At 45.6% G+C, this 57,671-nt stretch carries 46 protein-coding genes and 1 pseudogene (2 of these 47 running past the window's edge); 24 read left to right on the plus strand and 23 right to left on the minus strand.

Annotated features, from left to right (window positions below):
• Nucleotides 1-1,024, minus strand: the 5' portion of a protein-coding gene (murA, locus tag D0A34_22175; GenBank protein ID UNU21184.1) for a UDP-N-acetylglucosamine 1-carboxyvinyltransferase. The gene continues 398 nt to the left of window position 1, outside the view; the window shows 1,024 of its 1,422 coding nt (coding positions 1-1,024); the start codon lies at nt 1,022-1,024; its stop codon lies off the left edge, out of view.
• A gap of 365 nt (nt 1,025-1,389) precedes the next feature.
• On the opposite strand from murA, the gene smc reads away from it, so the two are divergent.
• The 5 genes from smc (at nt 1,390) to D0A34_22200 (ending at nt 11,858) form a co-directional block, all read left to right on the plus strand.
• Entirely contained in the window at nt 1,390-5,190 is a 3,801-nt protein-coding gene (smc, locus tag D0A34_22180; protein ID UNU21185.1) for a chromosome segregation protein SMC, read from the plus strand.
• Nucleotides 5,191-5,258: 68 nt separating this feature from the next.
• The gene (locus tag D0A34_22185) at nt 5,259-6,284 is read left to right on the plus strand and encodes a PRC-barrel domain containing protein (protein ID UNU21186.1); all 1,026 of its coding nucleotides are present in this window, start codon (nt 5,259-5,261) and stop codon (nt 6,282-6,284) included.
• A 441-nt stretch (nt 6,285-6,725) separates the two neighbouring features.
• Entirely contained in the window at nt 6,726-7,751 is a 1,026-nt protein-coding gene (locus D0A34_22190) for an SGNH/GDSL hydrolase family protein (protein ID UNU22414.1), read from the plus strand.
• A gap of 81 nt (nt 7,752-7,832) precedes the next feature.
• Entirely contained in the window at nt 7,833-10,013 is a 2,181-nt protein-coding gene (locus tag D0A34_22195) for a hypothetical protein (protein ID UNU21187.1), read from the plus strand.
• Nucleotides 10,014-10,025: 12 nt separating this feature from the next.
• Entirely contained in the window at nt 10,026-11,858 is a 1,833-nt protein-coding gene (locus tag D0A34_22200) for a hypothetical protein (protein UNU21188.1), read from the plus strand.
• A 126-nt stretch (nt 11,859-11,984) separates the two neighbouring features.
• Here the strand turns inward: D0A34_22200 and D0A34_22205 are convergent, their stop codons facing one another.
• The 4 genes from D0A34_22205 to rfbC all read right to left on the minus strand — a co-directional run bounded on the left by D0A34_22205 (nt 11,985) and on the right by rfbC (nt 16,406).
• Nucleotides 11,985-12,959 (minus strand): glycosyltransferase, encoded by a 975-nt coding sequence (locus tag D0A34_22205; GenBank protein UNU21189.1) that lies wholly within the window; start codon nt 12,957-12,959, stop codon nt 11,985-11,987.
• A gap of 99 nt (nt 12,960-13,058) precedes the next feature.
• A complete protein-coding gene (locus tag D0A34_22210; GenBank protein ID UNU21190.1) occupies nt 13,059-14,867 on the minus strand; it encodes a hypothetical protein in 1,809 nt (602 codons plus the stop codon).
• Between the two features lie 118 nt (nt 14,868-14,985).
• Nucleotides 14,986-15,858, minus strand: a complete 873-nt coding sequence (rfbD, locus tag D0A34_22215) for a dTDP-4-dehydrorhamnose reductase (GenBank protein UNU21191.1) — start codon at nt 15,856-15,858, stop codon at nt 14,986-14,988.
• Nucleotides 15,859-15,860: 2 nt separating this feature from the next.
• The gene (gene rfbC / locus D0A34_22220; protein UNU21192.1) at nt 15,861-16,406 is read right to left on the minus strand and encodes a dTDP-4-dehydrorhamnose 3,5-epimerase; all 546 of its coding nucleotides are present in this window, start codon (nt 16,404-16,406) and stop codon (nt 15,861-15,863) included.
• Nucleotides 16,407-16,456: 50 nt separating this feature from the next.
• Here rfbC and D0A34_22225 point away from each other — a divergent pair, with 50 nt between their 5' ends.
• On the plus strand, nt 16,457-17,146 hold the full coding sequence (locus D0A34_22225) for a class I SAM-dependent methyltransferase (protein ID UNU21193.1): 690 nt from the start codon (nt 16,457-16,459) through the stop codon (nt 17,144-17,146).
• Nucleotides 17,147-17,230: 84 nt separating this feature from the next.
• Here the strand turns inward: D0A34_22225 and D0A34_22230 are convergent, their stop codons facing one another.
• The 7 genes from D0A34_22230 to D0A34_22260 all read right to left on the minus strand — a co-directional run bounded on the left by D0A34_22230 (nt 17,231) and on the right by D0A34_22260 (nt 31,059).
• Nucleotides 17,231-18,295 (minus strand): NAD-dependent epimerase/dehydratase family protein, encoded by a 1,065-nt coding sequence (locus D0A34_22230; protein ID UNU21194.1) that lies wholly within the window; start codon nt 18,293-18,295, stop codon nt 17,231-17,233.
• Nucleotides 18,288-19,049, minus strand: coding sequence for a glycosyltransferase family 2 protein (locus tag D0A34_22235; GenBank protein ID UNU21195.1), 762 nt, complete (start codon nt 19,047-19,049; stop codon nt 18,288-18,290). Before D0A34_22235 ends, D0A34_22230 begins: the two co-directional genes overlap by 8 nt.
• A 3-nt stretch (nt 19,050-19,052) precedes the next feature.
• The gene (locus D0A34_22240) at nt 19,053-20,870 is read right to left on the minus strand and encodes a hypothetical protein (protein ID UNU21196.1); all 1,818 of its coding nucleotides are present in this window, start codon (nt 20,868-20,870) and stop codon (nt 19,053-19,055) included.
• A gap of 231 nt (nt 20,871-21,101) precedes the next feature.
• Complete coding sequence (locus D0A34_22245) at nt 21,102-23,102, minus strand: chromosome partitioning protein ParA (GenBank protein ID UNU22415.1); 2,001 nt, start codon at nt 23,100-23,102, stop codon at nt 21,102-21,104.
• A gap of 58 nt (nt 23,103-23,160) precedes the next feature.
• Nucleotides 23,161-26,166, minus strand: a complete 3,006-nt coding sequence (locus D0A34_22250) for an ATP-binding cassette domain-containing protein (GenBank protein ID UNU21197.1) — start codon at nt 26,164-26,166, stop codon at nt 23,161-23,163.
• Nucleotides 26,163-26,912 (minus strand): peptidylprolyl isomerase, encoded by a 750-nt coding sequence (locus D0A34_22255; protein ID UNU21198.1) that lies wholly within the window; start codon nt 26,910-26,912, stop codon nt 26,163-26,165. The genes D0A34_22250 and D0A34_22255 overlap by 4 nt, the downstream gene beginning before the upstream one ends.
• Before the next feature lie 295 nt (nt 26,913-27,207).
• On the minus strand, nt 27,208-31,059 hold the full coding sequence (locus D0A34_22260; protein ID UNU21199.1) for a glycosyltransferase: 3,852 nt from the start codon (nt 31,057-31,059) through the stop codon (nt 27,208-27,210).
• A 357-nt stretch (nt 31,060-31,416) separates the two neighbouring features.
• Here D0A34_22260 and D0A34_22265 point away from each other — a divergent pair, with 357 nt between their 5' ends.
• Together D0A34_22265 and D0A34_22270 are read left to right on the plus strand one after the other, a co-directional pair.
• Nucleotides 31,417-33,090, plus strand: coding sequence for a methyltransferase domain-containing protein (locus D0A34_22265; protein UNU21200.1), 1,674 nt, complete (start codon nt 31,417-31,419; stop codon nt 33,088-33,090).
• Between the two features lie 75 nt (nt 33,091-33,165).
• Entirely contained in the window at nt 33,166-34,032 is an 867-nt protein-coding gene (locus D0A34_22270) for a calcium-binding protein (protein ID UNU21201.1), read from the plus strand.
• Nucleotides 34,033-34,148: 116 nt separating this feature from the next.
• On the opposite strand, the gene D0A34_22275 is transcribed toward D0A34_22270, so the two are convergent.
• From D0A34_22275 to D0A34_22285, 3 genes are all read right to left on the minus strand, one after another.
• The gene (locus tag D0A34_22275) at nt 34,149-34,952 is read right to left on the minus strand and encodes an MOSC domain-containing protein (protein UNU21202.1); all 804 of its coding nucleotides are present in this window, start codon (nt 34,950-34,952) and stop codon (nt 34,149-34,151) included.
• Nucleotides 34,953-35,068: 116 nt separating this feature from the next.
• On the minus strand, nt 35,069-35,368 hold the full coding sequence (locus D0A34_22280; protein UNU21203.1) for an antibiotic biosynthesis monooxygenase: 300 nt from the start codon (nt 35,366-35,368) through the stop codon (nt 35,069-35,071).
• A gap of 237 nt (nt 35,369-35,605) precedes the next feature.
• Nucleotides 35,606-36,283 carry a hypothetical protein gene (locus tag D0A34_22285; GenBank protein UNU21204.1) on the minus strand — a complete coding sequence of 226 codons (678 nt, stop codon included), beginning with the start codon at nt 36,281-36,283 and terminating at the stop codon, nt 35,606-35,608.
• 142 nt (nt 36,284-36,425) lie between these two features.
• Here D0A34_22285 and D0A34_22290 point away from each other — a divergent pair, with 142 nt between their 5' ends.
• Nucleotides 36,426-36,905, plus strand: a complete 480-nt coding sequence (locus tag D0A34_22290; GenBank protein ID UNU21205.1) for a hypothetical protein — start codon at nt 36,426-36,428, stop codon at nt 36,903-36,905.
• 132 nt (nt 36,906-37,037) lie between these two features.
• Here the strand turns inward: D0A34_22290 and D0A34_22295 are convergent, their stop codons facing one another.
• Nucleotides 37,038-37,541, minus strand: coding sequence for a hypothetical protein (locus tag D0A34_22295; protein ID UNU21206.1), 504 nt, complete (start codon nt 37,539-37,541; stop codon nt 37,038-37,040).
• Between the two features lie 445 nt (nt 37,542-37,986).
• On the opposite strand from D0A34_22295, the gene aroA reads away from it, so the two are divergent.
• Entirely contained in the window at nt 37,987-39,342 is a 1,356-nt protein-coding gene (aroA, locus tag D0A34_22300) for a 3-phosphoshikimate 1-carboxyvinyltransferase (protein UNU21207.1), read from the plus strand.
• 141 nt (nt 39,343-39,483) lie between these two features.
• Here the strand turns inward: aroA and D0A34_22305 are convergent, their stop codons facing one another.
• Nucleotides 39,484-39,921, minus strand: a complete 438-nt coding sequence (locus D0A34_22305; GenBank protein ID UNU21208.1) for a hypothetical protein — start codon at nt 39,919-39,921, stop codon at nt 39,484-39,486.
• Nucleotides 39,922-40,117: 196 nt separating this feature from the next.
• On the minus strand, nt 40,118-41,125 hold the full coding sequence (locus D0A34_22310) for a 2-hydroxyacid dehydrogenase (GenBank protein ID UNU21209.1): 1,008 nt from the start codon (nt 41,123-41,125) through the stop codon (nt 40,118-40,120).
• 244 nt (nt 41,126-41,369) lie between these two features.
• Between D0A34_22310 and D0A34_22315 the strand changes: the two genes are divergently transcribed.
• A complete protein-coding gene (locus D0A34_22315) occupies nt 41,370-42,374 on the plus strand; it encodes an ion transporter (GenBank protein UNU21210.1) in 1,005 nt (334 codons plus the stop codon).
• A 190-nt stretch (nt 42,375-42,564) separates the two neighbouring features.
• Here D0A34_22315 and D0A34_22320 read toward each other — a convergent pair whose 3' ends face one another.
• The 3 genes from D0A34_22320 to D0A34_22330 all read right to left on the minus strand — a co-directional run bounded on the left by D0A34_22320 (nt 42,565) and on the right by D0A34_22330 (nt 45,053).
• Nucleotides 42,565-43,299, minus strand: coding sequence for an ABC transporter ATP-binding protein (locus D0A34_22320; protein UNU21211.1), 735 nt, complete (start codon nt 43,297-43,299; stop codon nt 42,565-42,567).
• Nucleotides 43,300-43,474: 175 nt separating this feature from the next.
• Nucleotides 43,475-44,131 (minus strand): energy-coupling factor transporter transmembrane protein EcfT, encoded by a 657-nt coding sequence (locus D0A34_22325; GenBank protein ID UNU21212.1) that lies wholly within the window; start codon nt 44,129-44,131, stop codon nt 43,475-43,477.
• The gene (locus D0A34_22330) at nt 44,124-45,053 is read right to left on the minus strand and encodes a cobalt transporter (protein UNU21213.1); all 930 of its coding nucleotides are present in this window, start codon (nt 45,051-45,053) and stop codon (nt 44,124-44,126) included. The genes D0A34_22325 and D0A34_22330 overlap by 8 nt, the downstream gene beginning before the upstream one ends.
• A gap of 628 nt (nt 45,054-45,681) precedes the next feature.
• Between D0A34_22330 and D0A34_22335 the strand changes: the two are divergent.
• From D0A34_22335 to D0A34_22375, 9 genes and pseudogenes are all read left to right on the plus strand, one after another.
• A pseudogene (locus tag D0A34_22335) lies at nt 45,682-46,249 on the plus strand (hypothetical protein).
• Nucleotides 46,210-46,533: a hypothetical protein gene (locus tag D0A34_22340; protein ID UNU21214.1), complete on the plus strand. Its 324-nt coding sequence runs from the start codon at nt 46,210-46,212 to the stop codon at nt 46,531-46,533. Before D0A34_22335 ends, D0A34_22340 begins: the two are co-directional and overlap by 40 nt.
• A 116-nt stretch (nt 46,534-46,649) precedes the next feature.
• Complete coding sequence (locus D0A34_22345; GenBank protein UNU21215.1) at nt 46,650-47,084, plus strand: bacterioferritin; 435 nt, start codon at nt 46,650-46,652, stop codon at nt 47,082-47,084.
• A gap of 111 nt (nt 47,085-47,195) precedes the next feature.
• On the plus strand, nt 47,196-48,158 hold the full coding sequence (locus tag D0A34_22350; protein UNU21216.1) for an FTR1 family iron permease: 963 nt from the start codon (nt 47,196-47,198) through the stop codon (nt 48,156-48,158).
• A 596-nt stretch (nt 48,159-48,754) separates the two neighbouring features.
• Nucleotides 48,755-49,492 carry a DNA-binding response regulator gene (locus tag D0A34_22355; GenBank protein ID UNU22416.1) on the plus strand — a complete coding sequence of 246 codons (738 nt, stop codon included), beginning with the start codon at nt 48,755-48,757 and terminating at the stop codon, nt 49,490-49,492.
• Between the two features lie 549 nt (nt 49,493-50,041).
• On the plus strand, nt 50,042-50,539 hold the full coding sequence (locus tag D0A34_22360; GenBank protein ID UNU22417.1) for a photosystem antenna family protein: 498 nt from the start codon (nt 50,042-50,044) through the stop codon (nt 50,537-50,539).
• Nucleotides 50,431-50,850, plus strand: coding sequence for a hypothetical protein (locus D0A34_22365; protein UNU21217.1), 420 nt, complete (start codon nt 50,431-50,433; stop codon nt 50,848-50,850). Before D0A34_22360 ends, D0A34_22365 begins: the two co-directional genes overlap by 109 nt.
• A 245-nt stretch (nt 50,851-51,095) precedes the next feature.
• A complete protein-coding gene (locus tag D0A34_22370) occupies nt 51,096-51,302 on the plus strand; it encodes a hypothetical protein (protein UNU21218.1) in 207 nt (68 codons plus the stop codon).
• A gap of 220 nt (nt 51,303-51,522) precedes the next feature.
• Nucleotides 51,523-52,038 carry a transcriptional repressor gene (locus tag D0A34_22375; protein UNU21219.1) on the plus strand — a complete coding sequence of 172 codons (516 nt, stop codon included), beginning with the start codon at nt 51,523-51,525 and terminating at the stop codon, nt 52,036-52,038.
• Nucleotides 52,039-52,268: 230 nt separating this feature from the next.
• On the opposite strand, the gene D0A34_22380 is transcribed toward D0A34_22375, so the two are convergent.
• Together D0A34_22380 and D0A34_22385 are read right to left on the minus strand one after the other, a co-directional pair.
• Entirely contained in the window at nt 52,269-53,120 is an 852-nt protein-coding gene (locus D0A34_22380; protein UNU21220.1) for a metal-dependent phosphohydrolase, read from the minus strand.
• 207 nt (nt 53,121-53,327) lie between these two features.
• Nucleotides 53,328-53,531, minus strand: a complete 204-nt coding sequence (locus D0A34_22385) for a hypothetical protein (protein UNU21221.1) — start codon at nt 53,529-53,531, stop codon at nt 53,328-53,330.
• A 453-nt stretch (nt 53,532-53,984) separates the two neighbouring features.
• Between D0A34_22385 and D0A34_22390 the strand changes: the two genes are divergently transcribed.
• The 4 genes from D0A34_22390 to tuf form a co-directional block, all read left to right on the plus strand.
• Entirely contained in the window at nt 53,985-54,365 is a 381-nt protein-coding gene (locus tag D0A34_22390; GenBank protein UNU21222.1) for a 30S ribosomal protein S12, read from the plus strand.
• Nucleotides 54,366-54,510: 145 nt separating this feature from the next.
• Nucleotides 54,511-54,981 carry a 30S ribosomal protein S7 gene (locus D0A34_22395; protein UNU21223.1) on the plus strand — a complete coding sequence of 157 codons (471 nt, stop codon included), beginning with the start codon at nt 54,511-54,513 and terminating at the stop codon, nt 54,979-54,981.
• Nucleotides 54,982-55,326: 345 nt separating this feature from the next.
• Nucleotides 55,327-57,399 (plus strand): elongation factor G, encoded by a 2,073-nt coding sequence (fusA, locus tag D0A34_22400; GenBank protein ID UNU21224.1) that lies wholly within the window; start codon nt 55,327-55,329, stop codon nt 57,397-57,399.
• A gap of 102 nt (nt 57,400-57,501) precedes the next feature.
• Nucleotides 57,502-57,671 carry the 5' portion of an elongation factor Tu gene (gene tuf, locus D0A34_22405; GenBank protein UNU21225.1) on the plus strand. It continues 1,060 nt past the right edge of the window, so only the first 170 of its 1,230 coding nucleotides appear in the window; it begins with the start codon at nt 57,502-57,504; the stop codon falls past the right edge of the window.

Genomic DNA, 57,671 nt, shown 5'->3' on the forward strand with positions numbered 1-57,671 from the left:
GCATATCTGTGGGGAAACCGGGATAAGGCAGAGTTTCGATGTCTGTGGCCGAGTGAGTTTGGCCGGGAACTATCCGCAAAATGTCGGGGGATTCTGCAATAATTTTCGCACCAATTGTCTTCAATTTAGCAATGACTGCGGTCAGGTGGTCGGGAATTACCGGCGACAAACTGATTTCGGAGTGAGTGATGGCTCCGGCTACTAAAAATGTTCCGGCTTCAATGCGATCGGGAATAATTGAATAGTCTACCGCGTGCAGCTTGGGAACTCCCGAAATGACGATCGTATTCGTGCCAGCGCCTTGAATTTTTGCTCCCATGGCGCGGCAGAAATTCGCCAAATCAGCGACTTCCGGCTCTTGAGCCGCATTTTCAATTATGGTTTCTCCTTCCGCCAGAGTCGCCGCCATCATCAAAGTTTCAGTTGCGCCGACGCTGGGGTAGTCCAAATAAATTTTGGCTCCTTTCAGGCGGCGGTTCGGCCCTTTGACGTAAGCGTGAACGGTGCCGTGGTCAATGTGGACTTCGGCACCGAGGGCTTGCAGACCGCGAACGTGGAGTTCAACGGGTCGCGCGCCGATGGCGCACCCACCCGGCAAGGGCACTTTGGCAAATCCCAAACGCGCTACCAGCGGCCCGATGATGAAGAAGCTCGCCCGCAGTTGGCTGACTAATTCGTAGGGGGCTTGAGCGTCTATGAGGTTGCTGGCGTTGATGTCTAAAACGTCCCCGTTCTGCTGTAAGTTGACTCCTACAGCCGAGAGAATTTGCCCCATGCGGGCGACATCGACTAGACCGGGAACGTTGCGGAGACGGCAATCCTCTGGGCAGAGCAAGGCTCCTGCCATGACGACTAAGGCCGAATTTTTGGCGCCACTGATTTTGACGTGTCCTTTAAGGGGTTCGCGACCCCAAATTTGTAATACTTGTTGTTCGTCGCTTTCAGGTGAAGCTGGCAGGTTAGATGAGTTCTGAGCTGGTGTAATGGGTTTGCCCTCCATAATGCGCTTCATTACTTTATACATTATTAATTTTGGTTCGATTTTACCGGAAAGTTTTTATATGTCTAGGGGTAACATTTGGAATTCCGGGAATTATATTTGCTGGCACTGTCTCTGGACAAGGCTTTCAGGTTTTAGCCCACAAATAATATCGATCGAGTCTCATGAAGTTATCTGTATCAAAATTTACGTTCATTTGTAGCGCTCGCTCGGATCTCAGATGTTGTACCTTTGTCAACGATCTTTTTAAGTAAAAGCGGACTCGGTTGTTAACAAAGGTGTAAGATATCGGTTCGATCGACCATGCCAGAAAGTTTACACATTGTCGATCGCCCCATTGCCTGTGCTACCCTGTGACAACAACCTAGAGCCAAAGCTACTCCTAGCATATGGTTCACATTAAACGGATCGAACTGACTAACTTTAAATCTTTTGGCGGCACGACGGCCATTCCCGTGCTGCCCGGTTTTACTGTGGTTTCCGGGCCCAACGGTTCTGGGAAGTCCAACATCCTCGACGCTTTGCTGTTTTGTCTCGGACTTTCGAGTTCCAAGGGAATGCGGGCTGAACGTTTGCCGGATTTGGTGAACAGCGCCCAAAACAAACGCGGTACGATCGAAGCTAGCGTGACTGCGACTTTTGCGCTGGAAGATGTGGGGGAGGAATGGTTCGCCCGGGATGAAGATGAGGAGGAAAATGCAGCAGATGAGTTATCTGTTGAAGCAGAGGAAGTCGAAGAGATAGATATTGCCGAAACTCAAGACAACAACGGCCAATCATCTGCCAATCGAAAATCCAAAATCGAAAATCGAAAATCGGAAGAGTTATCTGTTGAAGACGTAGAAGAGATTGAAATCGCAGCAACTCAAGACAACAACGGACAACTACTCGCTACCAATCGAAAATCCAAAATCGAAAATCCAAAATCGGATGAGTGGAGTGTGACGCGGAAACTTCGGGTAACTCGCCAAGGTACTTACACTTCAACTTATTACATTAACGGCCAACCTTGCACGCTGACTCAACTTCACGAACAGCTCAACCGCTTGCGAATTTATCCCGAAGGCTATAACGTCGTGCTGCAAGGAGACGTTACGAGCATTATTTCGATGAATTCTAAGGAACGCAGAGAAATCATTGACGAATTAGCTGGTGTGGCTCAGTTCGATCGCAAAATCTCTTTAGCTAGGCAGAAGTTGGATGAAGTTAAGGAGGTGGAAGAACGCAGCCGCATTGTAGAAAAAGAGCTGATTTCTCAGCGCGATAGACTGGCTTCGGATCGCACAAAAGCGGAAAAATATCAAAAATTGCGGGCAGAATTTCAAGAAAAATCGCAATGGGAAATTGTGCTTAAATTCCGTCAATTGCAGCAGCAACAATGGAAGCTGCGAGAACAAATCGAAACGGGCGATCGCACTTCGGCATCTCTCACAGAACAACTGCAAGCAATTAGTACCCAAATTCAAGAAGCAACCGCCGAACTTGACGCACTGAATGCCCGCGTTAAAGCTTTGGGAGAGTCGGAATTGTTGGCTTTGCAAGCGACGATTGCAACTCAGGAAGCGGAACGGCGGCAACTGCAAAACCGCAAACAGGATTTGGAAAAAACTGCTGGGCAAATGGCGGCTAATATAGCACAAACCGAGCAGGAAGTTCGCCAATTCCGGCAAAGTTTGGAGCAAATTGAGATTGAAATATCTTATGTTAAGTCTCAGCAGGGGAGTTTTCAGGAACAGCGGGACGCAGCCCAGCAAAGTTTAGATGAAAGTCGGGAAGTTGCAAATGCGATCGCCTCGACGGCCGAAGTTTGGGTACAGCAGCAAACGGAACTGCACCGCCAAATCGAAACAATTCAACAAACTTTGGAACCGCAGCGTACAGAACAAGCTACTATCGGAGAAAGAGCCGATCGCCTGCAAAGTCAAATTCAAGAACAAAACCAATCGCTGCAAGTATTGGAACAGGAAATTGCAGCGAAAAAAGAGCAGCAATCTCGCCTTGGGGAAACCAAAGGCGTTGCATCTTTGCAAGTAGAATCGCTGACTCAGATTTTAGTCGAAGCCGAACAAGAATTGCAACTGCAACAGGAAACTCAAACTCGTTTGTTGGAAGAACAGCGGGAAAGACAGCGCAAATTAGACAAACTAGAAGTGCAGTTTCAAGCACTGCAAGAAGCGACGGGAACGTTTACTGCAAAAATTGTCGCGCAAAGCGGAATTGGCGGAGTTTGTGGCTTGGTGGCTCAACTCGGCAGGGTGGAACCGCGCTATCAGTTGGCGCTGGAAATTGCTGCAGGCGGGCGCATGGGAAATATGGTGGTGGAAGATGACAGCGTGGCTGCTGCTGCGATCGAATTGCTGAAACAAAAACGGGCGGGAAGGATGACGTTTTTGCCTTTGAATAAGATTAGAGGCGGCAGGTATTCGGTGAATGAAAATTTGCGGCGCGCGGCTGGGTTTGTCGATGCGGCTGTTAATTTGATTGATTGCGATTCCCGGTATCAGGAAATTTTTGCTTACGTTTTTGGCAGTACGGTTGTGTTTAGCAACCTCAGCGATGCCCGCCGCTATTTGGGACAGTACCGGATTGTCACTTTGGACGGGGAAATTTTGGAAACTAGCGGGGCGATGACTGGGGGAAGTTCTACTAATAGATCTACCTTGCATTTTGGCACGGTTGAGGCTAGTGAGGCTGCTAGTGAAGCCCGGACGATCGCATCTCTGCAAGAAAGGTTGGAGGAAATTGAGCGGATTTTGGAACGGTGCAAAATTGCGATCGATCGCGCTTCTGTTGCAGTCAAAACTCGCAGCCAAGAATTGATGGAAGCGAAACAAAATTTGCGCGAACATCAGTTGCGCTTGGAACAGTTGGATTCAGAAATTAAGAATTTGCAAGCGCAACAGGAACAAGTGCGATCGCAAATTGCGAAAAATACACAGGAATTAACTAATTCGCGATCGAGATTGCAGTTGCTGGAGGGAGAATTGCCCGCACAGGAAACTCAATTGCAGCAATACCGGCAAACTTTGGCGCAGTTGGAAGAGTCCAACAGTCACAGCGAATGGCAGCAAATGCAATCGAGTTTGCGCGCTCTAGAAGCGCTGCTCCAAGAGCGAGAATTGGCTCTGAGAAACGTCCAGCAGCGCCTTGTAGACTTGGAAAATCAATTCGGGCGTTTGGAAGACAAAATTAAGGAAGGTAGCGAGAAATTGCAGGAATGGCAAGTGCAGCAAAACGCGGGGGCGGATGCACTCGATCGCATTGTTTCGCAGCAGTTAGAACTCGATCGGCAAATTGCGGAAGCTAAGGCGGCTTTGGGGGAAATTGAGGAAAAATTGGGCGTGCAGAAGGGAGATCGCGATCGGGCGGAATCTCAACTGCGAGAACAGCATTTAGCCAAACAGCAGTTACAATGGCAGTTGCAAAAACTCCACGAAACCCAGCAAGAACGCCGGGAACAATTGAGCGCAATCCGCACTCTATTGGAAGCGCAGCGGGCGGAAATGCCCGACCCCGTGCCCTCGATTCCTGAAAATGTAGAGAAAGCCAATTTGACGGAATTGCAGCAGGAAGTAAAGGCGATCGCCAAACGCATTCAAGCTTTAGAACCGGTCAATATGCTAGCCTTGGAAGAGTACAACCGCACTCAAGAACGCCTTCAAGAATTGAGTCAAAAATTGACGACATTGGAAGGAGAACGCACTGAACTGCTGTTGAGAATCGAAAACTTTACCACGCTCAGGCGGCGCGCTTTTAAGGAAGCTTTCGACGCGGTTAACGAGAACTTCCAGACTATCTTTGCGGAACTTTCCGAAGGCGATGGCTATCTCCAGCTAGATGACCAGGAAGACCCCTTCAGCAGCGGCTTGAATTTGGTTGCTCACCCGAAGGGGAAACCCGTACAGCGACTGGCTTCCATGTCTGGGGGCGAAAAATCATTGACGGCGCTGAGTTTTATTTTTGCGCTGCAACGCTACCGCCCGTCTACGTTCTACGCTTTTGATGAAGTGGATATGTTTCTGGATGGGGCAAATGTGGAGCGATTGGCTAGAATGATAAAACGACAGTCTGAACAAGCCCAGTTTATTGTTGTGAGTTTGCGGCGACCTATGATTCAATCGGCTGAGCGTACAATTGGTGTTACTCAAGCCCGGGGAGCTTATACTCAAGTCATAGGACTGAAGTTGTAGTCCCGGAGTCTCTGTTAACGATCGGGTTGAGTGATATATGTACTTAATAAATCAGGATTAAACTTACAATGACATCCGAACAAATTTGCCAACGCTCCGACATTCTCGGCACTCAGGTCATCACCCGCGACAGAGGTAAACGCTTGGGGGTGGTTAGTCAATTGTGGGTGGACATTGATCGGCGGGAAGTTGTGGCGATCGGTCTGCGAGATAATATATTTGCGGTCGCTGGAATGCCGAGGTTTATGTTCCTCAGCAATGTCAGTGAAATCGGCGACGTGCTGTTGGTGGAAGATGAGAGCGCGATCGAAGATGATGTTGATGTTGAAGCCTACAGCATTTTGATTAACAGCGAAGTTATTACCGAAACCGGCGAACTTTTAGGTAGGGTGCGGGGCTTTAGGTTCGACCCCGAAGACGGTAAGTTAGTTTCTATAATTATCGCTTCCCTGGGAATCCCCCAAATCCCCGACCAAGTTCTCAGCACTTACGAGTTGGGGATTGAAGAAATTGTCAGCAGCGGTCCGAATCGCTTGATTGTGTTTGAAGGTTCCGAGGAAAGGCTCAGGCAGCTTAGTGTGGGTTTGCTGGAGCGCGTCGGTTTGGGCCAAGCACCTTGGGAACGGGAAGAGGACGAGCAAGGTTATTATCCGAAACCCGTGGCTACAGGAAATCAATTGGGCCCGGGCGTGCGGATACCTGCACCGGAGATGCGGAGCCGGGTAGCTGCGCCTGCGGTGGAGGAAGTTCCTTGGGACGAGGATTCGCAGTGGAACCGACCGCAGGTGCGACAACCGCAGCAGCAGATGCGCGCGGTGCAGCCTGAGCCGCTCATCGACGATTACGAGGATTACGAAGAGGATAATTGGGGCGGCGAGGAGGACGATTACGAGGAGGAGTACGAGGCGAAGCCACAGTACACTCGCTCTGAGAGTTCTCGCCCGAAGGCGCCTGTGGTCGAGTATGAGTACGAGGATGATGTGGAAGCTGATGCTTGGGCTGACGATGAGGCACCGAAGCCTTACCAGGCTCCTCGAGTGAATATCCCTGAGAAGACTAAGACTCCTGAGTACGAGGAGGAGCCTGGTTATTAGAAATTAATCAATTAGCTGAAACCAATATTTTCCACTCTTCTTAAGAACGGGCAAGATGCCCGTTCCACAATCAAGTTTATTTTTTGTGGAACGGGCTTCTAGCCCGTTGCTGATATTGGTGCAAGATGTGAGTTTAAACTGAGATGTTGCACCATTCTCAAGAACAGGCAAGATGCCTGTTCCACAAAGAATGAGTTTTCTTGTGGGGTGGGCATTCTGCCCGCCCAAAAAAGGATTATTGATATTGGTGCAAGATGTGAGTTTAAACCAATATTTTGTAGGCACGGGTTTTACGAATAATATTTAATTCTCGCAAACAATCTAGTGGGGTAGGTTGGGGGATGCAGTGAAGGCGCTCAATCTAATTAAATTATATCCATGAACTAGATAATACTGGCATGGCAGTTTACTATACTTTTGCTGACGTTTCATATTATGTTAATGAGCGAAAAAAAAATTGCTAAAAATGTTGCTTTCAGATTAATAACATATCTAATTTTTCCAATTTTTTTATCCACCACCACGGCTGAAATTGTCTTGCGAGTTGCGGGATACAAACCCTGGCAAATAGAAAATGTTGATGTTGCGGTCGAACCAAAAGGTAACTTTTTTACCAAAGACTCGGAACTCGGCTACAAGCATTTGCCGGGTAAATTTAAGGTGACACTTAACGGTAATTACTCATTTAATGCCACTCATCTCAATAATAGTTTAAGAATAACCCATCCCCTCAATACTTACAATTTATCGTCAAAAAAGCCTAATATTTGGATATTCGGCTGTTCTTTTACCTACGGTTGGTCATTGAATGACAGCGAAACTTATGCTTGGTTGCTGCAAGAGAAATTACCCAAATATGAAATAGTTAATTTTGGCGTTAATGGCTACGGCACCCTGCACTCTTTGATTCAATTCAAAGCAGCACTCAAACAAGGAAATAAACCCAAAATTGCGGTAATTGCGTATGCGGGATTTCATGACCGCCGCAATACTTTGTTAAGGGCGAGAAGAAAGCAAATGGCTGCTTGGAATAAACTTGGAATTCTCTTCCAGCCCGATGCTAGGCTGAATGGAGAAAATAATTTTACCTACAAAATGGCAAAACTTGAATATCACGAGTTCCCCCTGATGCGGGTTTCTGCATTAAGCCATTTTTTGGAGGTTAATTACAATCAATTTGAAGAGGGATTGTACAAAAGTCACGAGGTTTCTAAGGCAATTATTGAAGAGTTTAACCGTGTGGCTGAGGCTAATGATGTTAAGTTAGTTGTGGCGGGAATTAATGCCGGTTCTGCTAAGATGTTGGAGGAGTTAAGTCAGGAGGGAATTGCTACAACGGATATTTCGGTTGATTTGAAAATACCTGCCAATAATAATTTACCTCATGACCTTCATCCAAGTGCGATCGCAAATCGGCAATATGCAGAAAAGTTGGCAGGTTTTTTGCAAGGTACTGTTTTAAGGTAAGTTAACGAACCGCGAAGGCGCAAAGGGCGCGAAGGAAGAGAGAAAGAAGAAGCTTATAAGTTATGTAGGGTTGCGAGAGTGATGGGATTATTGGATTTTGTTTCTTTTAAATTGCCTCGCAAGAGTTTGATTGATGGCTTTTTTCTTTTTTTAGTTGTTCTTGTAACCGTGGCCGTTACATCAATCTATGTATCCAGCGAACATACTTTTTATTGGTGGGATTACGCGGGCTACAACACTGCTACAGTCAACACGGCAAATTTATTTCGAGACTCGCCCGATAAAGCATGGCGCGGAGTTATAGAATCGCTATCTAAAGAAAAAAACCTATTAATATCTTTGCCATTAGTGCCGTTTATTCTGTTATTTGGCGAGTCTCGCCTGAGTTACATTCTCAGCGTATCCCTGATTTATGTGCTGCCGTTTCGCCTGTTGCTGGGGGCAATTTCTGCAAAGCTAATTCCACTTTATCCCCGCCGGGTGTTTTGGTCAACTGTGCTGCTGAGTTTCTTAATTCCGATGAGTTGGATACCGACTCTGCGGGGATATCTGGATATTGGCGGCTGTGTGTTTGTAGCCTTGGCAATTTTGGTTTATTTGCAGGATCTTAAGCTGAAATCTTGGTGGAAAATCCCGTTAATTGGGTTTTTTCTGGCGGCGGCGATTCTGTTGCGGCGCCATTTTGCTTATAGTGCGATCGCATTTTTGGGTGCCGCGACTTTACAGGTTTTGATCGAGTTTATTGTACTAATATACCGTAGGGAAACGGCGTTGTCGTCTCCCAAAGACAAGGAGGCGGCAGTGCCGTTTCCCTACAGATTCTTGTTTGAATCCGCTGTAAAATTGGGCTTGATAGCTGCAACTAGCTTGACTATTTTAATGTTGGTAGCGGGAGATTTTACTCGCAGTGCTCTGACGGTTGATTACCGCAATTTGTATGTCGCTTGGAGTTTGCCGATAAATGATATTTTAACTCGTTATGCGGATTTTTACGGTTTGGGAACTTGGCTGCTGGTACTGATTGGTTTTTCTGCGGGAATTCTCACCCGAATCCTGGTTCCGGCGGCGGCTATTTTTGTTTCGTTGTTTGGGGTTTTGTCGCTGATTGAATGGCTGTTAGTGTTGCGTTACGGCTACTTGCACTATACAATTCATATTACACCGATCGCACTTTTAGGACTATCCACATTTTTCTGGACAACTTGGCTGACACTCAAGGGAAAAGTCCGGTATTTCATGCTGGGCGCGGCGGGTTTGTACCTGGTTTTGAATGCCGCAGTCGGGTTAATTCCTCTCAAAATTGATTTGTCAAGACTGTTTATCGCTAATTTTCCGCCGTTAGTGCGATCGGACTACGACGAAGTTGTAAAATTAGTAGAGTTTCTGCGAAAATTAGCACCCAACGAAGAACCGATTTATATTGTCGGTGCTTCTAACAATTTTAATGCTAACATCCTCAGACAAGCCAACCGAAAATTAAACCCGCCGGAGGGCTGGTGGAAATTAAATACAATCGGGAGGCCGCAAATTGACTCGCGCGATACTTACCCGCTACCCGAGTTGTTGCAGTCACAATATGCGGTGGTTGCTGTACCTTTTCAGCAGGTGTTACCGACTGACGAACAAGTTTTGCGATCGCACGAACAAGATGTTGTTAAAGTTGTGTACGATGCCTTCAATCAAAACTGGGAAATTGCCCGCGATTTCCAATTGCTACCGGAACAGTTTAAGCTAGAAAACGGCGTGACTGTCAGCGTTTACCGGAGAATGCGGCCGACTGATACAGCAACGGCAGTTAGGACTCTGGATGCGATGCAGCGGCAAATAGTCGATCGACCGGGCACGCAGTTAGATTGGATTAGTTTGCATCAATCAGTCTACACAAGTGCCAATTATTCAGTCAGTCAAAAATCAAATAACCTATATAATATTGTAACTCATCCCCTTAAAAACAGCCAGAAACTCGATACATCTTTCCTGTATTTAGGTTCCATCTCAGACAAAGCGAAAGTTACAGGCCAACTTAATTTACCTAACAAACAATGTCCGGGAATTGCCCTGCGCTTGACTTTGTGGGACAAGCAAGGTAAATTAGTAGACTCAGCAGATATGGCTTACAGTCCAAAAAGTGATCTCGGCTTAAATCTATTAGTTGAGGGCAAAAATCCCATTTATCTACTGCTTGAGGTATTGAGTAGCAGCAAACAGGATTTAACAAACCAATGCCAACTGGAGATTAACAATTTAGCTGTCAGTAGGTAAATTGAACCGTCAATGCAGAAACATCAAAAATCCCACTGGTATTTTAATCTATCTCTATATACTTTTGCCATCATCGGCTCCCTGATGGCAACTGGCTATATTTTCCCCATTGGAGGCAATTTTCCCGAAGTGCCGCCAATTCAATTTATGCTAAATCCTGAACTGTATAAAAATGATTATTACGTTCAGGAAATGGTGAAATTTAATCCCAGGTACTACTATTATTATATCATCTATTTGCTCGCCAACTTAGGAACCAGCATTCCCCTAGCGCACTTTATTTATCAATTCCTAGCCTTTGGTTCATTTATCCTAGCTTGCTACGCAATTATCAATATCTATACTAATTCCAAACTGCCTGCCGCAGCGATGGCTTTTTTATGTATAGCCGCTTCATTTACAGATGTTGGTAACACCCTGATATTTTCCACCAAATCAGTACCCAGTACCTTCGCAATGGGTTTCGCAATCTGGGGAATTTACTTTAGTTTGCGCCAGAAATGGCTGACCGGATATTTATTTTTTGGACTGGGTTGTTTGCTGCAATTTTTAGTTGGTTTGTTGCCGGGATTGATGATGGTTCCCGTTTTAGTTATTGAATCTGTAAGACAGCGGAATTTCAAAACATTGATTTTGGCGATCGCACTTTTAGCAGCAATGGCCAGTATCGTTTACGTACCGATGTTATTAACAGGTACTACCAGCACTCACACTATCGACAACGCCGAGTTTGTCTACATTCACGCGAAAGTCCGCAACCCCCACCACATCCTCCCGTCAAATTGGGATTGGGGGAATTGGTTCAACTTTATATGTTTCATAATTGGTGGCTTGCTGTGCATCAAAAATTCCGATTTATTGCGAAAAGAAGACAAGGTTAATTTTTATGTAATTGTTGGCACCTCCATTTTTGCACTGTTTCTAAATTACATATTTGTAGAAGTTTACCCGCTGGCTTTTATCGCAAAACTACAGCTAGCTAGAACCGTACCTTTTGCTCAATTAATTATATTTATTGCTGTTGCTTTGACCGTAGAGCGACTTTACAGAGACAAACACATAGCTGTTAGCTTGTTGATGTTAACTGTACTAACTTTGCCTTTTCGGGGCATCATTTTCTTAGGATTCTCAGTTTGGCAAACAAAAAATTACGTATTTCCCAAACGATATAATATATTGTTGTGGATTTTAGCAGGAGGAACGGTAATTTTCAGCTTGATATATCCGTTGACTGATTCATGGGAAATAATTGGCGCTCGAATAATTAGCATCCCAATCTTTTTCTCAATCCTCGCCTTCCCATTTATTTTAGAACAAACATCCCTAGCTACATCTATCAAACAGGCTATAACTCACACATTAGCCTTAATAACTACCGCCACCTTAGTTTTTGGAATAGCAGGAATTCTGCCCAAACCTATATTAAATGTATTTCAAACAAGAGTTAATATCAATGCCGTTCCCAGGGACGACTTAAGCAAATTAGCTGTGCGATTTTTGCAAAGTAGCAGCCGCGATTCACTCGTATTAATTCCACCCTCAGTTACCAGCTTCCAGTTTTTCTCCGACAGAGCGATTGTCGTCAACTTCAAGAACTTTCCCTTTACCGAAAAAGGCATTAAAGAATGGCAAACTCGCATGGAAGCTGTTTTAGGGGTTCCCTTAAACCCGCAAATGATTTGGGGAGGAAATGACTTCTTCATCCGCCGCAGCAGTGCGGATTTAGTCAAAGTAGCCCGAAACTATCATGCCGATTATATCCTGACTCGTACTGACTGGCACCCAAATATTCCAGGGGAAATCGCAGACAAACAAGGCAAATGGATACTGTATAAAATTAGGTAATAGGTAATTGGTAAAACTTGTTAAATCTCCCTTAGACTTTTATCTTAGTCTGCAGAGACCGACTTTGCTTGTCTGTAAGCAATTTCAATATCCGATTTATCAGCGTTAATCAGCCTTAATCTGTGGTTAAATGTCAAAACCCGAATCATCAATAATTTCGCTAATCTGCTTGTCCACATAATCAGCATCCACATTCCGCGCCATCAACTCAGCTAAAATCCCCAAAGAAATCAACTGCACCGACAGAATTGTACACAAAATCCCAAAAAATAACAAAGGTCGATTGCCGATGGGCCCAAAATTCATCCCCGCCAAATTCAGAAACCAAATAACTATCAAATAACTCAGGGAAACAGTTCCAACCAAGCCAAAACACAAGCCCAACCCCCCAAACAAATGACCCGGTTTGTGCAAATACTGCGTCGTGGCTAACACCGTCAACAAATCAATAAAACCCCGCGCATAGCGTTCCCAGCCGTAATTCGATTTTCCGTGCTTTCGCGGATGATGTTCCACCACTACTTCGCCAATTTTAAAACCTAAATTGTTTGCTAAAGCCGGAATGTAGCGGTGCAATTCCCCGTACAATTTAATCGATTGCAAAACTTCCCTACGGTAAGCTTTAAAACCGCAATTCATATCGTGCATTTGCACCCCTGTCAGCAAACACGCAACGGCATTAAACAGCTTGGAAGGTAAAGTTTTAGAAAGCGGGTCGTTCCGCTGTTTTCGCCAACCGGAAACTAAATCAAATCCCGATTCTAAATGATGTAAGAACTTGGGAATTTCAGCGGGGTCATCCTGAAGGTCAGCATCGAGAGTAAAGATAATTATCCCTGCTGCATTGCGAAATCCTGCTGAAAGCGCGGCGGATTTGCCAAAGTTGCGGCGCATTTTAATCGCTTTAATTAGTTTGGGATGTTGGCTGGCTAAATCAGCGATTTCTTGCCACGAATAATCGCGGCTACCGTCATCTATGAAAATGACTTCGTAACTGTCAATTCCTGTTTGGAACATGACAAGTTGGATTTTTTCAAACAGTAATTTTATGGTGGCTTCTTCGTTGTGAACGGGGATTACGAAGCTGAGATGTTTTGGCATAGGGATATTCTATTTCATTTGTGTGCTAAGTGATATTTTTTTATTAACCTTTCTAGTGCTAGGGTGCAGAGGGCGCAGAGGAGTAGCAAGAGAGGTTTTTTAGTTTTTATCGATAACTTGGGAATTTCGCAAAGCTACCCAACCTTCGCGGTTTTTAAAGGAGGCATAAGCTGTCAATAATTTATCTGTTGGCCATGTTTGAATGTATCCTCTCCAAGCTGCGAATTCGTAGGAAGGGCCAAACAATTTAACTAAATCTGGGCGCGGAAATCCGGGCATGGCAAAACCTCGAACGACATTTTCTTGGTTTAGAATGGCAATACATTTTACATTATTTTCGGGATCTCCTACCCAGCCAATTACTCTGGAGGCGGCGGGTGCAAGTTTGGTGACTGTATCAAAATATCCGGGTAATCCGTCTTTGGGTGCTGACAGTAAGTTAGAATCGATTTTTGTGTCTAATGCTGCACAGAAATTGTGCTTTTTGATGTCTCGATTAAATGGCACTAAATTGTTAGTTTTTAAGGCGTCGATTAAGCCGATAAAAGCGGCAGGTTTGTTGCCTACGCGGTCTTTAATTAGCGTTACGTCGGTGATGCCTAATTGCAGTGACAATGCTACTAACGGTTGATAGGTGGCTCTGTGGGCGATCGCAATTGCAGTTTCGCCTCCCACCCCGTACATTAAAATAATCGCGACTGTGGCGACTGCAAACAGCGGTGTCAGCCAACGCCCTTGAATTCTTGGTGTTGGCTGCAACTCGCGCACCCACAATACTGTCAGCACAATTGTGCTCATCCAAAACAAAGCTGGGAGTGTTGCGTAGCGGGAAGCGGTGGCCTGTTCGACGCCAAATCCCGATCGACTAACCGCGGCCATTAACGCCGTTTGCAGCGTGTAAAGTTGGATTGATAGCCAAGGCAGCCAATCCGGGCGATCGACCTTTTTTACAAATAGCCAATAACCCACAAAACCCGTCACTGCAATCAAACCAATTATACCAATAATTGAAGCAACAATAATATTTTCGCTAAAAATACCGCCGAGATAAGTGGGAATATATTCGAGAGTTTTGAGGGGGTTAATTTTAGTTAAAGAAGGGTGATGAGATGGAGTTTTATAAGTTAAAAAATAAATACCAATCACTGCAATCGAAGCAATGAAATACAAATAAGTTATTCGCCGAGGAAACCGCAGCACAACAGCAGCCGCACACAATATCGGCCACAAAGCTAAAGGAGTGCTGTAACTAATACAGCCTAAAACGCCAAAAACAATGCTGCCAATTACCCACTTATTTTGTAACTGCGGGGGCGGGCACGGGGGCACGGCCCATAAAAACTCGTTACCAGGCTCTGCCTGGGAATGAAGAGCCAGAGGCTCCGCCTCCCTCTTTCTTGACAAAAGCGTCACATAGGATTGCAAACAAAATATCGAACAAATTACAAATAAATTAGCAATTATCCAGTGAACGCCGCTGAATCCCCGCATCCAATTGTGAGCCGCCGCCGGAGTAAAATTAAAAATAGAAATGCAAAGGAGTAGGGAAATAAATTGCAGCGGAAAACGCCTCAATTTTAACGGCAGCAGAGCAATTAATACGTGGCACTGAATCCAAGCCAACAACCAGGCAACTAAACATAAACCAATATTTGAACCTTGGGTAACAGCTATATTCAAACCATAAATAATTGCGGGAATTAAGACAAAATGCTCGTTCGCCCGAAAGATCCAATTAAAAGGATTTTTAGAGAAACCGTCTACTGAATAAAAATTCCACGTCATCCACCAATAATCAAAATTAGACAAGTCTCCCGCTTGGGATATCAAGTACAAAATATATGATGCTGGTATTAGAATCCCGAGAACTGATGCGGCAATTAAAATATATTGTTGCTTGATTTTCATGGATTCAGACATGGGGATATTTTTAATGGGTAGGGGCGAGTTTAGGTGAGAAACTTTGCATATAACAGGTAACTCATGAACAAAACCCGCCCTCGCGTTTTGAGTTTTCCTCAATTTTTTATTTCACTTCTCTTGCCAGCATTTGTCTGAGCCCTTGCCGCCAGTGGGGAGGATGGGTGCCTAGAAGTCCTGATATTTTTACGGTAGAGAGGACAGAAAAAGCGGGACGTTTTGCGGGTGTCGGATATTCGGAGGTGGTGATGGGAATTACGCGCTGAATTTTTAGGGGAAAGCCGAGTTGTGCTGCTTCCTCAAAAATGGCGATCGCAAAATCGTACCAACTACAAACGCCGCTGTTAGTATACTGGTAAGTCCCAAAAGTTTCTGACCCCAGGAGAGGAATAATTTGCGAAGTCGCCGCACCTAAATCCCCAGTCCAAGTAGGACTTCCGATCTGATCTGCTACTACGCGAATTTCTTCCCTTTCCTTTCCCAACCTCAGCATGGTTTTGACAAAATTACCTTTGCCGCCGTTGCCGTAAACCCACGCAGTTCTAATAATAATATGTCGGTTTCCTGCTTTCCGAATTGCTTCCTCGCCTGCTAATTTCGATTGGCCGTAAGTTCCCAGCGGGTTCGTAGAATCTGTTTCCTGATAAGCAGAACCGTTGCTGCCGTCAAATACATAATCAGTAGAAAAGTGCATCAAACTTGATCCCAGTTTTTCGCATTCTTCTGCGAGAATTCCGGGTGCAATGCCGTTGATTGCGTTTGCTAATTCCGGTTCGCTTTCTGCTTTGTCTACCGCAGTGTAAGCACCCCCATTGACGACTAAATCCGGTTGAATTTCAGCCATTGCCTGACGGATGCTTTCGGGTTGGGATAAGTCGAGGCGAGTGCGATCGAGCGCAATTACCTCTCCCGAAGATAATAAAATCGGCTGCAATTCTTGAGCTAGCTGTCCGCTGCCACCTGCGAGTAAAATTTTCATAATCAAAACACTTGAGCTGTTTTCAATGTTTGTCCCGCTTGGTCTTTAGCTGATAAGATTGGTTGAGCACCATCTAGCGGCCAGTCGATCGCCAAATCGGGGTCATTCCACAGGAGACACCGCTCCTGTGCAGGTGCATAATAATCTGTAGTTTTGTACAAAACTTCAGCCGTCTCCGAAACCACTAAAAAACCGTGAGCAAATCCCGCCGGCACCCAAAATTGCCGTTTATTTTCTGCACTCAGCAAACACCCCACCCACTTTCCGAAAGTCTGCGAACTTTGTCTAATATCGACCGCTACATCAAATATTTCGCCAGCCACTACCCGCAGCAATTTGCCTTGAGGCTGCTGCAGTTGATAGTGCAAACCGCGCAACACATTTTTAGAGGATTTGGAATGATTGTCTTGAACAAATTCGGCCGTCACGCCTGTTTTTTCGATAAAAGCTTTGTGATTGAAACTTTCAAAAAAGAAACCGCGATCGTCTCCGAAAATTTTTGGCTCAACGATGAGAACTTCCGGTATTTCAGTAGATATAACATTCATAGTTGGCTGTATCGCGTGATAAACTCCTACTCAGTCTAGGCTATTTTACTATGAAAACTGACACATATCTCAAAAAATTGTATGCCAACCGCTTTGATTCCCGACAAATGCAAGCGAAGGTGGCACTCTGGAAAGTTTTAATTGACGATTTTTTACAAAATTATGTTCCTCCCGACTCAGCAATTTTAGATATTGGCGGCGGTTACTGCGAGTTCATAAATCAAATTAGAGCTGAAAAAAAATGTTTGATTGACCTCAATCCAGATTCAAAGTTATTTGCAAATCCTGATGTGAAGGTGCTTAATATTGATGTCTTGAATATTGGCGATCAACCTGCTTTTAGCGAAGAATTTGACAGAATATTTATCTCTAACTTTTTTGAACATCTCCGCAATAAAGAAGAACTAATCCAAATTATCTCATTTTGCTTTGAGGCGCTTAAGCCAGGGGGTTGCCTCTTAGTTGTCCAACCAAATTTTAAATATTCTTTCAAAGAGTATTACGATTTTATCGATCATCAATTACCAATTACCCACTTATCGCTGCAAGAACTGTTACAAACCGTCGGTTTTGAAATCGACCTAATTATACCCAGATTTTTGCCATTTTCGACCAAAGGCAGACCGGCATCGCCCTGGCTTTTAAAAGTTTACTTAAAATTGCCTTTTTTGTGGTTGTTTTTGGGAGGCCAAATGTTTGTTAAAGCATCAAAAAAAAACAATAGAGGCAGAGCCTCATGACAGGCATTCCCAGTCATATTTAGGCAGAGAGATACATCTGCGTTTATCCGCGTTGATCCCCCTGCGTCTGCGGTTAAAAAATCCCTACAAAATGGAACTTAAAACCACCTCATTAGCAGCAATCCAATTATAAATATCCTGCAAAGCTGCTTCCGGCCCAATAACAGGGCGCCATCCTGTTTTCTCCATCACCCTAGAATAATCAGTAATAAAAATCGGAATATCCCCCGCGCGTTCCTCCAAAACAGGATGAATGGGAATCGATTTACCCGTAATCTTTTGGCACAAAGCAGTTGTCTCAACCAAAGAAAGACTGTTGCTCAAACCGCCGCCAACATTAAAAACTTCGCCATCAAATTCAGGAAAATGTTCTAACTGATAATTAACTAACCTCAACAAATCTTCAACGTGCAGTAAATCCCTAACCTGCTTCCCACTGCCGCGAAAACCGATATAATTCAGCGACTTTTGAAAATAGTGAGCCGCCACCCACAAACCGCAAACTCCCTGATCGACTTTACCCATTTGCCAAGCACCAGTAATTAACCCACAGCGGTTAATAATTGCGGGCACATTGTATGCTTCCCTGTACTCCTCGATCAGCAATTCCGAAGCTAATTTAGTTGCTCCGTAAAGCGAACGGTGTCCTTTTAAAGGGAAGTCTTCTGATATGCCAAACTCGGATATACCAGGTAAAGTTTGCTCAGGAGCGATCGCAAATCTATTCGGCAACTCTAACAGTTTAACAGACTTGACACTGGCGATCGGATAAACCCGACTCGTAGACAAAAACAGCAAACTCGCACCCGTTTGTCTCGCCAACTCCAAAACATTCACAGTGCCCAGTAAGTTCGTCTGCAAAACGTACTGTGGCGAACTAAAACCAGCCAACACAGAAGGCTCCGCAGCACAATCTATAATGCAGTCAGCATTCAGTGCAACTGGATCTAAATCCGCCGCTGTACGAATATCCCCGTAAACAAACTGAATCCCGCAACTTTTAAGCCGAGGCAGATTCAATTCCGAGCCCCGGCGACGCAGGTTATCTAAACAAATTATTTGCCATTCCGGGTGCAGTTTCTTCAGGCCAATTGCCAAACAACTGCCGATGAAACCCGCACCACCAACAATTAAAATTCTATCAGGCATTCACTTTTAATTTGGCTATCTTTCTAGTCCGGTGGTAGTCGCCGCGAGAGAGATGTTTTTCCAGCCATACATACAAGACAATAAACAAATACCTACTGCCCATCTCTTTGATTTTCAGCTTAGAAATACCAGCAGTCCGATTGTACCACCTCAGAGGAATTACCGTATAGGAAAAACCCCTAACAATTGCTTTTAAAGGCAGTTCGACTGTCAAATTAAAATGATGGCTCAAAATTGGTTGCACGCCTTCAATTACTTCTCTGCGGTAAATTTTAAAAGCATTGGTGACATCGCTGTATCGCAAGCCGAAAATACTTTTGACAAACCAGTTTGCTAAGCGGTTAATTGCTAACTTGTGAATTGGATAATCAACCACAAATCCGCCTTTGATAAAGCGGGAACCGAAAACGCAATCATATCCTTCTTGCAACTTGCGGTATCCTGCTACCAAATCCATCGGATCGTCGGAAGCATCCGCCATCACAATTGCTGCAGCATCTCCGTCAAATTCCGCCAAACCCCGGCGCACGGCAAATCCGAAACCATTCGGAGGTTGATTGTTGATGTATCTAACTGTGGGAAAAGTCTCTGACAACTCCTGGCAAATATCAATAGTTCGATCGACACTGTTGTCATTGACAATCAAAATTTCGTGCGGAATGCCTTCTAAATCGAGCGTCTGGGCGATCGCCCGCACAGTACCGTACAAACAGCCCTCCTCATTGTGGGCTGGTATAATCACAGAAATTTTCACTCCTCATCCTCCGCGCAACTGGACAAACTGGTTGTCCACAGGATTATACACCCAAGCTTTAATTTCAGTTTGGGCGATCGGCAAATTATTATCCGACCAATCAACAGCCCACCTTGCATTATTGTATAACTCAGATTTTAAACTCTTAGCAATGTCGGGACTGTCCAAATTTACATAAGCGTTAGCAAAAAAAGATTTTTTGTCCCCGACAGATAGCAGTACAATATTCGGCTGTTGCAATTTTTCTGGCAACACCGCCCAACCAGCAGCCTTGACAGCATCATTTTGCTTAACAGTCAAGGATTTATTGCTGGTTTGAGGTTTGTCTAAATAGCCGTACACTTTCTCGGTATTAGAAATAAACTCTATATTTTTCGCTAACTTTATCCAACCTATTTTGTCGATAATTGCAGCGCCTTCTCTTACGAGCCAAGTTTTTTTGCTCAGTACCCTCAAACAGCTTTCCGGCGAATTATTGAAAAAATCCGAGGGTTCCAGATAGTTAATTAACTGCAAACAATCTTGAGCGCCTTGTTTGTAAAGAAGTGCTGAGCGAGATTGGGCGAGCGCCTGTTGAGAGTTAACAATAATTGTAGCAATTAACAGCCCGGCCACTACCCGATAAATAAATTTATAATTAAGCTTTAACGTTGCTTTTTTTTCTTGATAATTATCTCGAACAAACAATTGCCCTAGCTGAACCAAAGCAATTAATAGCAAAATCGAATTAGTCGTATATCTCGACGATTCGAGCGCGTGAATTGCCCCAAATTCTGCCCTCCCAGCGGTAATAAACAGAGCCGATAAAACCGAAAAAAAACCTATAGACAGCCAAGGTAAAGCCTCATAATTTTCAGCAAAATCCTTCCTATCTGTGATTGCGAGGAACGAAGGAATCGCCGGGACTTGAGGCTGCTTTTCTGAGTTAGCATTCACAGATGAAGCTAGCGAACTTGATACAATTTTTTGTCCAAAATAAACTACAAAAAATATAAAATTTGCCAAAATTACCAATCCTACAAATGCCGAAATTCCCGGCGAGCGAACAATTGGCGAGCCCAGCAAGCTTAAAAAGTAATCCATAACGACAAGCGGCTTATTCAACAATGAAATAATACTTGCTTTCCGACTCGGATGATAATCAATTGAGTAAACAGCACAAGTTGCCACAAACAGCAGCACCCATGCGATCGCTCTTTTTCGTTTCTGCGCTGCATTTCCCTCCAAAGCCACCACAGCCGGAATCGCCGCCAACCAAGACAGCAAGCCTTGAGCGAGCGAAAAACTCGCTACAAAGCAGAATACAGCAGCAATAGAGATTCTAATATTAGGCACTAATTTGTGAGGTGAAACCAGCGCATAAACCGCAGTTACAAAACACAAATTTACGAAAAACCAAGCTAATTGAAACCCCCAAAGCCAGTTTTCGTGCTGAACTAGAGAGAAAACCAAAATACAAGTTAAAATATTAGCTAAATGCCACAGATCATCCGCGATATTCTTAACTGGCATCGAGGATAACTTGTACATAGCGATAAAAGTTATCGCAGCCAAACCTATGCTGAGACACAACTGATAATTAATATTCCATCGGGAAGCAAAAGCCAGCACCGCAATAATTATTTTAGGGAAAAGTATGCGGTGGTTGCTGTGCAAAGCCCAAAAATCGTTAAAAGTTACATTTCCCGCAGCTATTTTTTCAAAAAGGCTAGCTAACCTCCACTCGTCATCAACGGGAACGTTAACGCTAAAATTCGCTACAAATCCGATTAACAAGAGGACAGGAATCAGATATAGAGTAAATAAGATTAATTTTTTCATCAATGTGCGATCGCACCGATTGCCATCACCATTTTATCTCAACCTGGCTTAAATACCCTTTATTTTTTAGTCAGGGAAGGACCTTCGGCGAAGCTGAGTCTAGCCGCCGACGAAAGTTTGACTTTTGAGGGGTTTTAACCACCTAACCTAATTTTATCAAGGAGGTGGTATTTACTTTATAGCGGTAAGGTGCGCCTAGCGCACCCTACTTCTTTATAGCGGTTAACCGAATTACTTAATAGTCTTGAACGTATCCATTTTCCCTGTAAATCGGTTGATAAACATCTGCAAAACAGTCCGCTTGCCGATATTGATATTAGAACTCACGGACATTCCAGACTGCAAGTTAACCTCCACTTCATTTGCCTTGCCCTTGTTCAAAAGAAACTTCTGATTTTTGAGCTTAATTTTGGTTTTGAAAGCGTAGTATTTCCGCAGTTCAGTAGGAGGCTCAGCATCGCTGCTAATCTCTATCACTTCACCCTCAGCAGTACCAAACTCCATCGCCGGGAAAGCTTCTACATTCACTTCCACAGGCACGCATTGGTATTTCGTCAAACCCAGTTTCTCTCTGTTAACTTCCTTCTCTGGACAAACGCAACTTTTACCTGTTTCGCAGTCAATCTTTTCTCCATCTAATTGCTTGCCGTGATACTTCTCCAATTTTGCCCGCTTCTGTCTCAAAGCATCCAATACCAGAGCCACATTGCTGTTTTCCAGATAAACAACTGCTTCCAGACCGTTTTCGTCATCCAAAACTTTGAGCAGCTTTTCAGTTTGCTGCGCTTCGTAATAAGCTTCTTCGCAGCGTGCTGGGCGCGGTTCGCCGGGTTTCACCACCGACTTAATAATGGATTGGCAGATCGGATCTTTCGCCATATCCAACTTAGCTTTCTCCTTCGTAGAAGGCTTCAAATCAAAGATAACCCCGGATACCGGAGCTTTCATCACTTGAGTGTCGCGGTTTTGTTGAGCCTTTTCTAGCTGAGCGTTCACCTCAGACAGCTTTTTCAGGTTTTCCACTTTGAAGCGGCTTAGCTGAGAATCGCTGCTGGCAATTTGTTTCTGGTTTTCAGCAATTTTGCTGTAAAGTTCTTTTGCCCAGGAATCCTTGGTGTTTTTTAACTCTTCTTGGGCGCGGTTGATAGACTCCTGAATGCGCGCTTGGTCTCCTTGGTGACGCTGTATTTCAGCAGTAATTTTTTGGATGTCACCTTGACGCGCGTTAATTTCGCCTCGGCGCGTATTGATTTCACCGAGGCGCGTGTTAATTTCGCCTTTGCGAGAGTTGATTTCACCTTCGCGCTGCTTGATTTGATCTTGCTGTTTGAGAACCTCGCTTTGGCCTCTGAAAACATCTTGTTCTTGACGTTCTTTTTGCAGCTCAGCAATGGCTCCTTCCTCCACCAAGGGGGCGAGTCTGCCTAGAATGTTTTGATTCGACTTCAATACTTGTTGGGATTTAGCTAACTGTTCTTGGGCTAAATCTTTCTGGGCCTCGGCCGATTTTACTTGCTCTTTCGATGAAGTTAACTGTTGCTGGGCATAATTTAATTGGTTTTGGGCAAAACCCAGTTGTTGCTGTGCCACTGTCATTTGATCGCCGGCGGCTTTCTCAGCATCCTGAGCTTGCTTCAGTTGTGTTTCCAACTCCTGAACTTGGCCTTGAGCTGCGGCAACGCGAGACAGAAATTCCGATCGATAATTAACATAAAGTCCTTGCTGGGCTGCATCAAAATTTCCGCTAGCTCCCCGATTTAGGTACAGTTCGTCAATCAAAGCTTGCAGCACTTGATTTTGTGCCGTGAGGCTCTGTCTGTCCTTGATTGTTGATTCTAGGTTAGAAGGAACAGCGCCTTGAATTTTGCCGTTTACAACATCTTCGTAAAATTTATTTTCCTTTTCCAGAGCTTCTTTAGTTTTCTGAATCGATGTTAAATCGGCACTGGGTGCAAGGGGGTTGAAAGTGAGCAGAGGCTGGTTTTTTTCCACGCGATCGCCATTTTCAACGTGAAGTCTCACCACAGCGCCCGTAGCAGGTGCTTGGATGTCTCTAGCACCATCTTTGAGCTCTAATTGGCCTACAGCGGGGACAGCTTGCTCTACGCTAGCAAAATAAGCCCAAACTACAGCAGAAGTGGTCATCAGCATGATCATCCACAAAAACAAGTGGGACCAAATCGCTGGTTTTTCGAGAATGACTGGTTGCTCAGAAAGTATTAACGATTTCATAGCCATTTGTTAGTTTTCAGTTGTTAAGGGTTAGCGATCAGTTGTGAGTTGTTAGATATCAGGTATTCGATGATTCTTGTTGTTGGAAGAGGCAGTAGTAACGCCCTTTAAGAGCCATTAATTCTTTATGAGTTCCCCGCTCGACTACAGAACCTTGATCCATCATAATAATTACATCAGCGTTTTGGATTGTAGTCAGGCGGTGAGTAATGAAAAACACCGTGCGCCCGGCGAAAGCTTCTGCTAAGTTATTGCAAACTTGGCGTTCGGAATGGTAGTCGAGGGCGCTTGTAGCTTCGTCCAAAATCAGGAGTTTCGGGTTTTGCAAAATCGTGCGGGCGATCGCCAAACGCTGCCTTTGACCCCCAGAAAGCGACGCACCCCGCTCTCCCACCACCGTATTGTACCCAGCAGGCAAGCCCATAATAAAATCGTGAGCTACCGCTAATTTCGCAGCTCGCACAATCTCATCCGTACTCGCATCGGGATTGCTCAGAGCAATATTTTCCTGAACAGTACAGTTAAAGAGCAAAGTATCTTGCAATACCACCCCAAGTTGGCTGCGGAGCGAGTACAGTTCCACCTTAGAAATGTCATAGCCGTCAACAAAAATCCGGCCCGACAGAGGCGGATAAAGACGCTGCAACAGTTTCATCGCCGTACTTTTACCAGAACCGCTTCCCCCCACAATTCCCACAAAACTGCCAGCGGGAAATTCCAAATTCACATTAGCCAATTGCAGTGGACCGCTCTCTAGGAATCGGAACGAAACCTCCTCATAAGTAACCTGCCCTTGAATTGCCGGCAGCGGGATATTGCTGCGGTCTTCATCGCTGGTTTCCGTCGGCGTATCGACCACATCCTTGAGCATATCGATCGACATCGAGACTTCTTGGAAACTCTGCCACACGCTCACAAAACGCAGCAGCGAACCAGTCACGTTCCCGGAAATAATTCGGAAAGCAATCAACTGACCCAAAGTAATCTCATTTCCCAGTACCAAATAAGCTCCCACCCACAACTGAGCTAAGTTACCCACCTGGTTTAAAAAGCTGCTAATCGTACCGGCTGCAGTCCCCGTGATAATTGTTTTAAAACTGGCTGTAATGTATTTTGCGTAGCGGCTAGACCATTCCCAGCGGGATTTCAATTCAATATTTTGAGCCTTAACAGTTTGAATCCCGCTGACTACTTCCACTAGATAAGATTGAGAGTCAGCAAAACGGTTGTTTCTTTGTTTTATCAGGCGCAGCACCAGCGGATTGATTAGAACAATCATCAGCCCCAGTATCGGTACCACTGCCAAAGATACAAACGTTAGCTGCACACTGTAAGAGAGCATAACGGCGACGTAAACCACCGAAAATACCGCATCGAGAACCACTGTCAGAGCTGTACTCGTCATGAATTCCCGAATCTGGCCCATCATGCTGAATTTGTAAACCAGATCTCCCACGCGCCGATTGTCAAAGTAATTCTGGGGCAGGCGGAGCAAGTGGTCGATTACCTCCGCACTTAATTTGACATCGATGCGGTTTGAGGTGTCTATAAACAAAAAGGTACGCAAACCGTTGAGCAGTCCTTCAAACAGGGCCACACCTAACAGAAATGCCCCCAAAATATCCAAGGTGTCAATGCTGCGCTGACCTAATACTTTATCAATAATTATTTGGCTGATTAATGGGTTGGCAAGACCAAATAACTGGACAAAAAACGAAGCAAGCAACACCTCAAAAAACACTGTCTTGTGTTCCATGAGGGCCGGCACAAACCACCAGAAGCTGAACTGCTCTTTTTGTTCAACTTGCGGAGCTTGCAGCAGCAGGACTTCTCCTGATTCTCCCCAGATTTCTTTAAACTGAGGTATCCGCTTCCGCATCAGCCCCTGTTCGGGCGTGGCTAGCACCAATTCTTGCTCGGTGATGCTGTAAATAATGGCAAAGCTATCTTGCCATTTAATCATTACGGGGGCTTTGATGCGGTTGATGGCTTCTGCTGGCACTTGCGCCAATTGGGGCGTGAGGCCGATGCTTTGGGCGATCGCCCCGCAAGCTTGCATATTGATAGAACCAGCGGTTTTTAACTGATTTTCTAGAACTTTGCGGATGATATCTCGACGAAATTTCAGGCCGAAATACTTGCTCAACATTTGGAAGCAAGCTAGCGGGCTGTCAATCTGCCCTTTGGCGCGGAAAACTGGGTATCTCCCCGCATCCTTTGGTTGGTCGGTTTTGGGTTCTGGGGGGCGCTCTGGGCCGGGTGTAACCACGATGACTTTTCCGCCGGGCGGCTTCTGCCCCCCTGCTGTCTCTGTCGTGTCATCGAATGAGCCTGTTTCTGGTTGGGGTTCTGGGGGCTCCCGGAAGCCGACCAATCGCGCGCCGAGGCGGCCTTCTACTTTTAACGATTTGGCTGCGTTTTCCACAGAGAAGCGGCTGCCGGTGGGAAAGTCGCCCAAGACGCCGCTGCTGACGAGCCAAACTCGATCGGCATCTAGCTCTTTGGCGATGTCTTGAGTTTTTTTGTTGCCGTTTGGCACGTTGACAACTGCCGCATCTTGCCAAGCTTGCAGGGTGAGTTCCTTGAGATTGGAAGTGCCGTCGGCTTGGCGCTGCAACTCCAGGCTCAACAGTTCAAATACTTCGCTCAAGGAACAGTGTTCGCGAAAGGCTTCTCCAAAGGTCGGCTGTTTTTCCAGTACGCTCAGGAAATCTTCGGCAGGTAGGACGATCGCGATCACATCTGTAGAAGCGATTGCCGTCTCGCAGGGAACTCCCCTGAGCAAGCCAGCCCAGCCAAGGATTTCCTTCGACTGCACCAAGCGTAAACTTACGTGGCGCTGCGAGCGCTGGTCAAAGCCCAGCAGCCGGGCCTGGCCTTGATAGATAATTGCCACCTGAGTCGGCATTTTTTCCCGTTCAAACAGGGGTTGCCCCGTCCGGTACCCGAGGAGTTGGCATTTAGCCACCAAGGCTGACAGAGCCGTCTCTGAGAGTCGGTCAAAGGGAGGTGTTTTAGCTAGGAAATCCTGAATCTGGGAGAGGGAAACAGCGGAAGAAGTCATGATATTGAAGACACGGAAGAGAGGGGCTGTAGCGGGCCTATTTGCGAGATCTGTTCGGCGAGCCAGCTTTCAAAGAGTTCGTTAATCAAGTGCAGCCGCATCGATTCATCGAGCTGGGCCGGCATGAACTTTTCTAGTCGAATAATTACCATCCATTCTGCCAGAGGACGTGGCGTCCAGAGTTGATTTGGCTGGCTGACGGACAAAAGTTTGCTGATTGCCGGGTGGGGCTGGCTCAGGGGTACTGGGCCCAACAAGCCGCCTGACTTGGACTCGGGCCCTTCGGAATAGTCGCGGGCCACTTCAGCAAAGGTTTGTTCCCCTTCGAGGATGCGAAAGTAAAGTTCGTTTGCCAGTGCTGGATTTTTGGTGCGTACCAGGGAATAGACTACGTGGTCTAGGCTGGCTTTGCGGGTTAAAAAATAATTATCTACTTTAGGTCTCCAAGTGGCTTGCTTAAATTTTTCGATCAGCAAGGGCCTCACGGCCATCTCTTGAAGTTCTTCTTCCGTCATGTTTTGGCTACGCAGCCAAGCTTCTTTAGCTTCGGGGGCTGTCAGTTGGTGTTGTGCCAGAAAGTTCTCGACGGCGGATTTGCGTTCTTCGTCGCTGCAACTAAAGGATGCGATCGCTTGGTCTACTATTACACCCCGCAAGAATTGCGGCATTAACTGGTACCGCTTCAGGAGCGATGGCATATCCTGAGCTTGCAGTAATTTATCGCCTATTTGAAAAAGTCCTGTCATTTTTTTATCTCCAACTGACTTGCGCTTCCCCTTTTAATTTAGCTGTGGCAGGAAAAGAGCGACAACCACTAACCCCTCGATTCCCCGATGATAGCAGACCGTCAGTGGGCTAGCGCTATTGCTGTCTATTTCTTGACGCTCTGCCTAGCGAGGGGTTCCCCGCAGCTCTCATAATGGTAGCGGGATGCGAGAGTGGGAGAGTGGGAAAATCTTTACTTCTGCCATCTTCCTTCTTGCCTCAACATCCATCCGTTAAATCCCGTACACTGCTTAGTTGCTGAACTTCCTTCTTCCTTCACTCTCGGAATAGTCTTTCAAAGAGTGTTCCGAGTTGGGTCGAGCAAGCGCGACTGTCGAGATATTTCGGGTTTGCCGCCATTTTTTGCTGGATTCGATCGCGGTAGTGCCGGCGCAGTTCTGGGTTGGTTCCCAGTGCTATGCTGAGCTCTAAATAAGACTTCTCGCTGTCTGCTACCAGTTCCGGAATTAGCAGTTCTTCGAGCACTGCGGCTGATTGTCGCGATCGAGTTGTTTGCCCTTTTCTTACCACTATAGGCAATCCGACCAACAGGGGTTCTGCCGCATAGCAGGCACTGCTGTATGGATAGGAGTCTAAATATATATCAGCCAATTCCAGACATTTTATGCAATCGGCGCGAGATGGCAGTGCTTTAATCACAACTAAGCGCTTTTTGTCAACCCCAAATTCGGCAAAGAGCGATCGAATTTGTTTGTAAAAAGGCACCGTCGGATAGTTTTTATTGTGGGAACTAAAGGGATACAAAACTAAAATAGAATTTGGTACCGCCGCAATAATTTTTGCCCAAGTTTCTCTCAATTCTGGGATAATTGTAAAAGCTTGAGCGCCGGACATGAACACTACAGAGTCCTCGGTGGCTCCCCAACTGCTGCGAGTCGGTTCAACTTGGGCAGGTGCTGATTCTACAGTATAGCTTAAACAAACTCCCGAGCCTTTTAAAGTAATTAATTTTTCGCGATACTCTGCTGCTGCACCTGCAGGCAATGTCAAATCTCCGGCAAGGAAATAATCGATATTTCGGCTTCCGGTGGTTGCGGGGGTTGATCCACCGGTAGCTATTTGCACCCGCGCTAGTCGGTGCAGGCACAGGAGGGCGCTTGGTTGAGAAGTGTCGGTGGTATTGGTGCAGATTAGCAGAATATCTAAATCGTGCGATCGCATTTCTCCAACTTGATTGGGCAAATCTTCGGACAGTTGCACCAGTTTGTCGGCGCAATTTTCGCAATATTTCCTCAGTCGCTCGTCTTGTACCTGGAAATGGTACACGATAATTTCAAATTGGCTTCTGTCTAAATATTCAAAAGTCGGAATTGCAGCACGAGTCTCGGATTCATCACTAATTTTATCAAGCAAAAAGCCAACTCGGATTTTAGTTCTTTCAGGTTCTCTCTGAGGAAAATTCCCTTCTATTTGACAGCCGACATTTTTCTTCAAATAAAATTCCAGAATATCAGCTCGCTGACTCAATATATTGAGCAGATTGACCTCGCTCAAATACAAAGCTTGAAAACTAACATTTTTCGCAAGAAAAGGCGCCAAATAACGCCAAACTTCTGAATCTGGAAAACTGGCGATATTAGCAGCGACATACTTGATTAACTGCTGAAAATATTCAGAGTACCTTTCTATTTCCCAGTTTTGTTTAAAATAACCGGGACACTGAAAGATAAATTTCAAAAAGTCGTCAAAAAACCACTGGGGAATTGCTGCATTTTTATACTCAAGTGGCAACTGATAAGCGTCGCGGTACAGCATCGCTGCGAGGAGATATTGCATCTTATCGGCAATTTCCCCTCCTTCAGCAAGTTTCGAGGATAACTGCTGGACAAAACTTTGTTCTTCCTCAGTTAAAGTTTCAGTTTTGAGGGCGCTATCTAGGAGCAACTTATGAGCTTTACCCATGTCTTTCAAGTAAGCACTTTCTAATTTTTTCGCTGGCAAATTCAGCCAATATTCAGCTAGCTGTTGGCGGTATGGGCGCAGGGCGAGAAGAGGCTGTTTTGAGGGGAATTTATTGTATTGATCAAGCAGTGCTGACAATTCCGATAAACCCGGCTGGGTTCTCAATGCCAACTTTTGGCGGATTGTCTGTTTGATTTGTTGATTCAAGAAACTGTAATCAGGACTATTTAGTAGTTTTTTGTAAAATCTGACTACATCCTTATGATTTTCCCCAGCCGCAAAGTTTTTCCAAGTTTGTTGTTCGGGATGAATCCGCAGTGAGGACAGTTTTTCGTCTACAAATCCGATATGATAGTTGCCCATGATTCGCCACCACATATCTAAGTCTACATACTGAGATAATCCCGAATCAAATAATCCTATTTCTTCAAAGACTCGCGCGGCAATTAAGACGGTACTCGGTTCGCCAATTTTGTTTATCGGGTTGTTCAAGCAGTTAGTATCGGCCAGTAATTCTTTTCCGGGCTGAATAGACTTTAAATTTGACCAACTTTTATGCAAATCTTTAATGGATTGGGAAGCTAGGCGCAAAATTGGGTTAGATTCATTGTCAGCTATGGTGATACCACGCGGGGAGAAAACCATACCTATTTCTGGGTTTTGTTGGGCGACGGCGACCATTTTCTCAATACATTCGGGTGCGAGCAAGTCGTCTTGAAACAGAAATTTAATGTATTGGCCTTTTGCTTGGGATATGCAAAAGTTCCAGTTTTGTGATAAGCCGTAGTTGCGGTGCAGGATGATGCGGAAATCGACTGACGTTTGCGATTGGAATGATTGGGCGATCGCAACTGTTTCGTCTGTGGAGCCGTCGTCGGATATAATCAGTTCTATGTTAGGGTAGGTTTGGGCCAAAGCACTGTTGATGGCTTCTCCAATAAATGCTTCTCCGTTGTATGTCGGAATGCAAATGCTAACCTTCGGCTGCCCGTTTTGTAGTTCTGCTTGGGATTGATTTTTTTGCTGTGATGGTGGCAACTCAGCCATAATTTTGGCCGACTTAGCTTTGGCTGTTCCTGACAGAGGTATGCTTTGAAAGTTATCGGTAATCTCGAGAATATATTCGAGACGTTTTCTAATTTTATTACCTGTAACTTGCGGGTGAAGTAAAGTCTGAATTTCCTCAGCAGCTATCGCTCCAACTTGCTGAGCTTCCCGGTAATTGTTAAAGACGTACCGCATTAAATAAGCAGCGTGCTCGACATCCACTTCTGCCCAAACATTGCCTTTTTTGTAGGGCCCGCAATCTTTCTCAATTGGGATTAACTTATACTTGACTAAATAGCTGTTGCCGACATTCATAAATTCTGTATTTGATGAATAGCCGGTGGCAATTACGGGTTTGCCGTAAAACATGGCTTCAGCCATTGTTAAGCCAAATCCTTCGCAGCGGTGCAGGGATACATAACAGTCGCAATTGTAGAGCAAACCGTTAAGTTTATTTTTGGACAAATAGCCGTCTAGATGTTTGATATTTGAATTATTGGCTATGGCTGAGTTTAAGGATGCTGGCGCCGCTGAAAATGTGTGGGAATTAGAAGATTTGATGACCAATAATACGCTGTTATCTTCCCCAAAAGCTTGTTTAAAGGCTTGAATTGTCGCTAAAGTATTTTTGCGCTCGATGCGACTAGAAAAGTCGAAGACAAACAAGAAAATAAATTTATTTTTCGGTAAATTCAGTGCTTCTCTGTTCAGGGAAGGTGCGGGGAGAGCAATACTAGGCATGATTTTGATAACGGGAATTGGCGCAAGTGCAGAAATTGCCTCGGCGCAATAGTTGCTGTAAGTCCATATTTCGTGAAAGTGATTAAATGCTGGCTGCCATTCTGGGGGAAAGGCGGGAAGTTCCCAGGCCCAAAAGCCGATGTTGTATTTGTTTTCAAAATAGGTGGAACCTGTATGTTTGATAAACGTTGCAACTTCATCGGCGTTGACTTGAATTAAGTTTACGGGATAGGGATTATCTTGGCTAAAATTTTGATAGGTGGTGTCTTTCTTGCGGTGGGGACTGCGGGTAAAATTGTTTATGGCGAAGGGAATCCCGGCGGCTTCTGCAGCCCTGATATTTGCTCGGACACCTTCTCCTATGCCAAATTCGCCGTTGATGTAGCCGGCGATATTCATTCCTAGATTAGGGTTCATAGTTTCTAATGTATTTAGCACAGTGTAGTGTGGATTTTTTGAGAAAAAGCAGAATTAATTGATCAGCTCAATTGCGCTAAAAAAGGGTAGGCTAGAGAACAAATTATAATTTTGCTGAATATTTGCTAACATATAGCAATCCTGGAGGATTGGTGAATAAGATTTAAAGGAAACGGTCTTAATGCAGACCAAGAGAAGAGAAAAGAAAAAAAGTTCGCAATAGAGAATTTAGTGCTTGACAAAGATAGCGATCGCCATTGTATACTGGCATCGCAATGCTAACCTTCGGCTGGTTGTCTGTCGGCATGGGTTGCTCTGTTTTATTTTACGATAAACTAATCAGGAATTTTAGAGAAAGTGATCGATCGCGCCAACCACGACTTCTTGAAGCTGCTACCGCCGGATGCTAAAGTCATTGTCGAAATTGGCTGCGGTACGGGCTCGACGGGCGAACAGTACAAACTGATCAATCCCCATTGTCAGTATATTGGCATTGAATGCGATCGAGAAAAAGCTAAAATTGCAGTCGATCGGCTAAACTGGGTGACAGTAGCCGATATTGAAGAAATTACTCTCGAAAGTCTCGACATCGCCCCAGGAACCGTCGATTGCTTAATTTTCGGCGACTTGCTACCGTATCTCAAAAACCCTTGGGAAGTCCTCAAGCAGTACAGTGCTTTGCTGAATCCAGAGGGGCAAATTCTCGCCAGAATCCCTAATGTTCAATACTGGCGGCGAATTGTCAATCTGCTGCGGGGACAGTGGGAGAATCCCGACAGTAAGATGCAGCACTGGTTTACCCTAGAAAGTATTAAATCACTATTTGCTCAAGCCGGATTGCAGGTTTACGAATTTCAAGGGAAGGGACACAAAACCGAAAATTTTGTCCACTTTCAGGAATTACTGCATCCAATGGTAAAGGCTTTAGAGCTCACATCGAGCAGTTTTGCTACGGAAACTGGTGCTGAACATTATATCGTGCGATCGACCAAATCGACCGTACCTGCGCGCAGACTGCTGATTCAGACTATCATTATGGCTCCTACAGGGTGCGATCGCGTGCGAGTTTTGGAACCGGACAAATTTAGCGCCACAATTCCCGGTGTCCGCACCGTATCCGGCGTGAAAACAGCAGGATTAATTCCCCCTCTGCCGGAAGAAGAAAAAGTTTTCATCTGGCAGCGGACAATCATGCAATATCCTGCCTACATTCCCCAACTCAAAGAACTCCTGCAACAAGGCTATTTAATAGTAGCTGAAATTGACGACAATCCCATCCGCCGCCGCGAATATGCAGATAATAATTACCTCAGCTATCGCGGCTGTCACTGCGTTCAAACTTCTACGGAACCGCTAGCAAAAATTTTGCGGTCTTACAATCACAATGTTGCGGTATTTCCCAATCAATTAGCTTATCTACCTCCGCCGCGAATTTATCCGGCAGAAGATACAGTCACAATTTTTTTTGGTGCACTCAACCGCGAAAAAGATTGGCAGCCGATTATGGCGGCACTCAATCGCGTTTTAGTGGCACACAAGCACCGGATTCGAGTTAAAGTAATCCACGACCGAATTTTTTTTGAATCCTTGAAAATACAGCAAAAAGAATTTGAACCATTTTGCAGTTACGAACGGTATCAAGAAATCATGTACAGTTGCGATATAGCTTTGCTGCCGCTTGTTTCCAACCCGGTTAACGAAACAAAATCCGACTTAAAATTTATTGAATGTGCAGCGCGGGGAGTAGCGGTGCTGGCAAGTCCCACCGTGTACGAACATTCGATAGTCGAAGGTGAAACCGGATTAATTTATAGATATGAAAAAGAGTTTGAAATTAAGCTGAATTCCCTGATTTCTGACACTTCTCGGCGCCGGGAAATAGCCGCGAATGCTTACGAATGGGTGCGCGACAACCGCTTGCTGTGCGGGCACTACCGACAGCGGCGAGATTGGTACTTACAGATGCGAGACGAGTTGCCACGTTTAAATGCTGAGTTGCGCGATCGCCTGCCGGAGTTATTTGGTGACTAAATGCGGTAAGATTTATAGGGTTATTGTGCGATCTTACTGTTTTATTGTTTAATTTCTAATTGTTACTCCACACCAATGCGAATTCTATTCACTATTGCTCACTTTTACAATCCCAGCGGCGAGGGGAAACACGCTTCCCAGCGAAATGATCCGCAACCACGACTGAATGCTTTAACCGCTTGCGTGACAGCGCTGCAAGCTTTGTACGGCAAATCCCAGTCCATGATTGACATTAGCGAATGTGCAACTATCCCAGCAAATCAATCTCAACAGCACGAAATTGACATTGTTGTTTGCACTACTCAAGGTTATCATCTGTTGCCCCAACTGCCAGTGCAGCCCAGATGTTTTATGCACCACGCTACCAAATGCGAACCGCTGCTTTTGGGGTTTGAGTGTCAAGCAGTTTTGCGAGCGTGTCTAGACAAATACGATTATTTTTGTTATTTGGAAGATGATTTAATTCTGCATGATCCGTGGTTTTTTAGTAAATTAAAGTGGTTTACGCATCACGGGGGAAATGGGAATTTGCTGCAACCTAATCGCTATGAAATAGCGCCTAAAGGCGCGGTTTTTAAAGCATATGTTGATGGTGATTTAGCAGACTCAGCGACTTCTCCCTTTCAAAATGTAGAGGAGCAGCGGCAGTTAATGGGAAAAATCATGGAACAAACAGTCGCTTTTGAGCGGGCTTTGAATCCTCATTCCGGCTGCTATTTTTTGAATGCGGAACAGATGGCACACTGGGCTAAGCAGTCTCATTTTTTGGACAGAGATACTAGCTTTATCGGCCCGCTGGAAAGTGCCGCGACTTTAGGAATTATGCGGACTTTTAGAGTTTACAAGTCAACTCCTTCCTATGCTAACTTTTTGGAGATTCAACATTTTGGAACGAGTTTTCTGAATTTGATTGGTAATAAGGTGAGGGTGCCACAAGCATAATGAGTGGCTGGGTTGGGGCGGGTTTTGTGTTAATATTGTCTGCTGTTGGTTCGGATTGTGGACTCGGGTACGCCTCTAAAGGCTTCGGATATATAACAACGCATCAACTGATTATTCTAGGGATGCAAAACATCGCCGATTTTAACTGTGCCGCTGTTGATAATTTTGGCTAGAACTCCAGTTTGTGCGTGACCGAATTCCTTTTGCAGTAAACTGAGTAGGGAAATATCCCGATCGCCTGTTTCTGGATTCACTTCTATATTGACACAGCGATTGATTCGTGCTGTAACTTCTATGCGCGCCGTGCCTAATTGAAACTGTTTTCCGATCAACTCAAATTCTGACCAAGCTGCCATACCTTCTAGCACAATGTTCGGGCGAAATCGACCCACGTCAATGTTTTGAAGAGCGATTTCTGTTAATTGGTCTAATGTGGCTTGACTGAGTAAAGAGATGTGTACGGGTTCTCGATCGGGATAACGAGTTTCGCCACTGGTGTCGCCGACTAAATGCAAAGGTGCAAACTGCGGGTGTCTCGCTTCTTTTGTGGATTCAATTGCCGCCAGATATTCTGTGAAAAAAGTGCCGATGCGATCGCGCCCCGCTGCTGTGTTCGTTGCTGCGGATAACACTTCAACTCCTTGACGCTTGACTGTTAAAACGGTCGTTTCCGGTTGATAATCACATTCTAAAGCTGCTAACAGAGGCCAATCATTTTGAACGGCAAAATGTTTTTTGCTCATCCAAGGCACATTATCTGCGGGCATCTTTGCAGCTTCAAGATTATCTGCAAACATTAAGGCAAAAGCTCGATCGCCCTTAATTCCGTGTCCTGCTGTTAAAGCAAACTCCGACATTGCTTGGGGTGTCAGCCCTTTAATTGGATAAATAAATAACTGTTTTATTGTTGCAGATATCATAAATTTTAGGAAGTTACTACAATTTTAAATCTCACTCTTGTCCCCCCTTACTCAGGGGGGCTAGGGGGGTAGAAGCTATTTCACCAACCCTTAATAAAATTGCTATAAAAACCAGATTAAGCTAGCAATTCATAGCGGCGGATATCTGGAGGCCCAACGGCCAAACCGTCTAATTTCTGCACGGCGTCTTGAATGTGAGTTGAACCGAGATGTAGTTCCAGCAAATCTGCACTTTCCCACTCTTCAACGAAGGTAAAATCTGTGGGATCGGCTTGATTTTGCAGGAGTTCGTATTTGATGCAGCCTTTTTCTTTGCGAGTGGGCTCCATAATGCTCAGCAGCAGAGATTTAAGTTCTGCTACTTTGTCAGGAAACGCGACGAGGCGGGCGACTACTCGCAAGGTTGTTTTGGACATAGGAGAAAAAAGTAACAGATAGGACGATCGAATTTACCGATTTTTATTTGGCAAACTCAACAATAGAGGATTTTACTTAAAATAACCTACACAGGTCGATCGGTCAACGGCAGTAAAATCAATGCTGGGTGCGCTTAAGTCTCAGAAACCCGGTTTCTTGCCAAATTCTTCGTTACTAAGCGCACAGCCTCGTAGAAACCGGGTTTCTTGAGATATTTTGGCAAATACCGGCGGATCTCAATCTTTGGGATAAAATCGCTTGTTTTCTGTAGAATATTCCCAGGCCAGATCCTCCGGGTCTTTTTCGCGGCTCCACTGAGCAAACTCCGGCTTAAGTTTCCACTTGCCGATCGTGGTTGCGTGAACTTTGAATCGGCGGGAGAGTTCCGTCTGGGTAAAAGAGATTTTGGGTTTTCCAGGAGTCTTGGTTTGAGTAATGGGGAATAAATTTGGTTTTTTATCTTGTGCTTTTTCCCGATTGGTGGGAGGCTCTTGAACAGCTATTGCCGCATTAGCTGTTTCGCTTGGAGTGACAGTTGGAGCTATTTGAAAATAATACAAAATTCCGCCTTGTTCCGTCACTTCAAAATCTGCGGCAAACTCAGAAGCTCGTTCATCGAGATACTCTTGAACCTTTTCTCCGGGGAGTTTCGCATTCATCGCCAAATCCAAAGCCGTAACTCGTCCTTGATTTTCCTTGATCAACTTATAGAAAACCGAGTCTAAATGAGCGAGTTTATGTTTTTGCTGCTGCTGGTAGAGCCTGCAAGCCCAAGCAATGCCCGCTGTGGTGGCGATCGCCCAAAACATCCTTCCCGACTCGAAACTGGCAACCGCCGTCAAGGAAATAGGCAAAAGCAGGGTAAGATATCCCCAAATGCTTCCCTTCTTTAGGTTATTGCTGTTTTTGACCATAGTTCCTAAACAGGTACGTAGTTTAGCTTAGTAGAGCGTGTCTGAATGCCGCGAAAGTTTTACGACAGTCGAGATCTCGGCTAATCGCTGACGCACTCTACCACAAAATCCCAGAATCTACTTTTTTTGCAACCGAGGGTTCATGTACTTTTTTCGCAAACAGATTGCCATCCTGCTGATAGTTGTTGCTTGCTGTACGCTGACGATTAGTTGCAGCGATAGCCGAGCTGTCCAGTGTACTAAATTTACTGAAATTGTCAACAAGGGCAACGCTCTCCTTGATGTTGATAAAGACAGCAACGATGCTGCAACGACCGACAATTTAGCTAAAAATTTGAACCTGATAGCGAATGAACTTGAGGATCTGCGAATAACAGATCCAACCCTCAAAGAAATTCAGGAGCCATCGGTTAAATCCTTTCACGAAATTAGTCAAGCACTCGGCGACATAAGCAAAAGTCTTCAGGCTGGAAATCTCGCTTCTACAAGTATAGAAGGTCGAGAGCAAATCCAAACAGCTCAAGCCGATATTATTAGAGCAGGCCAACAGGCGAATCAAGCAGCCGCAAATCAAGACGCTTTGACTAGCAAACTGATTAATTATTGTAAGAGCGAGCGCTAAACCCTAAGAGTTTTGAGTTGGGAGATTGCAACGCGAACCTCAACAGCGCACAGGGGGTGAATGAATCTGAGGAATGCCTCGCCTTCAGCTAGTATCTACCCATTTCCAATTACCCCTTTCCAATTACCCAGTTTAGTGATGAATTTCTAGATTCAAAATATAGCGACCGAGTTGCACTTTTTCCGACCACAACTCGTATTCTAACTGCAAGTGTTCCGGTTCCGGCTTTCCTGTCAGCGTCAAGTTGCGGGTGAAGTTGCGGAGTCGCAACTGTTCGGGAGTCGCCAGCGATTCGCCCTGAAGCCAATAACGGCTCAAGCCGTACATTCCTCGTTCCCAGCAGTGTCGGTAACTGTATTTGCCGTTTCCTTGCATAGTCATAATGACTCGATAGGGTGAAACTTCTAGCCAGAGCAACCGGGGTTTTGTAGTTGGGGGTAAGATTGTAACTTGCTCGGCCGATTTGTCGGAGTCGTCGGAAAATTCGCGATCGATTATTGCTGGTTCGTGCAACAACAAGTGAAAGCGATCGCGGTCTTTTTGATAAAGGGTAGCACCGGTTTCAACGAATGACCACAAAGGTAAATCTGTGGATACCAGCGATAAACTTACAGGCTTGCGGTGATGGGTCAGCATAAATAAAAGTTTAGGAGTTGTTGTGAATTGGGCGGTTTGAGATTTGAGATTTTAGGCTTTATATTTTAGATTTTAGATTAGCTGGGTTCCAAATTCCGGAGCTTTTGCTTAAAAAAATGAAAAATCTACAACTTGCCATCGAAAATCTCAAATTGTTTAGTCATAATTCAATCATCAGGTTGATAACTGAGATCACGACATGAAATCTACGCATATACACGGATAATATTTGTGAAATTAATGTGAAATTAATGTGAAATCCGTGGGGTTGCGTCCGTCCTCCCTTGTCGCCGATAACTGACAGCAGAGTCTGCGGGCGAGTTTAATCAGCCTTTAAGTTAACCGGACACATTGGGAAAAAACCCGCAGGCCGTACAAAAGACGACTGACTTAGGACTGGGAAAAAGGTAGGATAGCTAACGCCATCCAATCCTAGTTTATCTCAATGCAAGCTAACATTATAACTACTACGCTTCTTGACAAAAGCCAAACTTTAAGCATTCAAAAACCGGCCTCGGGCTTGTCACTGGTGGGGAGGATTCGAGTTCCGGGCGATAAGTCGATTTCTCACCGAGCTTTGATGTTGGGTGCGATCGCCCAAGGTGAAACTACTATTGAGGGACTACTCCTAGGGGAAGACCCCCGCAGCACGGCTAAATGTTTCTCGCTCCTGGGAGCCAAAGTTTCTGAACTCAACGCGGAACGGGTGACAGTCCGGGGTGTCGGAATTGGCGAGTTAGAGGAGCCTGTGGAAGTCTTGGACGCTGGTAATTCCGGCACGACGATGCGGCTGATGTTGGGAATTTTAGCTTCTCATCCGGGGCGTTTTTATGCAGTAACGGGTGACAGTTCTTTGCGATCGCGCCCCATGTCGCGCGTCATTAAACCGCTGCAACAAATGGGAGCGCAAATTTGGGGTCGAAAAAGCAATTCTTTAGCTCCTTTAGGGATACTCGGACAGCAGTTAAAACCGATTCACTACCATTCTCCGATCGCCTCGGCTCAAGTTAAATCTTGCATTTTGCTCGCCGGTTTGATGGCAAGCGGAGAAACTACAGTCACAGAACCCGCTCTGTCGCGGGATCACAGCGAGCGGATGCTGCGAGCGTTTGGAGCTCAATTGAGCGTCGATCCAGAAACTTGTAGCGTGACAGTTACTGGGCCGACACAACTGCAAGGGCAGAATGTGATTGTACCGGGGGATATTAGTTCGGCGGCATTTTGGCTAGTTGCTGGGGCGATCGTCCCGGGTTCGGAACTCGTAGTCGAAAATGTCGGCGTCAACCCAACCCGTACAGGCATTTTGGAAGCTTTGGAGATGATGGGCGCCGATATTGAACTGCAAAATCAGCGAGAGGCGGCTGGGGAACCGGTAGCGGATATTTTGGTTCGCAGTTCCGGCCAATTGCGGGGATGCACCATTGCTGGCGACTTAATTCCCCGACTGATTGACGAAATCCCAATTTTGGCGGTAGCGGCGGTCTTTGCGTCGGGTACTACAATAATTCGAGATGCGGCCGAGTTGCGAGTCAAAGAGAGCGATCGGCTGGCCGTGACTGCTGCAGAACTCAACCGCATGGGAGCCAAAATTTCCGAGTTACCCGACGGTTTAGAAATTACCGGGGGAACTCCTTTGACCGGCGCGGATGTTGACAGCTACACCGACCACAGAATAGCGATGAGTTTGGCGATCGCAGCCCTCAACGCCACAGGTATTACTAACATTCACCGGGCAGAAGCTGCTGCCATTTCCTACCCCGACTTTACCGCCACTTTGCAACAAGTTTGCCATCCAAATTGAGAGGGGGAGAGCCGGAGAGCGGGAGATTGGGAGAGGGAGGAGTGCGAGATTGGGAGAGGGGAGAGTGGAAAAAATCTTCTTTATTCATTCTTTCTTCTTCATTCTTCCTTCTTCCCTCTTCATTCTTCCTTCTTCCTTCGTTTAAGAATCTTTACCTACAACTTGTTCTTTTAAAGAATCAATTTCCGTTAACAACTCTTGGCGGTTAGAAGCCTTGAGCAGATAGCGGTAAACAAACCAACCCGTATATCCCATCCCAATCAACTCAAAAACTGGAGCTACCAAAGGGACATCATTAAGAGCACCTAAAACTCCCAGCATTACCTTAATACTAATACCGCCTGCCAGAATTAAACCAAGAGTTATGAGGGGCTTTTGGTAGTCAGCAAAAAAATTGGAGACATAGGTTGGAAGTTCCGACAAAATTGTCAGAACTTGGTCTTTAATATCTTGGAACTGGCTCGTCGTTGTTTCTGGGGTTGTCACTGTAGTCATGACCCCCGGTTGGTCAGGCACCAGGTCTACTGTGACGACTTCAGTGACTGTTTGTGCGTCGTCAGAAAAGTTAGCTTGTGTCATTTGATACTTCCTCCGGTGTCAAGTACAATTGCAGGCTTTGAGTGGCTGCCAGTATAATTCTCCGGCAATTAGCACAGCATTCGCGCTGCCGGGACTAATTGATGAGACTAAGGCAGAGCTTCACAAATTGCAAGCAAAAATAAGGATAAGACTTGATTGTAAACAATTTCCCCCGTTGCCAAATCGGTCTTTTGACTCATTTTTTCACTTGCTCAAGGTCGATTTGATTGGGGCAAGGGCGTCCTTGTTCAAAGTCGGTGATATTGGCGATCGTGGTGTCGGCGATATTTTTCAAAGCTTCCTCGGTGAAAAAAGCTTGGTGTCCGGTAATCAGGACGTTTGGAAAGGTCAGCAAACGCTGAAAAACGTCGTCTTGAATGACCTGATTTGACAAATCCTCAAAAAACAGATCCGTCTCTTGTTCGTACACATCTAATCCGAGGTAGCCAATTATACCCGACTTCAGACCTTTGGTAACAGCTTTAGTGTCAATCAACTGCCCGCGGCTGGTATTGATCAGCATCATCCCCGGTTTCATTTGCTCGATCGCCTCTGCACCGATCAAATGGTAAGTTTCCGCCATCAGGGGACAGTGAAGGCTGACAATATCAGAGGTGGCGAACAGTTCCGGGAGTGCGACGTATTCCATGCCTAGGGCGAGGCAATCTGGGTTTTGGGAAACATCGTATCCCAGCAGGCGACAGCCGAATCCGTGCAGAATTTGGGCAGTAATTGCGCCAATCTTGCCAGTCCCGACGATTCCCACCGTTTTGCCGTGGAGGTCAAAACCCAACAAGCCATCTAGGGCGAAATTGCCTTCGCGGACGCGGTTGTAGGCCCGGTGGATTTTGCGGTTGAGGGACAAAATCAGAGCAACTGCGTGTTCGGCGACGGAGTAGGGAGAATAAGCCGGAACTCGGAGGAGAGTTAGATCTAAATCCTTCGCTGCTGCTAAATCGACGTGATTGAATCCGGCCGATCTCAGGGCGAGCAAGCGGACGCCTTTTTCGGCGATCGCCCCGAGCGTTTTCGCGTCCAAGCAGTCGTTCACGAACGCGCAGACGGCCGGAAATCCAGCAGCCAAAACGCTGGTTTCCAGGGTCAGATGCGGTTCAAAAAAAACGAACTCGTGTTGACCGCCGACATTGGCTGCTGTCAGAAAAGTGCGATCGTAGGATTTGGTATTAAATACGGCTACCTTCATGATTTTTGCCTGCAAATCCAGTAATAGTTGGGAATTCTTTCCAGATTAACTCTAAATTTTACTAGAACGCCCTTGCCCCAAAAAACCCAGTTTTTCTGAGAAATATTGAGTTTCGCAACGGTAGCATCTCTGAAGACACTAAATTTTTAGCTTTAGGGCAAGTCCTGCTTAATTTTTTGAATCTAATTGCTTAGACTGTAGTAAAGCGCGATCGTTAATTGCTAACTTTTTAGGAGAAACTCAGATGCCAAAACACCTCAAAAATATAATTCATGAAATTTTAGAAACCTCAGAAAGCCGCAATTTATACAGCTTAGCAGATGATATTGTTATTACAGGTTTGATTTTGATAAACGTCGGAGCTTTTATTGCTTCTACTTCGCCCACTTGGTCGCAAGAACACCAATCGATTTTGGAGAATATCGAAATAGTTTCATCCTTAGTATTTACAATAGAATATCTTTTGAGGGTGTGGGTATGTACAGTAGATTCCAGATACAGCCACCCGCTTTTGGGAAGATTGAGATACGCTCTTACACCGCTAAGTCTGATAGATCTAATTTCAATCTTACCTTTTTACTCCTTGCTGTTATTTCCGAGTTTAAACTTCGTTAATTTAATTCGCCTCCTGCGCTTGTTGCGCTTGCTAAAAATGAGCCGTTATTCAGAGTCCGTCCGAACTCTGGGATTAGTATTGTACGCTAAAAAAGAGGAGTTAATGGCCACTGCATTTGCAGTTTTTATTCTGTTAATATTTGCCTCTAGCATCATGTATTTTGTGGAACACGAGGCGCATCCAAAAGCTTTTGGGAGCATCCCCGATGCAATGTGGTGGGGAGTTGTGACATTAACTACTGTTGGTTACGGCGATATTTATCCAATCACTCCTTTAGGCCGATTTTTAGGAGCAATATTAGCATTTTTGGGAATCGGAATTTTTGCGTTACCTGCGGGGATAATTGCTGCGGGTTTTTCCGAGGAAGTGCAAAGGAGAAAGCAGGAAAAAATGGCAGCAAATTTAGAGCAATCTGCGAATTATCAATCGGTCAAAAGGCTGGCGGAAATCGAGGTCGGGTTTGAACAAAAGCAAAGGGCGATCGCACTTCACATCGAAAGTTCGTCCGAGTTGATGAAAATGTGTGTTCAAACGGCGAAACAGAAGTTAGGAAGTGATTTTCAAAATGAACAAATTCTTCGTGATTTAGCTATTCATCTGTACAAGGAAGCTGTTAGCAAATTTGATCTGTAATTCGAGTTAGATATTATACCTCTGGCAAAACTCGCAAACAATCTTGAAATCATCTGCCTTGCATCTGCGGTTTCCCGAGCAATCAAAGATTTATGTAATAACTCTATTGCCTTTCATATCATGTCCTGTAAAATAACCGTTATCAGGTTTGTAGAGAGGAATAAAATCCTCAATACAAACCAATAAATAATTACCAATCTGGCGGCAAATTGTAATATTCGAGAGTTGATTTATCTGCCAGCAAATCTTGAGTTTTTCTGTCAATTTTAATCTCACCATCCGCCAAAACTAACGCCCTTTGAGTCGTTTTCCCGATCCAATTCAAATTGTGAGAAGCGATCAAAATTACCTCGATCGGCAATTGGGACAAAACCTTAGCCAAGTGACGCCGCCACGAGGGATCGAGCCCGTTAGTCGGCTCATCTAAGATTAAAATTGCCGGCTCTAATGCTAAAATTGCTGCCAAGGCTGCTAACCTTCTTTGACCTCCCGAAAGTTCGTGGGCTGAACGGTTGGCAAATTCTACTAAACCGAATTCGTCTAATAGGGCTAAAGCTCGATCGCGCGCAACTCCTGGCGGCACTCCGTAATTGCGCGGCCCGAACGTTACATCCTCCAAAATAGTGGGCATAAATAGCTGGTCGTTAGCGTCTTGAAAGCAAAATCCAATCTGCCTGCGCGCCTGCGATAAAGTCGCCTCTTCCAGCTTTTTTCCCTGCACTCTAATCTCGCCGGATTGAGGCATTTTTAATCCGATTAAGTTTTCGAGCAAAGTGCTTTTACCAGCACCTGTCAGGCCGAGTAGAGCCACCCTTTCTCCGGGGTGCAAAGTAAAAGAAATTCCCCGCAATACTGGCTTTTGCTCGGGATAGCCAAATACTAAGTCTTGCACTTCGATTGTTGGTGCGGATTTGAGATTAGTCATCCGATTTTAGATGTTAGATTTTAGATTGAATAATTTCAACTCGTTACCAGGCTCTGCCTGGGAACGCAGATCCGGAGGCTCTGCCTCCACTTTTCCTCCGCAAGAAGCGAGGCAGAGCCTCTGAAGCTCGATTCCCAGACAGAGCCGGGGAACCAGTTAAATGCCCAATGCCCAATTACGAATAACCGTAAGAAGCTATTGTTAATCCGGCTGCTATTAAAATTGCTAGTGTCAGCCAGAGTCGCTCTTTAGGTGTCGATTTTGAGTCGGCGGGCAAACTTCCTTTATAGCCGCGAATTAGCATGGCTGCGTGTACTCTTTCTGCGCGATCGAGACTTCGCAAATAAAGCGCTCCGATCATGGAAGCACTGGCGTAACGCAGCCATCCTCCCGTACCGGACAAGCCCCGGAGTTGGGCAGATATTTTCATGCGGTTGACTTCGGCCAGCAGGATTTCTAAGTATTGTCCTGTTAAAAGTACAATCTCTTGCAAACCTGCTGGTAGGGGTAATCCTTTGAGGGCGATTCCGAAACTGTGGGGTGGCAAAGTTAGCAGAAAACTGTTCATAATTAACAGGCAAATTAGGGAACGCAGCAACAGAAAACTGGCACGTTCCCAACCTTGGGGCAGCACTAATAAGGAGAGAAAAAGCAATTCTGCTCCCAACAGTTGCGCTAGGGTTCGCACCGGAGCCCTGAGCCAAAACGACCAAAAAAGTGCGATCGCCCCATAAATTCCCAGCCACAGCCAAGCGCCTGTCTTCAGAAAACCCATGCCAATCACAATTGTGAGAGACACTCGCAATCGAAAAGGTATGGAGAGTTTAGACATCTTTAGGTTTTACCACCAACTGAGCAATTCCAAAAGCCGCGCCGAAGCTGAAGGCAGACCCTAAAAGTCCAGCAATGCTAGTACCAATAGGCTGTTCTTCTAATCCTTTAACTGTGTAATCTGCTAAAGGAGTGGGATTTTCGATCGCCACAGCTTCTTTATCTTTAAAGCCGTATTTTTCGGCTACCGCTTCTAACCCGTCAGGCCAACTTGAAGCGAACAGCGAAAGCACCCCCGAAATTAATAACACTCCGATTACTGGCACTACCCATTTCTGCAATTGTGGCTGTTGTCCCGGCAGTAAATCCGGCCGCACTTTGACGAGATAAGTTAAAACGCCACCTGTAATTACCCCTTCGCCAATCCCAATTAAAATATGTACGCCTACCATTGCGGGCAATGCGATATTGAGCCCTACTGTTCCAGAAATTGCCAACTGGATCGCCACAGAAATCGAAGCAGCCACAACGCTAAGGGCGGCTGCAATCCCTGCTGCTAGCGGCAAACGATTTCTGGAACCTCCCAACAGTCGCTGCAACGGCTGTAACAGCCACCAGCCGACCCAAATGCCCACTAGCCCCATATTAAAAATATTGGCTCCCAGGGCGGTGATGCCCCCATCCGCAAACAAGACGCTCTGGATTATAAAAACTGTGCTCATCGCTAAAGTTGCCGCCCAAGGGTTCCCCAAAACCACGGAAGCTAGCGCCCCTCCCAACAAGTGGCCGCTGGTGCCTCCGGCTACGGGAAAGTTGATCATCTGGGCTGCAAACACGAAAGCAGTAGTTAAGCCCATGATTGGGGCTTGCCGCAGTCCAAGACTGGCGCGGGTTCGATTCAGGGCAACTGCAATTACTGCTGCACTTGCTATGCCGGTGGCAACGGCTACTGGCGGTGAAAGAAAACCATCAGGTATGTGCATCGATCTATCCCAAATGAGAGAAGTTCCAACTCTTTAGTCAACTATTTTTTACAAAAATTTAAAACCCCCTCTGGGGGCATTAATGCGATCGAGCGATCGGGGGATTGGCAGCGGGCGATCGCTTATTTGATATAGATTACCGCCTCAGGGGCAGAATTTTGAGGATGAAAAATTTTACATTAAATAATCCTGAAGAATTATTCGGATATTTTACCGACCACCCTCACATTGAAGCTTTTTGATAAGGATTATCAATATTTGTTTACAGATTTAACTCCAAAATTGTATTCACCGTCAAGCTCAAACAAGAATATTAAAAAAATATAAAGAATACACTGAAAATCTCTCATTGGTTTTATTTTCACCTGTTGAGAATAAATAGTATTAAGTTTTTGACGACCGCAACAGTGAAATTAGCAGATAGCTAGTCACAGCCAAAGTATTGCGTTTATAGAAACTAAAAAGTCCGAATTATTGCTAGTTCATATAGTTAGCAGTATGTTTGCGGTTGTCGATCGCGCTAATGTGCGATCGGCTCTGCCCGCACGAGCTGCATTATCAAGAAACTCAAAATACTAATCCACTTATTCTCAAGTAATTTTCCGGGCATCCTACAGGAGGTTTGCCAGTGGTACAACGCTTAACCCAAGACTCAACTACCGATTTAGTGGCCTCTGAATTTCCCAAACAGTTAGATATCGCTCAAGTTTCCATCTACCGGCTGATCTTTTTATCTGCTGGTTTATTTCTGTTTTTACCTTTAGTTAACTTATTGCATCCGAGCCCTTGGCACCAGTAGATGGGAACTATTCACGGCCTGGGTGCAATGTTGGCATTAGTGCTAATGGTTTATACAGGACATCTAGCATTTCCATTGTTGCGGGGTGTCCCTAAAATCGTGCCGCAAATGCGTACATTAGCCTTTTGCTCAACTCTTTTGAGTTTTTTGGCCCTTGCTACTGGCAATTGGGCTTATATGCGGTATCGAGCAGGCATAGATTTCGGCGGAGCTAGAGCAGCGCTGAAAGAAAACTCTCGTCGGAGCTAGAGCAGCGCTGAAAGAAAACTCTCGTCTAGCGCAGTACGTTTTGATGGAATATCACGAATTTAGCGTACTGTTTACATTGCCTTTAACAGTAGCTTGTGCGTGGATTTTGTGGAACTATGGCGACGCAATTTTAGAGAAAAAAAATCGCTAAAACTAGATGAGCTAGCTCTGAAAGTCTACGATCGCATCGATCAAAGTTGGCAAACTAGCCCTACGTTCAATCAAAATCTAGTTTATCGAGTCACTACAAGTCAAGATGGGGCGATCGGCAATTTCGAGCCTCCCAATCAACCAGCCAAGGATTACAGCCAAGAAACTCCTTTGCCAAATCTGCTGAAATCTTCCGAAACTAGCAGCAGTAACAGTGCAGCACCAGTCGCTAAGTTTACTGTAGTGTTTGCTCCTACGGGAACCTTAGAAGTTAACCCGTAACTCACATACAACATCTGTCCGGTAAAGTGCGCCATCAGCACCTTACTTTTCATTTTTAACTTAAATGTGATATTATAAACAGCTCCCTCTAAGGCATTCTACATCTAAAACAACCAATGAAAGAACTTGACGACAAAAAAACCCAGGAACTGCTATGCACCATCATGGAATGGGAACTAGCAGGTGTCGTGCGCTACACCCACTATTCACTAATGGTGACAGGGCCAAACCGGATTCCCATCGTGCAGTTTTTTAAAGCACAAGCAACGGAATCCTTACTCCACGCCCAACAAGCAGGAGAAATTCTCACCGGTTTAGAGGGGCATCCCAGTCAGAAAATTGCTCCCATCGAAGAAACCTACAAACACTCGGTGAAAGACTTGTTGGAAGAAAGTTTAAATCACGAGAAAAAAGCGCTGAAAAAGTATAAATCTTTACTTGAAGTCGTGGGCGGCTCCAGCGTTTATCTGGAAGAATATGCCCGCAATCTAATTGGGCAAGAAGAATTGCATCAAGTAGAACTGAAAAAAATGCTGCGTGATTATAGTTGATTTAATGATTAGTTAGTTGTTATTGGTTATTGGTTATTGCTTATGAGTTAGTTGTTATTTCCAATGACCAGTGACCAATGCACTCTCCCCCATGCCCCATGATTATAAAAAATGAATTTTAGTGAAGCTGTACCGACTTTTGTAATTACCCTGCGCGAAGGCGTAGAAGCCGCCTTAGTCGTCGGAATTGTACTAGCTTGCCTCAAAAAAGCCGAGCAAAGTCACCTCAATTCTTGGGTTTATGCAGGTGTCGCAGCCGGCATTGCTGCTAGCGGTTGTGTGGGTGTTCTATTCAATGGATTGCTGGCAGCACTATCAACATCAGAGCAGACTTACGCACCAGTAATTAAACAGCTATTAGAGGGCGTGTTGGGCATTGTGGCGATCGCAATGCTAAGCTGGATGCTAATTTGGATGACTCAGCAAGCGCGCTTTCTAAAAGCTGAAGTTGAAGGGGCCGTTACAGCAGCTTTGACAGAAAATACCAATGCCGGCTGGGGCGTATTTGGCTTAATTTTTATCGCGGTACTGCGCGAAGGTTTTGAAACAGTTATATTTGTCAGCGCTCAGTTTCAACAAGGTTTGAGTCCCGCTTTGGGAGCTTTGGGCGGTTTGACTGGGGCGGCAATCATTGGCGCGCTACTGTTCAAGTGGGGTGTCAAAATTGATATCCGCCTGTTTTTCAAGTTTATGGGAATTTTGTTGCTGTTAATCGTGGCAGGTTTGGCAGTATCGGCGCTGAAACATTTCGATCAAGCTGCTGGGATTTTGTCGCAGATGAATAGCAAGTATGCAGCAATTTGTGTTTATTACGATCGCCTCGCACCAGTCCACTCTTGTATTTTAGGGCCTATGGTGTGGAATGCAGCGGCAATTTTGCCCGATCGACAATTTCCAGGAGTGCTTCTCAAAGCACTGTTTGGATACAGAGATCGACTTTATCTCGTCCAAGCAGCGGCTTACACAATATTCTTAGCCACCATCGGCGGTCTTTATTTCCAAAAATTAGGATCTAAGGCGACTCTTCCCACCAAAAATACTCAGCCAGCTCGATCGCAAACTCGCCCTCAGTAGGTATGCAAGCGGTTGTTATCGGTTGTTTTCCTGATTCCAGGGCGAGAAAAAAATTAGTCCCACAGGCAAAAAAGTGACCAAAAATTGTCAGGTTGCGGGAGTTATTATTTGACTTTTATATGATATCATTTAACGATGGCAATATTGTTTATTTATTTTATAAATACTTTTATTAGTATTATTTAATAATACCGTCAATACCCCAACAAAGCAAGCCTTACCCCCTCAAAAAACACAAAAATTTTATAAGCAAAATTAACTAACTTAAAAAATTTACAGTTAAGGGTTAACAGGGTTATGCAAAACGCGGACTACCGTTAGGGCGATCCTGTGAAGCCCCAGGCGCACCCTGCAAAAGTTAAGGCTGTTCTTGCCGACCAAAAATCTCCCCCCAGCAAGATTTTTGGTCAACAGTTTTCTGATAAGCCCTCTTAGGGCTTATAATTAGTACAAGAATATTTACAGAGCCCCGAAGTTCTTAATCAACCTTATAATCCTTAATGAAGCTTAAAATTAAAAAATTGTTCGTTAAAGTTACCTGGAACCCCCAGAAGGCTGTAGGATCTGCCATTCGGTTAGCGGTGAGATAAATAATGATGCCCCGGATACTTGTTATTGATGATGACGCGGCGATCGCCGAACTCGTAGCCGTCAACCTAGAAATGGCTGGCTATGAAGTCACCCAGGCAGAAGACGGCATCAAAGGTCAGGCACTAGCCATACAACTGCTCCCCGACCTGATCATGCTAGACCTCATGCTGCCTAGAGTAGACGGATTCACCGTATGTCAGCGTTTGCGGCGTGACGAGCGTACCTCAGACATTCCCGTCTTGATGTTGACAGCCTTAAGTCAAACTCAAGATAAAGTAGAAGGCTTCAACTCCGGCGCCGACGACTACCTGACCAAACCCTTTGAACTAGAAGAGATGCTAGCCCGAGTGCGAGCTCTACTAAGGCGCACAGACCGCATCCCCCAAGCTGCCAAACACTCCGAAATTCTGAATTACGGCCCGCTGACCCTTGTCCCCGAAAGGTTTGAAGCTGTTTGGTACGCTCAGACAGTCAAACTGACCCACCTAGAGTTTGAGTTGCTGCACTGCTTGCTTCAGCGCCACGGTCAGACAGTTTCTCCCAGCGAAATTCTCAAAGAAGTGTGGGGTTACGACCCCGACGACGACATCGAAACTATTCGTGTACACATCAGACACCTGAGAACCAAGATGGAACCCGATCCCCGCCATCCTCGGTACATCAAAACCGTATACGGGGCCGGCTATTGCCTGGAGTTGCCCAACAACGAGCAAGTAGCTGAAGAAACCAAATCCTCTGCTTGAGCTAGCGCGCCAGATGCAACAAGCAGTTAAAAATCCCGCGAGAAAAGCCTGAGAACAAATGCTCTCAGGCTTTGTTGTTTGGAGTTTGAGATGAATATGTCAACAAATAGGCATTAACTCTCTGGATTCGGAAAAAAACAATGGCGCACCCCCCTCTAACCGTACTTTTAGAGATGCTTGTCCATAGGAAAGTACCGGATTTCTTTTTCCCCCTTGTCTTTTCCGAGAAAATTGGATCGCTACTTAAACAATACTCTAGCCATAATACTCTTTAATAATATTATTTATCAATAAATTTAGAAGTATTCCTTTAGCTGCTATTTTTGCTAACGAGAGACCAAACTCTGCTCAAGCGCCAAAAACAGTCCTAATCGTGATAGAGCGATGTTTTTTCCTACTGATTTACATACCTGAACTCAAATCAGTGAAAATTTTTCTCAAATACCCCTTGACGAAACTACTAAAATTGTTGATTATCTATATCAATAACCTGCAATCGCTTAAAACTCCCCTGACATCTTTCTCAAGAGGTAAATGGCCGTGACCAGCATGGCAAAAAAATCCTTCCCAGCCGAAGGAAAATCATTTTCCTGGTGGGTAGGCAACGCCCGCTTAATCAACCTTTCCGGCCGTTTGCTCGGTACCCACGTCGCCTACGCCGGCCTCATCGTCTTCTGGGCGGGAGCCTATACCCTATTAGAGCTTTCCCGCTTTAACCCAGAATTGCCCATGTACGAACAAGGCTTAATCCTGTTGCCAAACCTAGCCAGACTCGGCTTGGGCGGGGGTGCGGGAGCCAAAATTGTCGATACTGATCCGTACTTCGCCGTTACGGCGATTCACCTAATCAGCTCAGCCTTTCTAGGCTTCGGCGGCATCTTTCACTCTCTCAAAGGGCCAGCAACCCTCGAAGCAAGAACTTCTTTCTTTGGCTACACATGGGAAGACGCATACAAAATGACCACCCTCTTGGACATCCGCCTAGTTTTGCTGGGTGTCGCTACCTTCTTGTTGGGGGCCAAAGCTATGTATTTCGGTGGTTTATGAGTTTAGCTGACGGATATTTCCTAGTAGGAGCAGTTGCTGTGTTGATTCGGTTGCAGGAAAAAGGGTTGACACGGCTGACGGGTTTGCTGACGACGCTGGCATTGATTTGGATTGGGGCGATCGCCCTTTTTGTTGGCGATCGCCCCAATCTGGAAAAAGACAAGTCATTCTATTGGCATAAAACTCCCCAAGATGGGAGTTTATTCCCGAGTGGTTTTGTCATCGGTGACACCTCTGCAGCTTTTCTCGGCTATTTGCTGCTAGAAAATATTTCTCCTATAGATGCCATTGTTCGAGGTTTTGTCAATTAACTACTCTGCTTGCGGTTGACATCGGTCGATCGCAAGCCCGGAGAATTAGGAATTGCGAAACAGACTTTCATCCGCCGACTTGCTGAAAACCTTTCGTCGCTGTTACAGCGCAGTTACACACAGAAAATCGATGGTGCAATTCCTATTTTTTACCTACAAACGCCGTTCTGATTTCGGTCAACCTTGAGACAATAACCGTATGACTGTCTTTTTCTAAAATTTATGTATCGCCACTTTGATTATTTTTGTGGAGTCGGTCCGTAACATTGCCAGAAGGAGCGCATCAAATCAAGCGCTTGTATCCCCTTCATTGTTATTGGGATTTTTTTACGACGGACTACCGCCTCAAATTTACAGTGTGCCCGGGCGTTGCTTGTACTGAAGATGTAATCGGTTGCACTGACTTTGACCCTAAAACTTGTTTTACCAATGCTTATCAGCAACATTGCTAAAAACTTCACAAAAATTACGCATAAATACCGAAAACTACTTTTTTAGTTCCACTTTTAGCAAGGGGGATAGATGCCTAGCAGATTACCCTTAACTAAAGGGGAAGTCTAGAATTAGATGGATTATCACGGAAAATACACTTTAGGAGAATCTACAAAAGAGCGCGAATAAATAACAGATAATCCCCTAGAGGCCTCGTTCAAGTTTTTTATTTTTGGCGACATGAATTTATACAGTGCTAACTCACTCAAAGTCGAACTCAACCAGAGAGGCTGCCGCCTGACTCCCCAGCGAGAAACTATTTTGAGTGTCTTTCAAAATCTGCCACAAGGCAATCATTTAAGTGCGGAAGAGTTATACAGAACTTTGCAGAATAAAGGAGAACGAATAGGCTTGTCTACTGTCTACCGAACCCTGCATTTATTAGCAAGAATTGGAATTTTGCGTGAACTAGAATTAGCAGAAGGGCACAAACATTATGAACTGAATTTTCCGGAATTGCACCACCACCACCACCTGGTTTGCATTCAGTGTCACAAAACCTTTGAATTTAGCGATGAATCCATTTTAAGAATTGGCAAAAAGCAAGTTGAAAAAGCTGGGGTCGAACTGCTTGACTGTCAATTAACTGTGCGAGCTGTTTGTTTGGAAGCGCTGCGGGAGGGATGGCCTTCTTTGGTACCCAGCAATTGGTTGTGTCCCAGATATCATTCAGAAATTGATGAAAAAATTAGTTGAGTGGGATGGAATACACTTCGGTAATTGGTAATTGGTAACTCTTGAACTCAGGTACGGCAATAGCGTTGCCAGGAATGATAGCGAAGTGATTCTTAGGAAAGCAATCTCACGCATTCAAACTCCCTTCTGCTTAATAGCATGGGAAGGAATGTTAAGGAATGTTAGCGAAGCAATTATTAGAAAAGCAATGTCACGCATTCAAAAATTGTCGCCTTTCCCTTCCCCTTCGGTCAAGCAACCTCAGAATCGCAACGTTGGTGTTCCATCCGAAATATGTTAGCGTACAAACTAGCAACAATCTGTTTACCTTCTTGCGTCAACTGCAAGTAACCGAGAGATTCACTGATGTGAGGATAAATGCCGCTCCAGTAAAACTTAGAGTAGCTTTGCAGCAAGTCGCCCGGATGCCGATAGCCCAAAAGTTTAGTAGCACCGCTTTCTTCCAACTCGTAAAACAGCGCGCCAATTTTCTGCAAATATTGCGGGTTGCTGAGCTGACCTATCAAGTCAGCACCGCGCACTAAACTAGAGTAATTAACTGCCTCCTCGTCAGTGTTACCGTCAAGCACCGAGAAACGAGTCTGTTCTATGTTCTGCTTAATTATCTCAGCATTAATTAGCTTGTGGTTGCCGAAGCGCTCGTCAATGAACAATTTAGCTCTGTCAACTCGGTAAGGAGCTAAGCTAGCCGCTGTTGCACCGGGAGCAAGTGCAATTCTCATGCCATCTTTTCCAGTAGCATACAATCCTTCTGATTCTTGGTCTTGCCGGCAAACTCCTTTGACATATCCGATGTCTTGGCACAGCAAAGAAATGATGAAGTGCAGCCAATCTTCGCAGGAAACTCCGCCCTTGCGAATGTGTTTTCCCCGCAAGATTTCTTGACCGACTAAGCTAATGCAAATGGCGTGCTCTACATTGTGATAAAGAGCATCGCTGTTAGCGATGTTTTCTAACGCCATTGCCCCCACCCAGGCAATAATGTCAGCATAGTCTGATTTGTAGCCTCCGTAAGTGCGGCTGTACCCGTTCTGAAGTTGTTCGATGAAAGCCTCGATCAGCAGTTCTGTAGAATTAAACATACCCTATCCTTTTACCTTAATATTGCCTTTCAAGAGCGGTGCATCTATTTGGGAGTCCTCTAATTTTATGGATGAGATTTGAACTCACAACTCATGCACCCCGTGTGTGTTGTGCTCTGTGGGTGGCAATCTCAAAACTATTTGACGCAGCTACGCCCGGGGAGTCACTAAGCAATCTCGCGCCCTGAGTCAAAACTCCCAAGCAACTCAGTCCATCACTGACACCCATCCCCGCCGTACTGCATACAGTAGCCTGCTGACAATTTTTCGCTCCTCTGAACTTTTTAAACTGTGAGAATTAATTGCGTATTGAATTTGCTGGAACACAGTCTGATCGATCTTACCGGATTTCCAAATGTTCAAGTAAAGTTCGGAAATTTTATATTCAGGAATATAAGCTTTGGTTGTCATCTGCAGTCAACTCGATGTATATTTCTTATTGTCCGGCAATTTTAGATAACTTTATGTGATGTCGATCGGCTATAGACTGTGATGCGATCGCAGGCTGGAGTTAATGCGCCTCTCCTAACAATGGTAATTTGATCGAAAAAGCGATAGGGCGATCTTCATAAATTTTGCTGACGGCTGTGACAATCATCATAGTTGCGCCTAAATTATAGGATGTCACATACCATTCTCCCGTTGCGCTCGCCCCCTCCCAACTTGCAGCAAGGAAGGAAGTTTTAGCGCGGGTCGCGCAAATTTCTTGCCAAAGAAACTCGCGTCGTGTACAATATAGAGTCTGGTATCCTCACTTACCCATAATTATTTTCATTCATCCCGTCCCCCCAGAGGGGAAGGGACTTTCAGTGCGGATACAGCCAAATCACTATATTCAGCAAAAAGCTAGAAATGCCGTAACTCATGCCCACTATTCAGCAACTCATCCGTTCAGCACGGGAACAAACGCAGAAAAAAACCAAATCGCCAGCTCTCAAGAGTTGCCCCCAGCGCCGCGGAGTTTGCACCAGAGTGTACACGACCACCCCGAAAAAACCCAACTCGGCGCTGCGGAAGGTGGCTCGGGTACGGCTGACCTCTGGTTTTGAAGTCACCGCCTACATCCCAGGGATCGGTCACAACTTGCAAGAACACTCTGTAGTAATGATCCGGGGCGGTCGGGTAAAAGATTTGCCCGGAGTTAGATACCACATCATTCGGGGTACATTAGACACCGCTGGGGTGAAAGACCGCAAGCAGGGTCGTTCCAAATACGGGGCCAAGCGTCCTAAAGAGAAAAAATAACACGGAACTCGCCGGATCATCGGGGTTGGGAAGCAAAAATAAATCCGATCGCGCCGATCAATTGCACGCTCGATCGTCATAGATCGAGATCTGATCCCAAAACCCCAAACTCAATCATTCAAAATCAAAAATCCCAAATAGAACTATGTCTCGCCGCACAGTTATTCAAAAACGTCCAGTTCCACCTGATCCAACCTACAACAGCCGGTTGGTAAGCATGATGGTGAGACGGATCATGCAGCACGGCAAAAAATCCGTTGCCTCCAGCATCGTCTACGACGCCCTCAAAACCATCCAAGAACGCACAGGGGCTGAACCGTTAGACTTGTTTGAAAAAGCAGTCAAAAACGCTACACCCCTGGTAGAAGTCAAAGCCCGCCGGGTAGGTGGCGCCACCTACCAAGTACCGATGGAAGTGCGTTCCGATCGCGGTACCACCCTCGCCCTTCGCTGGCTGATCAGATTTGCCCGCGCCCGCACCGGCCGTTCGATGGCCGCCAAGCTAGCCAACGAACTGATGGATGCAGCTAACGAAACAGGCAGTGCTATTCGCAAGCGCGAAGAAACACACCGCATGGCCGAAGCTAACAAGGCTTTTGCTCACTACCGGTACTAACTGCAAAATCGGGCATGGAGAAGAGCGCGATCGTGCGGTATAAAAGCATCGGGTGAGAAATTGGAAAGTGTAAGTTTTGAGTGTTGAGATTGCTTCTCTGGGCGCAATTGCGATTCATGAAGCAAACTCAAGACTCCCAAAATCAAAATTCACGCACTCAAAATTCACGCACTCTCGGAATCCTCCATGTCGCATCCTTAATATTTTTGTAAACAAATTTTGCAAAAAATATTAAAATGTAACAATAAGCTCCCGAGACTTTGGTAAGTCGCTGGGGAGTGCAAAATAGGGTTACTGTGTAGTATAATAGTATTATAACAGCAACACAAGATTAAGGAGGTAGCTGTGGCACGTACCGTCCCGCTAGAAAAAACTCGCAACATCGGCATCGCAGCCCACATAGACGCGGGCAAAACAACAACAACTGAAAGAATTCTGTTCTATTCAGGCATGGTTCACAAAATGGGTGAAGTGCACGAGGGAACAGCAGTCACTGACTGGATGGAGCAAGAGCGGGAGCGGGGAATTACGATTACTGCCGCTGCTATCACCACCAGTTGGAAAGATTACAAAATCAACATCATCGACACTCCCGGACACGTAGACTTCACGATCGAAGTCGAACGCTCGATGCGAGTGCTCGACGGAGTGATCGCAGTGTTCTGCTCGGTAGGGGGAGTGCAGCCGCAATCCGAAACAGTTTGGCGACAGGCCGACCGGTACAAAGTACCGAGGATCGTGTTCGTCAACAAAATGGATCGGATGGGCGCAAACTTCTACAAAGTCTACGGCCAAATTCGCGATCGGATGAGAGCGAACGCCGTACCCATCCAAATCCCGATCGGCAGTGAAGAAAACTTCCGGGGAATTGTAGACTTAGTGCAAATGAAAGCCTATATCTACAACAACGACACGGGAACCGACATCGAGGAAGTAGAAATCCCCGATGAAGTAAAGGATCTAGCCGTAGAATACCGCACCAAGCTGATAGAGTCGGTAGCAGAAACCAACGACGCCCTCACGGAGAAATACCTCGAAGGCGAAGAGTTAACGGAAGACGAAATCCGCTTGGCACTGCGTCACGGCACTGTCGAAGGTACGATCGTCCCCATGTTGTGCGGTTCGGCATTCAAAAACAAAGGCGTTCAGTTGTTGTTGGATGCAGTTATCGACTACCTGCCGTCGCCATTGGAAGTTCCCCCAATTCAAGGACTCCTGCCCAACGGCGACACCGCAGAACGATTTGCAGACGACGGCGCGCCCCTGTCAGCCCTGGCATTTAAAATCATGGCTGACCCCTACGGCCGGCTGACCTTTGTTCGCGTCTACTCCGGTATCCTCAAAAAAGGCACCTACGTCCTCAACTCCACCAAGGACAAAAAAGAGCGGGTTTCTCGCTTAATTGTCCTCAAAGCCGACGATCGGATAGAAGTTGAGGAACTGCGGGCCGGAGACTTGGGAGCAGCCTTGGGTTTGAAAGACACCTTCACCGGCGACACCCTCTGCGAAGAAGGAGCGCCCGTGATTCTGGAATCTCTGTTTATTCCAGAGCCAGTCATCTCGGTGGCTGTCGAACCCAAAACCAAACAAGACATGGAGAAGCTTTCCAAAGCCCTCCAGTCGCTCTCGGAAGAAGACCCCACCTTCCGAGTCAACGTTGACCCAGAAACCAACCAGACAGTCATCGCCGGCATGGGCGAACTGCACCTGGAAATCCTGGTAGACAGGATGCTGCGGGAATTCAAAGTAGAAGCCAACGTGGGTCAGCCGCAAGTAGCCTACCGCGAAACCATTCGCAAAGCCGTCCGCGCCGAAGGTAAATTTATCCGCCAAAGCGGCGGTAAAGGTCAGTACGGTCACGTCGTGATCGAACTAGAACCTACCGAAGTCGGAAGTGGCTTTGAATTTGTCTCCAAAATTGTCGGCGGCACTGTACCGAAAGAGTACATCGGCCCGGCAGAACAAGGGATGAAAGAAGCCTGCGAATCGGGTATTGTAGCAGGATATCCCGTGATCGACCTCAAAGCTACTATGGTAGACGGGTCTTTCCACGACGTAGACTCTTCGGAAATGGCATTTAAGATCGCCGGCTCAATGGCGATCAAAGAAGCCGTGATGAAGGCGTCGCCAGTGCTGCTAGAGCCTATGATGAAAGTAGAGGTTGAAGTTCCCGAAGATTACATCGGGAACGTCATCGGAGACCTCAACTCGCGTCGGGGTCAGATCGAAGGCCAAGAGACGGATCAGGGAATTGCCAAAGTTTCTGTAAAAGTTCCACTAGCAGAAATGTTTGGCTACGCCACTGACATCCGCTCGAAAACCCAAGGTCGGGGCATCTTCACAATGGAATTCAGCCATTACGAAGAAGTGCCGCGAAATGTGGCTGAAGCCATCATCGCTAAGAACAAAGGTAACTAACGATTTTGAATTTTAGATTTTGGATTTTGGATGAAATCCAAAGTCTAAAATCTAAAATGTTAAAATCTAAAATCGCTAAAAGAAACAAGGAACAAATCGAGAATGGCACGCGCAAAATTTGAACGGAATAAACCCCACGTAAACATCGGCACGATCGGTCACGTTGACCACGGCAAAACAACTTTGACCGCCGCGATTACGATGACTCTCTCTGCACTAGGTCAAGCAAAGGCTAAGAACTACGCCGACATCGACGCCGCGCCAGAAGAAAA

The sequence above is a fragment of the Microcoleus vaginatus PCC 9802 genome (genome assembly GCA_022701275.1).
In the GTDB taxonomy this organism is placed as follows: domain Bacteria; phylum Cyanobacteriota; class Cyanobacteriia; order Cyanobacteriales; family Microcoleaceae; genus Microcoleus; species Microcoleus vaginatus_A.

Excerpts from the sequence above, each read along its gene's own strand:
- smc (UNU21185.1), top strand. The coding sequence starts at position 1,390 with ATGGTTCACATTAAACGGATCGAACTGACTAACTTTAAATCTTTTGGC.
- D0A34_22185 (UNU21186.1), top strand. The coding sequence starts at position 5,259 with ATGACATCCGAACAAATTTGCCAACGCTCCGACATTCTCGGCACTCAG.
- D0A34_22190 (UNU22414.1), top strand. The coding sequence starts at position 6,726 with ATGAGCGAAAAAAAAATTGCTAAAAATGTTGCTTTCAGATTAATAACA.
- D0A34_22195 (UNU21187.1), top strand. The coding sequence starts at position 7,833 with ATGGGATTATTGGATTTTGTTTCTTTTAAATTGCCTCGCAAGAGTTTG.
- D0A34_22200 (UNU21188.1), top strand. The coding sequence starts at position 10,026 with ATGCAGAAACATCAAAAATCCCACTGGTATTTTAATCTATCTCTATAT.
- D0A34_22205 (UNU21189.1), bottom strand. The coding sequence starts at position 12,959 with ATGCCAAAACATCTCAGCTTCGTAATCCCCGTTCACAACGAAGAAGCC.
- D0A34_22210 (UNU21190.1), bottom strand. The coding sequence starts at position 14,867 with ATGAAAATCAAGCAACAATATATTTTAATTGCCGCATCAGTTCTCGGG.
- rfbD (UNU21191.1), bottom strand. The coding sequence starts at position 15,858 with ATGAAAATTTTACTCGCAGGTGGCAGCGGACAGCTAGCTCAAGAATTG.
- rfbC (UNU21192.1), bottom strand. The coding sequence starts at position 16,406 with ATGAATGTTATATCTACTGAAATACCGGAAGTTCTCATCGTTGAGCCA.
- D0A34_22225 (UNU21193.1), top strand. The coding sequence starts at position 16,457 with ATGAAAACTGACACATATCTCAAAAAATTGTATGCCAACCGCTTTGAT.
- D0A34_22230 (UNU21194.1), bottom strand. The coding sequence starts at position 18,295 with ATGCCTGATAGAATTTTAATTGTTGGTGGTGCGGGTTTCATCGGCAGT.
- D0A34_22240 (UNU21196.1), bottom strand. The coding sequence starts at position 20,870 with ATGAAAAAATTAATCTTATTTACTCTATATCTGATTCCTGTCCTCTTG.
- D0A34_22245 (UNU22415.1), bottom strand. The coding sequence starts at position 23,102 with ATGAAATCGTTAATACTTTCTGAGCAACCAGTCATTCTCGAAAAACCA.
- D0A34_22250 (UNU21197.1), bottom strand. The coding sequence starts at position 26,166 with ATGACTTCTTCCGCTGTTTCCCTCTCCCAGATTCAGGATTTCCTAGCT.
- D0A34_22255 (UNU21198.1), bottom strand. The coding sequence starts at position 26,912 with ATGACAGGACTTTTTCAAATAGGCGATAAATTACTGCAAGCTCAGGAT.
- D0A34_22260 (UNU21199.1), bottom strand. The coding sequence starts at position 31,059 with ATGAACCCTAATCTAGGAATGAATATCGCCGGCTACATCAACGGCGAA.
- D0A34_22270 (UNU21201.1), top strand. The coding sequence starts at position 33,166 with ATGCGAATTCTATTCACTATTGCTCACTTTTACAATCCCAGCGGCGAG.
- D0A34_22275 (UNU21202.1), bottom strand. The coding sequence starts at position 34,952 with ATGATATCTGCAACAATAAAACAGTTATTTATTTATCCAATTAAAGGG.
- D0A34_22280 (UNU21203.1), bottom strand. The coding sequence starts at position 35,368 with ATGTCCAAAACAACCTTGCGAGTAGTCGCCCGCCTCGTCGCGTTTCCT.
- D0A34_22285 (UNU21204.1), bottom strand. The coding sequence starts at position 36,283 with ATGGTCAAAAACAGCAATAACCTAAAGAAGGGAAGCATTTGGGGATAT.
- D0A34_22290 (UNU21205.1), top strand. The coding sequence starts at position 36,426 with ATGTACTTTTTTCGCAAACAGATTGCCATCCTGCTGATAGTTGTTGCT.
- D0A34_22295 (UNU21206.1), bottom strand. The coding sequence starts at position 37,541 with ATGCTGACCCATCACCGCAAGCCTGTAAGTTTATCGCTGGTATCCACA.
- aroA (UNU21207.1), top strand. The coding sequence starts at position 37,987 with ATGCAAGCTAACATTATAACTACTACGCTTCTTGACAAAAGCCAAACT.
- D0A34_22305 (UNU21208.1), bottom strand. The coding sequence starts at position 39,921 with ATGACACAAGCTAACTTTTCTGACGACGCACAAACAGTCACTGAAGTC.
- D0A34_22310 (UNU21209.1), bottom strand. The coding sequence starts at position 41,125 with ATGAAGGTAGCCGTATTTAATACCAAATCCTACGATCGCACTTTTCTG.
- D0A34_22315 (UNU21210.1), top strand. The coding sequence starts at position 41,370 with ATGCCAAAACACCTCAAAAATATAATTCATGAAATTTTAGAAACCTCA.
- D0A34_22320 (UNU21211.1), bottom strand. The coding sequence starts at position 43,299 with ATGACTAATCTCAAATCCGCACCAACAATCGAAGTGCAAGACTTAGTA.
- D0A34_22325 (UNU21212.1), bottom strand. The coding sequence starts at position 44,131 with ATGTCTAAACTCTCCATACCTTTTCGATTGCGAGTGTCTCTCACAATT.
- D0A34_22330 (UNU21213.1), bottom strand. The coding sequence starts at position 45,053 with ATGCACATACCTGATGGTTTTCTTTCACCGCCAGTAGCCGTTGCCACC.
- D0A34_22345 (UNU21215.1), top strand. The coding sequence starts at position 46,650 with ATGAAAGAACTTGACGACAAAAAAACCCAGGAACTGCTATGCACCATC.
- D0A34_22350 (UNU21216.1), top strand. The coding sequence starts at position 47,196 with ATGAATTTTAGTGAAGCTGTACCGACTTTTGTAATTACCCTGCGCGAA.
- D0A34_22355 (UNU22416.1), top strand. The coding sequence starts at position 48,755 with ATGCCCCGGATACTTGTTATTGATGATGACGCGGCGATCGCCGAACTC.
- D0A34_22360 (UNU22417.1), top strand. The coding sequence starts at position 50,042 with ATGGCAAAAAAATCCTTCCCAGCCGAAGGAAAATCATTTTCCTGGTGG.
- D0A34_22365 (UNU21217.1), top strand. The coding sequence starts at position 50,431 with ATGGGAAGACGCATACAAAATGACCACCCTCTTGGACATCCGCCTAGT.
- D0A34_22375 (UNU21219.1), top strand. The coding sequence starts at position 51,523 with ATGAATTTATACAGTGCTAACTCACTCAAAGTCGAACTCAACCAGAGA.
- D0A34_22380 (UNU21220.1), bottom strand. The coding sequence starts at position 53,120 with ATGTTTAATTCTACAGAACTGCTGATCGAGGCTTTCATCGAACAACTT.
- D0A34_22385 (UNU21221.1), bottom strand. The coding sequence starts at position 53,531 with ATGACAACCAAAGCTTATATTCCTGAATATAAAATTTCCGAACTTTAC.
- D0A34_22390 (UNU21222.1), top strand. The coding sequence starts at position 53,985 with ATGCCCACTATTCAGCAACTCATCCGTTCAGCACGGGAACAAACGCAG.
- D0A34_22395 (UNU21223.1), top strand. The coding sequence starts at position 54,511 with ATGTCTCGCCGCACAGTTATTCAAAAACGTCCAGTTCCACCTGATCCA.